The sequence below is a fragment of the Acinetobacter sp. F9 genome (assembly GCF_019195275.1).
In the GTDB taxonomy this organism is placed as follows: Bacteria; Pseudomonadota; Gammaproteobacteria; order Pseudomonadales; family Moraxellaceae; genus Acinetobacter; species Acinetobacter pseudolwoffii.
The window spans coordinates 1,742,308-1,799,978 of record NZ_CP078068.1; the positions used below are offsets into that span (position 1 = coordinate 1,742,308).

Below are 57,671 nucleotides of genomic sequence, written 5' to 3' on the forward strand. Positions count from 1 at the left end.
TAAATTTTTTATCTGAACAAGATGGACTTATTCTTGTAGGTTGTAAATAAGAGCTCTTTAAGCCCTCCTTTCGATGAGGGCTTTTTCTTGACAAACATTTTGACATATTTTCTTTATTAATCCATGTAAATACTTGATAAGAAAAATTTTTCTATTGACATTTTTATTGACATAAACTACCAAGAAATAGTCTCAAAACGAGCTTTTTTAACATCTAGCTTTTACGCTGTAAATTACTAATATAAAACAATAGCTTATATGGATTTAAACTGAAAACTTAGGGTTGTTTTAGCTATTTGAGGAAATAACCCCATGAAGCTCCATGTCAAGTACTTTTTTATGATGGATTTTACTGGCAAAAACTTTCATTAAAAAGATGGATAGGTAAAACAAACAATCAGCGTATATACTTCGAATTGGTTAGGGGGTAACCAAGCCATAATAGGTTTAGCAAATAGAAAATTTTTATTCAGTTCAGTTGAAGCTAATAAAGCAAAATATTTATGTGAGGGTATCTGTGTCAATTTCACGCAATCAAATCATTAAGAATGCCCGTAAGTTTAGTAAAGATTGGAAAGATGAGATTAGTGAAAAAGCTGAGTCTCAAACATTCTGGAATGAGTTTTTTGCGGTTTTTGGCATTAGCCGTCGTCAAGTCGGGATATTTGAAGCCAAGCTTACTAAGCTTAATGGGCATCGTGGTTTTATTGATGTGTTCTGGCCGGGTAAATTGGTCTGTGAGCAAAAAAGTCGAGGTCAAGACTTAGAAAAGGCTTTCCATCAAGCTATTGGATATTTGGAAGCGACTGCGAAAGTCGATCCTGCTCAATTACCTCGTTATGTAATTGTCTGCGATTTTGAATTTCTTCGATTGTGTGATTTGGAAACACAAGAGCACACCCAAATTCCTGTTGCTGAGTTAGCCGATCATGTCCACCTCTTCGGTTTTTTACATGATCAAATTACCGAGATTAAACAAGCCGAAGAAGCTGCCAATATTGAAGCAGCCGAGAAGATGGGAAAGCTGCATGACCAGTTAAAAGCAATTGGTTATGATGGTCATGCACTCGAAGTCATGCTAATTCGTTTGTTATTCTGTCTATTCGCTGAAGATACTGGAATCTTTGCTAAGTACCAGTTTACAAACTTCATTCAGCGTAAAACCAAAGCGGATGGTTCAGATTTAGCCCCTCAAATAGCTATGCTGTTTCATGTATTGAATCAACCAGAACAACAACGCCTCAAAAACCTAGATCAAGACCTTGCAGACTTTGCTTATATCAATGGGCAGCTATTTGCAGAACCATTACCCCCAGCATCATTTGATGATGAAATGCGTAACTTGTTACTTGACGCTTGTGAAATGGACTGGAGCAAGATTTCCCCTGAAATCTTTGGGGCTTTGTTCCAGTCGGTGATGGATGCTGAACAACGCCGTAGCTTGGGCGCACATTACACCAGTGAAGAAAATATTCTCAAAGTTATTTCATCTTTATTTATGGATGACCTTCGAGCTGAATTTGAAGAGTTAAGAAAAAAAGGAAGGGGAAAAGCTAAAACTGCTGCGCTTGATACCTTTCATGAAAAATTAGCCAATCTAGACTTTCTAGACCCAGCTTGTGGTTGCGGAAATTTCCTAATCGTTGCTTATAGGGAGCTACGTTTACTTGAACTGGATGTGATTGAAGAAATCTATGCCAAAGGCCAGTTACTCGATGTATCTACGATTGTGCGCTGCAATGTCAGTCAATTTCATGGCATTGAAATCGAGGATTTTCCAAGTCAAATTGCACGTGTAGCCATGTGGTTGATTGACCATCAAATTAATATGCTGGTTTCAGAACATTATGGAACGCACTTTGCACGTATTCCATTAAAGTCAGTAGCAGATATTCAAAATGCCGATGCTTTATCGGCTTTATGGCCTACAGTTGATTATATTTTTGGTAATCCGCCATTTATTGGTAAGAATTATCAAACACCTGAACAGAAGCAATCCTTAGCTCAGGTAGCCTCAGATTTACCAAATTTCGCCTCTTTAGATTTTGTAGCAGGATGGTATGTTAAAGCAGCAAAGATTATGCTGAAATCTCAGTATGTTCGGACTGCTTTTGTTTCAACTAACTCAATCTGTCAAGGTGAACAAGCACTTCTGCTTTGGAGTTTTATTTTAAATAAAGGATTCTCTATTGATTTTGCTCATCAAACCTTTGTTTGGCAAAATGCTGCGAGAGGAAAAGCAGCGGTACATTGTATAATTGTAGGATTCTCTATTAATAACTTAAATAAGAAATACTTATTTGAATACAATAATCCTAAAGAGACTCCCGATAAAAAAGAAGTAAATAATATCAATCAGTATTTACTAAATGCTCCTACCAATTTTATTGTAAAAAGGCCTAAAGCCTTACCTTATGCCCCACTTATGACTAGAGGTAGTCAACCTACTGATGGTGGAAATTTATTATTAAATTTAGAGGAAAAAAATGAACTCGAAAAAATGAATCCAATAGCAAAAGAGTTTATTAGGCCTTTTGCAATGGGAGATGAGTTTATTAATAACACACCTAGGTTTTGCTTATGGTTAGTAGATATAGCGCCTTCTCAATTAAAACAAATGCCTCTGGTTATACAGAGAATTGAAAAAGTAAAAATGATGCGTCTTGCTAGCACCAAAGCATCAACTAAAAAATGGGCTGATAGAGCACACTTATTTACTGAAAATCGTCAACCTACAACAAGTTATTTAGCATTACCTCGGGTTTCTTCTGAGCGTAGAATTTATGTACCTATCGGTTTTTTAGGTGCAGATTTTATTGCAGGAGACAAACTACAAATTATTCCAAATGCAACTCTATATGATTTTGGAATTATGTGTTCAATTATGCATAATGCTTGGTTAAGGGTGGTATCAGGACGTTTAAAAAGTGATTATCAATATTCCGCATCAGTTGTTTATAATAATTTTCCTTGGCCTTCAAAACTAACAGATACTCAGAGAAAAGCTATTGAGGATGCAGCTCAATCGGTATTAGATGCCCGTGCTAAATATCCTGATAACTCTTTAGCAGATTTGTATGACCCATTACTAATGCCTAGTGAGTTGCTTAAAGCTCATCAAGCTTTAGATAAAGCCGTGGATGCTGCGTACTCACGCAAAAAGTTCAATTCTGAGGCAGAACGAGTTGCTTTTCTATTTGAACTCTATGAGCAGTATGTTGAAGTAGAAAAAGCGGAGCAAGAGAAATTAGTCAAAACTAAGAAGCCAAAGGCAAAAAAAAGACAATAGAAAGTTAAAAAACCCTTATTCATTTTAATGAGTAAGGGCTTCCTGAAAAGATGAATTCTTTTCAACTTTAAAGATAAAAAAAAAGCAAGTTTAATACTGGCTTTTTGTTTCTAGGCTGTTTGTTTTTTAGGGGTTAAAGCCATATGGAAAATCATACCCATAATGATTGATGTACCAATACTGCTAAAAAGATGCTGCTCAATAGCGAAGTTTGGTTGCATTGCTTTAATGCCTAACCACACCATTACGCTTAAGAAAAACCAGACTAGCGTTAAAGCTTGTTTTTTGTTTACTGACCAATTGGCTATTTCTGGCTTTGAATTAACAACCACTTTACCAACAGCAAACGAAACCACAGCATGAATGACTAAAAGAATAAGCCCCATATATCCCCCTATTTTTTATGATTAAAAAAAAGCACTTTAAAGTATTTTTTATGGGACAGTTAGTATCAATTCTTTCTTTTGGTTGTTACCGGTTTCATCTTCCCATTTTATGAAAATACTATGCTTCCGCGGAGTTTCCCAACACATGGCAGCCAAAAGTTCAACTGAATATTTAGAAGTCATATCAATTGGGAACTTACTTTCAATATCATCCCAAAGTAATGGAATACCGTCTTGTGCATTAAAATCTATCGAAACATTTTTAGCTGTCCCCAATCCGTCATTCCATAATTTTAAGCGATGCTGATTAGTTCCAATTTTATGATATCGACCTTTTATATCTGCTTTTAGCTTAGATACTACTTCTTCTTGCTCCTTTTGAATCAAGAATTCATTTAGCTTTATTTCCATATCTAACAAACCAGCTTGACGCTGGTTTGTTTTATGGTTTTGGTAAATTGCATATATAGAAACTATCAATGCTAAAAATGCAATAATATCCCCTGTATCAATTGTCATTATTTCACCTTGAAGTTTTTACTATTTTTAAAGATATTTTTAATATCTTTTTGGAACTGTTTTTTTACCTCATTAATTGCCTTATCAACCATTTCTTTTTTATGTTGCTCAATATTTTCAGTATTAGCTTCTTTCAACTCATCTCTAGTAAATTCAGTTGAACATGAATTACAAACAATTGAACTGTTTTCATCTTCATTATGCTTAAACATATTATCAGCACAAACTGGGCAATTCATTTCTATAGAGCGGCTTTTTTCTTTAAATTTCATAATCTAATCCTTATAAATATTTTTTAGAAATACTTGCAAAATGGAACTTGGGAGAAAAGAAAATTTTCACAAAGATTCCTAGTAACAAAGAAAATAACTAGAATAAATATGGCACCAGTAATCATTAGAAATATACTTGAGGTCTTCCAGTTGACTACATCCTGATTCCCGCAGTGTCCACAGTAATAATAGTAATTTTTTAATCTTCTGCCGCATTCAGGGCAATTTTTATGGTTTATTAGATAATTTGACATTTTAAAACTCCATTATTTGTATAAAGCACACAGGCAAAATTACCTGTGTACCTAGATCATTTAAGCTGCACATGGAACTAGAAAAGCCCATGCCTCATAACCATACTCATGCGCATCTAACACCTTGCCAGAATTGCCTCGTACTTTACGAAATCTACAAAAGATCCATTTCATGCCTTTCGGCGGTTCTTGAGTACCTAACTTCTTAAGCACATAGCTCACCTCCTCTCCCAAGGAGATTTGAAAAGCTTACTTAAATGATCTACAATGAAGTTCCTTACGCTTTACTATAGTCATCTAGGCGAGCCGAATAGCCCTTGGGTGTACTATCCGAAACTGATATGAGAGATAACTTTCATATCAGTTTTTCATTTTAATGAGTTAAATTTATTTCTTGCTGCTTTATAGCCAACCTGAAAATTCTCTTGAATTTCTTCAATTGATAAGTCGATACATGCTTGTGTTGGCATTAGTAGCTCAGCTGCAAAAGTATCAGCCTGCCATTCAGAATCTTCATAGTGTTTATGTCTGATCGCCCCACGTGCTAAAGCAAATCCTTCGTGGAGAATAAGATGCCCAATTTCATGGGCCACAGTGAAACGAGCACGAAAATGCTTTGGGTCAGTTACATCACACAAAGCATCATAGGTATCAACACGAAGAATAACTGTCATTGCATCTGGATTAGTTAAAGCCTCCACATCAGGCATATCCTCAATTTCCCAGATATCTAAAACCACTCCCAATTCATGCAATCTATGCTCTAAACATCGACTTAAATCTATTGGCTGGTTCAGTGATAGTTTAAAAATCCTGTCACGAATGATTAATGCTTTTTGTTTTATGCTTTGTTTGCTTAAAGGTGCGACTTTAACTCCTCTAGGCATACGTCCAGATGTCATTTATTAATTCTCCTCAAGAATTTTTCTAAGTTTAGCCATATCCAAAGTATCATCTTGAATTCTTCTAGCAAACATAAGAGCAATTTCTGCTTCTTCTGGATTGCTTGTTCGAACACTCACATTATCAATACTTTGACTTGCAGCATGCGTTAACAACTTTTCTTCATCTTTCTTTAGATCTAAAGCATTTGTAATTTTTTTAATTAATTCAGCACTTATAGGCTTTTTACCTGTTTCAACAGCTGATAAGAAAGCTGAACTAACACCAATAGAAGTCGCAAGTTCATTAAGATTGATATCGTAATCAATCCTAAGTTTTCTCACTGTTTTTCCAAATTCTGTTAGCTTAGACATTTTCATAACCCTATTGCTTAACTCATCCTCTATTGAATGAGTAAATACCATCACGGTATAAACACATAATATAGATTATTGTAATAAAATCAACCTCAAGGTTAATTTATTTTTTTATTTACTTTTACATCACCATTCAGGCTCAAAATTTATAGAAATCGTGACAACTGAATAACTGATTTAGATCGAAGCAGTCTAATTAGACAAACCTCAAATTTGCGTTCACCTGATAAAAAATCACTTGAATTCCTACTAGATGTAAAATCTTAAAGGGCAACACTGCAGACGTGGATCGGGAAAAAACAGTAAAATCACTTATATTTTTTTAAGCTAAAAAATCAGTTTTATGTTCAAAAACACTCGAATCGAGAAATAAGGAATCTAATTGATGATACGTGTACTGATACTTCAACTCTGAATACTTGTCGGTATATTTGTCGGTACATATGAATTTATAAAAATTTATATTTATTTATTTCATATGCTTATAACTTGTTTAAGACTTCCTCTCTCACCGCCAGAATTTAAAAACCCGAATCACATGATTCGGGTTTTTTATATTTAATTTTATCCATCATCTGATTAGCAAAAAAATCATCTGCCTATTTTATAAAATATTGTTATACATTACTTTAATCAGAGCATTGAATTGATATCAATCCTCGTTCATAAAAATCTTTTGCAACACAACACTTACGTTCAATTCTATTTTTAAAAATCTTCATTTTTCATCAGCCAAAAAACTGATAAATTGTGCAGTTTCTGTACGCCATTTATTTCAGGTTTTTATTTATGTGTTCAAACAAAAAACTGGCACAGAAATAGCTTAATTTTATTGTCATCAAAGCTATGTTATGTTGCTTATAAATCAACTAAAAGGAGAATAAAAACCACAGGATAGAAAGAAATAACCAAGTGAACCGGGCCATTCAAATTTGAAGTTAAAAAATAGATACACTGCTATTCGGAGAGCGAACATGAATAACAGCGCAAACTATGCCAAACAGATTAAAAATGCAAAACGTGGCGGTTACACCCCAACCATTGCCAAGGACATCAATAAACATAAAATTCAAAAAGCCTTGAGACTCATCGAACAGTGGAGAAGCCTCGCTCAAGAACTCAAACCTCAAATGCAGTTTGATATGGCCTTTACTTTAGAGGAATGTGCACAAGAATTAGATCGCATCCTAAAAAACAGATAAACCGTATAACTGACTCATATCCAGAACCAATCCTGTGCTTTCACCCTCGCCCATATCTACACATATGGGCGATTTCTTTGCGCATAGCCAAAAACAGAACTTTCCATCCATCGGGTCAAAATAAACAAATCCTGCCGAAACAGTTTAAACGGTTATTTTTTGGCTTGCGTGACCAAAAAAAATCTGTAAAATGCACTCCACCATGCCGGCATAGCTCAGTTGGTAGAGCAACTGACTTGTAATCAGTAGGTCCACAGTTCGAATCCGTGTGCCGGCACCATATCTTAGCCTCGCTTTTTAGTGAGGCTTTGATGTTTCTGGGTTTTGGTATTTTCAGCTGAGTCTTCTTGCACTTTCTAGTGCTTCGATTGTGCTGTCACTTGCACATATCTCACGATCCCTTCCTGATATAATTTTCGGCATAGTTTCGCTGTCATCTGAATTTTAAAATGATCCAGTTTTGAGCCTTGAGCCTGATCATCTGATGCTTTTGAATTCAAAGTTTTTTGCACGTAATCCGCAAAGCCGGAAAATACCGGTTCGGACAGATCCTGAATCTGAATATTTTTAAATTCAAAACGGTCCAGACAGGCATACAACGCACCGACAGACATTAAATCTTTTAAATTCACATCGGCAGATTTCAATAAAAACTGATATTTACGCCGTTGTAATGCATTTAAATTTTCCCAACGCTCGGACAAAACCAGATGATGAAAACCAATCCGCGCATTTGAATTTAAAACACTGCGGATCTGCTCCAAGAATAAAGGCACAGGACTGTGATAGGCTGCATCTAGGCACAACACCACATCAAAATGCTGGGAAAATTGTAATTCGTTTAAACGCAGAAACGAGGCCTGATAGATGGCATTCAGTTCTGGCAGATGTTGCTGAATAGTGGCCACGCAAGCCGCTTGTAATTCGACACCGGCTAGATATTGCACTCGGTAGTGCTGTTGCCAGTGCAATAAACTTGCACCCTGACCACAGCCCAGATCCAGTAATTTATCTTTTGAATTCAAATTGACACACTGCGCGAGCTGATCGGCCAGCGTGCGACAGGCAGCAACATAATCCTGCTGTCCTGCCTGCCAATAGCCCAAATTACTCCAAGGCAATTGCGCCTGATCCCCCAGCGCCGCTGCATGAATTGCATATTTATGCTGAGGAAAGCGCTGACGCAGTGCCTGAAGCCATTGCATCAATTAATAACCCAGTTGCGGAGCAACCTCGACCACAGGTTTTAAACCCTGAAACGGTAAAGGCGCACCGAAAATTTCCGCAATCTTCATCGCTGAGGTCACAGCCGATTCTAGAATGGGCAAACCGTCACATGACCATGAACCGCAGAAAAAGACTTTGCGATTGGCTTCCAGATGACGCTGCTGTAATTCCTTGTTCAGCGCCACGGTATTGGCATCGACCACCGCACGCGTCAGCATGACCGAGGTAATCACTTTTTTCGGATCAATCTCGGTCACCGGACGCCAAGTCTGGAACACTGCCGACTTGCCGACCAGAGAAGGTTCAATCGAGTTGAGCCACACTGTAAATTGCTGACGGGTAAACTTACGATCCATCATATAGCTGAGCACAGCCCAGTCTTTACGTTTTGGCGGCATCACGCTGGCATCGGTATGAATCACCAGTTCACCCTGTTCAAATTTGAATTTCTTCAATAATTCAATTTCACTGGCAAACTGGGTTGGATCCAGGAATTGCTCAATTTTAGTGGTTGGCGTCGCGACAATAACCCGATCAAACAGTTTTGAATAACCGGCCGCATTTTCAACTTTGACCTGATCGCCCTGCTCTTGAACCAGTGTAATCGCTGAACCATCTTCAATATGAATACCTTCCACCAGTTTGTCGACCAGCGCCGGTGTTCCGCCTTGCAGGCGTAGTAAGGCATCGCCATCAGTCAATTGACGCAGGAAAATCAATAAAGGTTTCGCCGGCCATTCACCAATGGTTTTCGGATTGCAGGTACAAATGGTATACAGTACCGGCATTACGGCGCCATGCCAGAACACTTCTTCAATCTCATTGCGATTGATAAATTCCGCCAGGCTGATGTCCTGATTTTTCGACTTAAAAAATTTGGTTAATGCCACTTTGAGCTGCAACAGGCCCTTGACCAGACGCCAGCCGTACTGCTGCAAGCCTTTACGGTTATTGATAATTGGAATATTGCCGATACGGCTACGCGATGTGGTCAGCCAGGTTTCAGTTTTATCTTCAAATAACCAGCTGCAGGCCATATAGGTACGCACCGGATAAGTTTTAATGCCCAGATACGTGGCCAGACTCAGGGTGTTTTTCCACAGATAAGGATTCATCACACGTAAAGGTGCATCAATTAGCCCCCCTTCAAATTCAAGGCTATGACTGTCCATGCCACGACCTGGAAGTGCTTCAAAAATCGTGATGTGATGTCCTGCATCCTGGAGAATTCTGGCTGTTGCCAGTCCGGCCATGCCACTACCAATTACTGCGATATCCAAACTGATCATCCGTCATTGAAAAACTACAGAAATTATGTACCATGCGCCAATCAAACAGGTTATTAAAATCTTCCAGAATATATGTTTTTCGTAAAGGCAATTGGACGGGATAAAATCTGCTTTTCACTATTTTTTTGAACAGGTTACAAAATTCACCAAACTCAGGATTTTATTCATATTTTTTCCATATAACCAGAAAAATCACTTTAAAAACAAACATCTTAATTAACCATTTTTATAACCTTTGGTTGACAAACGCCCTTGAAAAACCTATGATTCACAGCATAATAAAACCATAAACCCATCAGATTCCACCAAGATGAGTTTATGCGTAAATTATTTAAAACGACAAGAAACTACAGCGCCTTATAAAATAAAAGCCTCTGCGAAAGCAGAGGCTTCTTTGTTTAACCGCTCGGTGTACTATTCAGCCTGCACCGCAATTTCACCAAATTTACCCTGATTAAAATCTTGAAATGCCTGCATAATTTCTTCCTTGCTGTTCATTACAAACGGGCCATAACCTTGAATGGGCTCATTGAGTGGCTCGCCTGTCAGTAACACAAACTGGGTATCCTGATAGGCTTGCAACTGAATCGCCGGATCTCCATCACGGGCAAACATTATAATTGAGCTGTCCAGGACTTTCTGGCTCGCATTGACCACCAGCTCACCCTTCAGCACGACTAACAGTGCATTATGCCCGGCAGGGATATGTAATGTGGTTTCATATTCCGCTTTCAGTTCACCATCCCAGACATTGATCGGACTAAAAGTATGAGCAGGACCTTGATGACCAGCAAACTCACCTGCAATCACCCGGATATGCCCCGCCTCTTCATCCATTTCAATCCGCGGAATAGCTGCCGCAGTGATCGCCTGATAACGTGGTGTGGTCATCTTGTCTTTGGCCGGCAGATTGACCCAGAGCTGTACCATTTCAAAGAGACCGCCATGTTTGGCAAAATCTGGAGAATGAAATTCTTCATGGACTACACCTGAGCCTGCGGTCATCCACTGCACATCACCTGCCTGAATCGTGCCGCCACCGCCACTTGAATCTTGATGCGTCACTGCCCCCTGATAGGCTAACGTCACTGTTTCAAAACCGCGATGTGGATGTGAACCCACGCCATGTTGTACAGTCGTCGGATCAAAATGATAGGGCGCAGCATAATCCAGCAACAAAAACGGACTGATCGCCTGACCTAAACGGTCATAGGAAAACAGATTTTTGACCGGAAAGCCATCACCGACCCAATGCATGTTTTGATTACGGTAAACACCAATTACTTTTTTCATCTTTTAACTCCTATTACGATAGGATGAACATGCAGCCAGTTTATGCCGGGCCAAGATGCGCTGATAGTCCTAAGCTGGAATACAGTATCTTATATATAAGACAATCTTTGCTTTAACTTCCCGAATTCAACACAAATAAACTAAAATTTTGGTCTAAATTTTTAATTATCCTATTTTTAAGATTATTTATCCCAGAATTTGGGCTTATTTTGTCCTGTTTTTAGCTCTAATATAAAAATCACCACGTCCCGGAACAACCTGGGTTTGATCCAAGACGGGATGCTAATTTTATAGAGAGGAACAGAGAAATGGCAAAACCTTATGTACGTTTAGACAAAGACAATGCAGCCGTATTACTTGTAGACCATCAGACTGGTTTGTTGTCACTGGTTCGTGATATTGACCCAGATAAATTCAAAAATAATGTATTGGCGCTTGCGGCAGCAGCAAAATATTTCAATTTACCGACCATTTTGACCACCAGCTTCGAACAAGGCCCAAATGGTCCGTTGGTTCCTGAGCTGAAAGAGCTATTCCCGGACGCACCTTATATTGCTCGTCCAGGGCAAATTAATGCCTGGGATAATGAAGATTTTGTTAAAGCGGTAAAAGCCACGGGTAAAAAACAGTTGATCATTGCTGGCGTGGTGACTGAAGTATGTGTCGCCTTCCCGGCGCTGTCTGCACTTGAAGAAGAATTTGACGTATTCATCGTGACAGATGCATCTGGTACCTTTAATCACCTGACACGTGATGCTGCATGGAACCGCATGTCACAGGCTGGTGCACAGCTGATGACCTGGTTTGGTCTGGCTTGTGAACTGCACCGTGACTGGCGTAATGATATCGAAGGTCTCGGCAGCTTATTCAGCAATCATATTCCTGACTACCGCAACCTGATGAATAGCTATAGCCAGAATACTGCACAGAAATAAACCATACACATCTCTAAAATAAGCGGCCTTCGGGTCGCTTTTTGTTGGAACAATTAAATTAATCTGGCTTGGAAACAGTTTAGCCTGGCCCGGATTTCCCCTATGATGGGCATTGTATGAGCGCAGGGCGATTGAGGTGAAAGGTGCATTCTTTTGATGACTATTATTATTTTTATCTGGTGGTCAAGCATGGCGGCTTCAGTGCAGCCAGTGACATCTCCGGAATCACCAAATCCAAACTCAGCCGACGTATTTTAGAGCTGGAAGCCCGTTTCAATGTCACCCTGATTCAACGCTCAACCCGACATTTTAAGGTGACCTCACTGGGCCAGGAATTTTTTGAGGAATGCGAAAAGCTGATTCAACAGGTGGACTGTGCCCGTAATGTCTTGCTCAAGCAGAAAAGTGAACCACAAGGCCTGGTCAAGCTGAGTTGTCCTTCGGTGATGATGCGCTACCAGATCCGCAGCCTGCTGAATGAATTCCTCAAGACTTATCCCAAGGTTCAGGTAGAAATGGAAATTACCAGCCGGCGTGTCGATGTGCTGCATGATGAGATTGACCTGGCGATCCGCACCAACTTTGAAGCCAATGAAGATTCCAGCATTGTCGTTCGCGATGTGATTAAAACCACGCATTGTCTGGTTGCCAGTCCGGAGCTGTTGCAAGGCCGTTCGATACACTACCCCACTGAGATCAATGACTTTCCGACCATCGTTTTAGGCACGCAGAAAAACCACTATCAATGGCATCTGCATCGTATCGACAGTCATGAACAGATGGATATCCCCCTAGAACCCCGCATCAAAAGCAACGATCTGGCCGGCGTATACTATTCTGCCCTGGATGGCCTGGGTATTGCCGATCTACCCTTGTTAACCGTAGAAGCAGATCTCAAAGCTGGTCGCCTGACCCATCTGCTGCCAGACTGGTGTTCCAATATGGGAACCGTACAACTGATCTATGCCTCACGCAAAGGTCAGCGCCTGGTGATGGAAAAACTGATTGAACATTTGGTCGAAGGCTTACGTGCCCAGGCAGAAGGCCATCAGGGCTATACCATTTAAATTGCGCTGTCATGCTGAGCAGCCAATAAAAAAATCCAGCACTGAGTGCTGGATTTTTTGCTTCGAAAGCAAGTGAGCGAATTAGATTTTACCCACTAAGTCAATTGAAGGAGCAAGAGTCGCTTCGCCTTCTTTCCATTTCGCAGGACATACTTCACCTGGGTGAGCGTGTACATATTGCGCTGCTTTCACTTTGCGAAGCAGTTCAGCTGCATCACGACCAATACCACCAGCATTGATTTCAACGATCTGGATTTTACCTTCTGGATCGATCACGAAAGTACCACGATCTGCCAGACCTTCAGCTTCAATCAATACTTCAAAGTTTTTCGCCAAAGTCCAGGTTGGATCGCCGATCATTGGGTACTGGATTTTACCAATTACGTCAGAGGTATCGTGCCAAGCTTTATGGGTGAAGTGCGTATCGGTTGATACACCATAAATTTCTACGCCCATTTTCTGGAATTCAGTATATTGATCAGCAAGATCGCCTAATTCAGTTGGACAAACAAAAGTAAAGTCAGCAGGATAGAAGAATACAACCGACCATTTACCTTTCATGTCCTGCTCGGACACTTCCACAAATTGACCCTTGTGGTAAGCAGTGGCGTTGAATGGTTTGATTTCAGTATTGATTAAACTCATGAGACCTTTCCTCGTATATTGGTGAGATTATTCATTCGATGAAGATAGAATACGAAAATTTCTTAAATAGGTAAAACCGTAAGTTTTTATAAAAATAATCGTTTTTTTAGATTTAAGATTTCTATGAGGATTACTGATCTGATTGATTTGCTCAATATGGAGCCTAGAATTTGGAACATAAGCCGAGCAGTTAAAATATAATTTTTTGTAACTTAGGTTAGCAATGATAAAGCTCTGAGCTCTATCCAAACTAAACAAAGCAAATTCAAGACATAAAAAACCCACCGGATTCAGGTGGGTCTTGGATGAAGATTTACCGTTCTGATAAGTTAAAACGGAAGATCATCATCTAAATCAGCTGCAGGCGCTGCTGTTGGTGCAGGTGCAGATTTCGGTGCAAAACCACTCGGGTTATTGTTGCCATAACCGCCACCCTGATTGTTGTTGAAACCGCCTTGCTGCGGCGCTGAACCATAACCCGACTGCGGATTATTGCCATAACCGCCACTTTGGTTGTTACTCGCCTGATTATTGTTATTAAAACGTGGCTGGTTAAAACTGTTGTCGCCCTGCTCGCCTTGTGAACGATTCGAGTCCAGCATCTGCATTTGATCACCACGGATTTCCGTTGTATAGCGCTCCTGACCATTTTGATCAGTCCACTGACGGGTACGTAATGAACCTTCAATATATACTTTAGAACCTTTACGCAGATATTGCTGCGCAATTTCGCCTAAACGGTTATGCAACACGATACGGTGCCATTCCGTTTGTTCTTTACGTTCACCGGTACTTTTATCTGTCCACGAATCGCTAGTGGCGATCGAAAATTGAGTGAGAGAACCACCATTTGCAAAAGTTTTGGTTTCCGGATCTTTACCCAAAGTACCCACTAAAATGACTTTATTTACACCACGCATTTGCTGTTTACTTCCTATATATTTCTGTATTTTACTTTATAAGAGTTATGCTTAAATGGCTACCTCTTTACCTAACAAGTGCGTTAATTGTTGTCGCGAAGCATCATCAATCTGCTGTTTATCGACTTTTATATAGGCAACTTGCTGTTCAGCCATCACCACGACTTCTTCAATACCACGAATCGCCAAAAGCTGAGAAGTCCATTCGTCAGTTTGTCTGCTTTCCGGCAAACGCAGCACCAGTGATGAAAGATAGCGTGGCTGAGCTAGCCCGAAACTCATCAGCAGCCAAACAATCGCAATCCCGGTCAGGATACTCCAGCCCATCGAGGTATTATTGAGCAGCAACAATTGACCACCGATCATCCCACCAAAGAAGGCACCCAAAAACTGGCTGCTGGCATTCACGCCCATTGCCGTCGCTTTAGACTGGATCGGTGCAGCTTTAGACAGCCAGGAAGGCAATAAGGCCTCCATCACGTTAAAGGCAATAAAGAACAGGCCCAGGCCAATGAGCAAGATATATTTGGATTCAAAACCAAAGACCATCACCATTAAACCCAGAATAATACCGCTAATCGCCACCAGAAAAATCGCGCGCATTTTGTGGTATTTTTCTGCCAGAATGATACTCGGAAAAGCAAAGAACAGACTTAGCACCAACAGGGGTAAATAGACCAAGCCATGACTGGAAAGCGGCAGATCTGCAAACTCGATCAGCTGCGAAGGCACATAAATAAACATGGCTGTGAGCAATAAATGCAGGGTAAACACAGATACATGCAGACGATTCAGATCGCCAATCTGGAGCACCTGTTTCAGTTGGGTCAGATAACCCTGTTGAAAGTTTTTATGATGCCGCGTGACTTTAGGCACCATAAACAGCATCGCAATGGCAGCCAATCCCATCACCGTAGTAACCCAGAACAATCCCGAAATGCCAACCAGACCTGTCAGCCAAGGCCCGAGACTAAATGCCACCACAAAAGACAGACCAATACTCATGCCCATGATTGCCATGGCTTTCATGCGGTTTTCTTCACGCGTGACATCGGCCAGCAAGGCCATGACGACAGCGGATACTGCGCCACCACCGGCAATGGCACGACCGATAATCACGCCATAAATGCTGTCAGACATGGCTGCAATCGCACCACCCAAGGCAAACAGCAGCAGTCCTAAAACAATCAAAGGCTTACGGCTGTAGCGGTCTGCAATCAGGCTAAATGGTATCTGTAATAAGGCCTGAGTCAAACCATAGACCCCGACCGCCAAACCGATCAGTGCAGGCGTTGCATCATCATAGGCCTGCCCTGCCACAGAAAACACCGGGATAATCATAAACAACCCCAACATGCGCAGTGCAAAAATACTGCTCAGGGCAAAGGTTGAACGACGTTCTAAAGCATTCATCATAAATTATGGCGATTGGGTTAATTAATCTGGAGCCCAGATTATAGGACATTCAGCTCATGAAGAAGACATGAATTTTATTTGAAATAAAGATGATGCCAATCTAAAAACAAAAAAGCGCAGCCGGAGCTACGCTTTTTATTCAGGAACAGCGCTTTATTTGTCTAAAGCCGCCTGACGCTTTTTGTATTGAATCGAGGCAAATACTGCCCAGACAATAAAGGCTACACCGATCAGACCGGTTACCACTTCTGGCACATGCAGACCGGTTCCGCTGGCAATCATAATGAAAGCCAGTGCACCGATGGCATAATGCGCACCATGTTCCAGGTAGATATAAGCATCCAATGTGCCCTGCTCAACCAGATAAATCGTCATTGAACGGACAAAGATCGCACCAATTGCCAGACCCAGCATGATGATGACCACGTCTGAGGTAATCGCAAAGGCACCGATCACGCCATCAAAACTGAAAGAGGCATCCAGGACTTCTAAATAGAGGAAACCACCAATACCGGCTTTCACTACACCCGTCGGTACGCCATTTTCATCATGACGAATCGCATTGCCTTCTTCATCGACTTCCGGTTCACCACCGAGCATATGGCTCAAGACCTGCACCCCAATATAAATTACGATGCCCCAGATTCCCGCCATAGTCACTGCCAGACGCTTGGCTTCATCGACATTGGCTGCCATGATTAACAAGGCCACCAGTGCGATAAACACCGACATCGCTGGTACATTGGCCAGATTGGACAGACGGCGTTCCACCCGTCTGAACCAGTGCGTGTCTTTTTCTTCATCCAGGAAGAAGTTCAGGAATACCATCAACAGAAAAGCACCACCAAAAGCTGCAATTTCGGGATGATGTGCCATTAAACGTGCTGAATATTCTTTCGGATCATTCAGGGCCAGACGTACCACTTCCATAAAGCCCAGGTCTGCAGTCACTGCAACAATGACCACCGGGAAGATCAAACGCATTCCGAAGACTGCAATCAGAATACCGACTGTCAGGAACAGCATTTTCCAGAAATGATCCCAACCCCGTAGGACTGAGGCATTGACAACCGCGTTATCAAAGGACAACGACACTTCCATAATCGCCAGAATAGCGGTAATGGTCAGCGCTGTGAGCATGGTTTGCAGGCCTGCGTCAGGACCATGGGTATAACCCCAATACGCAGACAAACCAAGACACACGATCGAAAATGCAATCGAGAAACCAAAATGTTTCAACATACACAACGACCTTGGATAAATTAAATAAATGTATGGCTGCGAAAGAGCAGCAATACGAATAGGAAAAGTTAAGCTAATTATGAAACTTTTAGCGCATAAACCAAAGCACTTCCTGAGCTGTTTTAGCTTATTTTCTGTTTTTAAAATCTGCCGTTCTTTTCAACAGCCCGATCTTTGCTATAGTGCTGCATGGTTTAACTTGAACTGCGAAGGATTTCCGCATGAGTTTTTCACAAGAGCTATGGCAACGTAATCTAGGGCTTTATCAGAAGACCCTGGCTCTGCCCTTTAATCAGCAACTGGCACAAGGCACATTAAGCCGTGAGGCCTTTAGTCATTATGTGATTCAGGATGCACATTATTTATTGGCTTATGGCCGTGCACTGGCAGTCTGTGCCGCCAAAGCATTTGAGGCAGATGATGTGATTCAGTTTGCTGAAGCCGCCAAAATTGCGATTGTGGTGGAGCGTAGCCTGCATGACGGTTTTATGCAGGATTTTGGCATTAGCAAAGACCAGTTCGAAAGTACTCCTCTGACGCTGGCTTGCCATCATTATACCTCTTATCTCACTTCGACTGCATGGTCGGAAAGCTACCCGGTGGTGCTGGCCTCGTTGCTGCCTTGTTTCTGGATTTATGCTGAAGTTGGTAAAGATATTGTCGACAACTCTGCGCCGAATAATCCGTATCAGGCTTGGGTGGACACCTATTCAGGAGAAGAGTTCCACACTGCGGTACGTAATGTGATTGCGACTGTTGACCGTGTTGCGGCGCGTGTTGATGCCGATACACTAGAAAAAATGCATGCAGCTTATACCCATGCTGCCCGTCTGGAATGGTTGTTCTGGGACAGTGCCTTTGAGCAACGCCAGTGGCCTGGTCTGGATGAATAAGACGAATAAAAAAAGCCCTGTTTAAGACAGGGCTTTTTGGTTATAGCCGTTTAAAAAATTTCTGCTGTCATAAACTGATCATAAAAACGGCTTAGTCTGAAAAAACAAGGATAGAACGGGCCGGTATGCTAGACCTAGCTATAAGCCCAAAATTGCCGCACAATAATTGAGAATAATTATCAATTAATAAAATCAATCCCGGAAAGAGGCAGATAATATGGACACTTTAGGCACCGAAGCGATTCGGGCATTTTTCACCCTGCAATGTTGCTGGTTCAACAATGAAGAAATCTATCTGGAACAGGGCTGCCTAGATTGTGGTTCGGCAGCGACTTATCTGATTTACCATACCAACACGCATATCCAGAAACATCTACTGAAATTTATTGAAAAGTATCGCTGTCATCAGGCACGCCGTAATGATTTGCTTGACTTGGATTTTTTCCAAAAAGACTATGAGGACTTTCTGCACATTCTGGAAAATGAAGTGAATTTTTATGCACGTCTGCATCATGATGTGCCACGTGACCGCTACTTTAAAGATATTGAATCTATCTTTGAACGCCGCTATGCAGCGGCTTGTTAAGAACTTCCCTCACGTCCAGTCATTCTGAACAGTGAAGCGATCTACTGTGATATTTCTCGGTATTGTGATGAATTGACCAATCACCGACATAACTTGACGTTTAAAATACTTTTATTTGCACTTGAACATTTTTCATCCGGTATCATATAAGGGTTTTTGATGAATATTCTAGGATCCTTGCATGAGCCAAAGCCACATCCGTATTCGAGGCGCACGTACCCATAACCTGAAAAATGTGAACCTTGATATACCACGCGACAAGTTTGTGGTGATTACGGGACTGTCTGGTTCAGGTAAGTCCTCGCTTGCCTTTGATACCTTATATGCCGAAGGTCAACGCAGATATGTAGAATCGCTGTCTGCCTATGCACGCCAGTTCCTTTCACAAATGGAAAAACCGGAAGTCGATTCGATTGAAGGTCTCAGTCCAGCCATCGCGATTGAACAGAAATCGACCAGCCATAACCCGCGTTCTACCGTGGGTACCATTACCGAAATTTATGACTACTTACGTCTGCTGTATGCACGTGTCGGTACACCCTTCTGTCCTGAACATGACCTGCCGATGGTGGCACAAACCGTCACGGAAATGGTCGATGCAGTCAAAGTGCTGGAAGAAGGCACAGCCTTGATGCTGCTTGCCCCGGTGGTGCGTGAGCGTAAAGGTGAATATACCGCCTTATTTGAGCAGTTACAGAGTCAAGGTTTTGTCCGTGCCCGCGTCGATGGCGAGATCATGGAAATTGATCCGCCACCAGAACTGGACAAAAAGAAAAAACATACCATTGAAGTCGTGGTCGACCGCTTTAAAGTCCGTGATGATCTGGGCAACCGTATTGCAGAAAGTTTTGAAACTGCACTGCGCCTCGGTGGCGATATTGCGATTTTATCCTGGATGAAGGGCGAGCATAACGATCGTGTGTTTTCAGCCAAACACTCCTGCCCGGAATGTGACCGTGCAGTGGCTGAACTGGAACCACGCCTGTTTTCATTCAACAATCCTTTTGGTGCCTGTCCGGTCTGTGATGGTCTAGGGACCCGCAGCCATTTCAGTGCCGACAAACTGATTCCTAATCCTGAGGTCAGCGTTAGCCAAGGCGCGATTCGTGGTTGGGACCGTCAGCGTCCTTACTATTACAGCATGATCCAGAAAGTCGCCGAGCATTTCGGTTTTTCGCTAGAAACGCCGTGGAATGAACTGGATGCCGATACCAAGAAAAAATTTCTGTACGGCACCGGCAAAGAAAAAATTGATCTGAGCTATATCGATGAGCGTGGTCGTCGCCATAATCGGGTCATTCCTTTTGAAGGAATTTTGCCGCATCTGGAACGCCGTTATCGTGAAACTGAAAGTAATTATGTGCGTGATGATCTGGCGCAGTATCTGTCCAATGCTGCCTGTGATGCCTGTGATGGTTCACGGCTGAATGAAATCTCGCGGAATGTGAAAATTCTGGACAAGACCATTGCCGACATTACCCGCATGTCGATTGGTGATGCCGAAAGCTATTATCAGGACATTAACCTAGAAGGCGCACGCGGAGAAATCGCCGACAAGATTTTCAAGGAAATCCGTGAACGTCTGCACTTCCTGGTCTCAGTCGGTCTGAATTATCTCAGCCTGTCGCGTTCTGCCGAAACATTGTCGGGCGGTGAAGCACAGCGTATTCGTCTGGCTTCCCAGATTGGTGCCGGCCTGATGGGCGTCATGTATGTGCTGGATGAGCCTTCAATTGGTCTGCATCAGCGTGACAATGACCGTCTACTGCAAACCCTGATCCGTCTGCGAGACTTGGGCAATACCGTCTTGGTGGTCGAGCATGATGAAGATGCAATTCGTGCCGCCGATCATATTATTGATATTGGCCCGGGTGCAGGTGTACATGGTGGACATGTGATTGCTGAAGGGACTTATGATGAAATTCTGGCCAATCCTGACTCGCTGACCGGACAATATTTGTCTGGCAAGTTAAAAATTGAAGTGCCGAAAAAACGGATTCAGCCACCTAAACCTGAAGAACAGATCAAGCTGATGGGTGCATCTGGGCATAACCTGAAAAAAGTCGATCTGACCATTCCTTTGGGCATTATGACTTGTGTTACCGGGGTATCGGGTTCGGGTAAATCGACCTTGATTAACCGGACATTGTTACCTTTGGCGGCGACCCAACTGAATGGTGCAACCACTTTAACATCGGAAAAGTTTGAATCGATTGATGGCTTGCAGTTCCTCGATAAAGTTGTGGATATTGACCAGAGTCCGATTGGACGAACCCCACGTTCCAATCCGGCCACTTATACCGGTTTATTTACCCCGATTCGTGAACTGTTTTCACAAACTCCGGAAGCCAAAGCACGTGGTTATGCCGCGGGTCGTTTCTCGTTTAACGTGAAAGGTGGTCGCTGTGAAGCCTGTGAAGGCGACGGCATGATCAAGGTGGCGATGCATTTCCTGCCGGATATGTATGTGCCTTGCGATGCCTGTCATGGCAAACGTTATAACCGTGAAACGCTGGAAGTGAACTATAAGGGCAAGAATATTTCCGATGTGTTGCAGATGACCGTTGAGGATGCCATGCATTTCTTCGATGCAATTCCGGTGATTCACCGTCGTCTGGAAACATTGCATCAGGTGGGTCTGGGTTATATCCGTCTTGGTCAGTCTGCTACAACTCTTTCTGGTGGTGAAGCGCAACGTGTCAAACTGGCGCGTGAGCTGGCCAAACGCGATACCGGTCAAACCCTGTATATTCTGGATGAACCGACCACGGGTCTGCATTTTCATGATATTGCCAAACTGCTGGACATCCTGCATCAGCTACGTGATAAGGGTAATACCATTGTGGTGATTGAGCATAACCTAGACGTGATTAAAACCGCCGATTGGGTCGTGGACTTAGGCCCTGAAGGTGGTTCGGGAGGCGGTATGATTGTTGCTGAGGGAACGCCTGAACAGGTGGTAAAAGTCAAAGCGTCACATACGGGTAAGTTTTTGAAAGCGTTGTTGAAATAAGCTATCCAAGATTTATCAGCCCTTCTTTATCTTGCGCTATATATAGCTCAGACTTAGGGGGAGATTTTATCCATCTAATCAGTGTGATAAAAAACGGTGATTGAATCACCGTTTTTTATTTTAAATGAATTATATAGATGTTATAAATATGGCCATAAAAATTGGCTTAGAGGGTGTTGATCACAAGTGATATTGCCTATTTGAATCAAAAAGTAAATATCTCTGCGGCTCCCGCTAAAGACAAGCTTCAATTTAAAAAAATTATTTTTATGGATTTCAATCACTTTTGCAGCTAAAAAATATAATTTTTGTTACGTTTTAAAGTCAAATTTAAGTCAGATACCCAATTTTAGGGAGGTTATTTTTCATCCAATCACGGCATAATAGGCACCTATAAAAATAATACTGGACCAGGACATGTCTGCTCAGCATGAGAATATATATTCAACGGCGAATATATCTTTTCAAAACTCGACGACCGATAAATCACTGAAATTATCTGAATGTGATCTGCAAAACCGTCAGCTGATCGAACAGGCGCTGACAGATCCTCATGCCCGTATTCCTGCCCCGTTTCAGCAATATTTTCACGATTATGTCTATACGCATAGTCATACTGATTTACGTCAAATCAACTATCTGGCACAAATTGCCTTTTTGCTGTATTTCTTTGCCGATATTCTGATTATTCCAGACATGTTTTTTATTTCTGGTCTGATGCGCGTCATCTTGGTTCTAGGCGCTATGCTTTGCTGTTATTACTTGTTTAACACATATAAAAACATTCAGATTCTAGATAGAATCCTGCCGATCGCCACCACTGTGGCTGCAGCTGCATGGATTGGCCTGCTGGTGCTTTCAAGCAGCCCCCATGTTGCTACCTATATTTACGCCTCTGCGATCTTTATTCTCATCGCCAATCTGTGTATACAGACCCAATTTAAAGTTGCGGTCTATTGTTCCATCTTGATTGCCCTGTTTATCATGATTGGAGTGACCCAGTTAATGAGTGCATCTCAAGCCTTTATTTTTACTGTCGTGTTTAGTCCACTCTGGTTTTTTAGCATTTATATTAACTGGAATAACATTCTGAATGTACGGCGTTCCTTCCTGCGCTCTTTGCTGGACGAATGGAACTATCAAACCTTAAAAAATCTGGCACATACGGATGATTTGACCCAGTTATACAACCGCCGCCATTTTGTCGATATGGCTGAACGTTCTATTCATCAATGGCCCAAACATGCCAGCACCTGCCTGCTGATGTTTGATGTCGATCATTTTAAAAATATCAATGACAACTATGGGCATGACATCGGCGATCGCGTACTACAACTGATTGCTGAAGTCACCCGTAAAGAAATGCGCCATAGCGATGTACTTGCACGTTTTGGTGGTGAAGAGTTTATTGCTCTCTTGGAAGATACCCAGCTGCCAGACAGTCTGGTGATTGCAGAGCGAATTCGTTGTGCAATTCAGAAACAATTTGTTTATGCCAAACCGAACCAGCCCATTCGTTTTACCATTTCGATTGGTATAGCAGAACTGGAGTCGCCTACGCAAAAGCTGGAGGAGCTGATCAAGCAAGCCGATATCGCTTTATATCAGGCGAAAAAATCAGGCCGAAATCGGATTGAAGTTTATCATTCCAAAATGCTGGAAAAGCCCAAACCTGCTCCAGCCAATCCCTGGAATGCCTTTAAGCCCGTGACCCAGCAAGGTCATTCAAAGGCCAATCAAACCAAGCAGTTCTGGTCCGCCCTTTAAATAATGAAATCAGGAATATTAGTGAAAGCTTAAATTTTTATAAACTTTACATGGAAAAGTTGCATATTCTATCACGAAGAAAAAATCCTCATAAAAAAGAGCACCGAAGCGCTCTTTTTTATCGGGATATCTCCGATCAACCAGATATTTACTACGTGCATAGCGCTTGGCATCATTCAGGCAAGAAGCCGTGCTACTTGAAACACTGACTGGCGCAGCCATAGCCTTGGCAGTAATTCAGGCAAGAAGCCGTGCTTCGTGAAATCCTGATTGGCGCGAGCATAGCCTTTGCCGTAATTTAGGCAAGAAGCCGTGCTTCATGAAATCCCTCACTGCCGCGAGCATAGCTCTTGGCGTAAAATCGGCTAAAAGCTATCGCTTTTAGAAATCCCTCACTGCCGCGAGCATAGCTCTTGGCGTAAAATCGGCTAAAAGCTATCGCTTTTAGAAATCCCGATTTTACTCCCATTCAATAGTTGCAGGTGGTTTAGACGATACGTCATACACAACCCGAGAAACATCTTTAATTTCATTCATGATACGAGTCGAGATTTTATCGACTAGATCATAAGGAAGATGCGCGAAACGAGCAGTCATAAAGTCCACAGTTTCTACTGCACGCAGTGCAATCACCCATGCATAACGGCGACCATCACCGACAACACCGACAGATTTCACCGGCTGGAATACCGCAAATGCTTGAGCAGTCTTGTCATACCAACCGCTGGCACGAAGTTCCTGCATGAAAATGTCATCAGCAAGACGTAAAATGTCTGCATATTCTTTTTTCACTTCACCCAAGATACGCACACCTAGACCTGGGCCTGGGAATGGATGACGGTAAATCATGCTGTGTGGCAAGCCCAAAGTGGTACCCAATTTACGTACTTCATCTTTAAACAAGTCACGTAATGGTTCAACCAGTTCAAAAGCCAAGTCTGCTGGTAAACCACCCACGTTGTGGTGCGATTTAATCACATGTGCCTTGCCCTGTTTGCTTGCAGCAGATTCAATCACGTCTGGATAAATCGTACCTTGAGCCAGGAATTTTACCCCATCTAATTTACGTGCTTCTTCAGCAAAGACTGCAATAAACTCACGGCCAATAATTTTACGTTTTGCTTCAGGATCAACTTCGCCTGCAAGTGCAGTCAAGAAACGCTCTTCTGCAGCAGCACGGATGACACGAATCCCCATATTGTCAGCAAACATTTGCATCACTTGATCACCTTCGTTCAAACGAAGCAGACCATTGTCGACAAACACACATGTCAGCTGATCACCAATCGCTTTATGCAACAGCGCTGCAACAACAGATGAATCCACACCACCTGAAAGACCAAGTAATACTTTTTCATCACCGATCTGTTGGCGAAGCTGTTCTACACGTAGATCAATAATGTGTTCTGGCGTCCATAGACCGCGGCAACCACAAATTTGATGAACGAAGTTCGACAGTAATTCTGCCCCTTTAGAGGTATGTGTCACTTCAGGATGAAACTGAATGCCATAGAAACCACGAGTTTCGTCAGACACCATCGCAATTGGACAGCTTGGAGTTTGTGCAGTGATCTGGAAGCCTTCTGGAATACGGGCAACCTTGTCACCATGACTCATCCAGACATGCAACTGGTTTTCACGGTCCTGTAAATTACCGATCAGCTTGTCACGTACCACGATATCTACTTCTGCATAACCGAACTCATGCACAGTACCTGGCTCGACTTTACCGCCAAGCTGTTCGCACATGGTTTGCAGGCCATAACAAATACCCAATACCGGCACACCGAGCTCGAATACCACTTGTGGCGCACGCGGGCTGCCTTCAAGGTGAACGCTCTCAGGTCCACCAGACAAGATGATACCGTTTGGATTAAATGCACGAATGTCTTCTTCAGACATATCATAGGCATACATTTCAGAATATACACCAGCTTCACGGACACGGCGTGCAATGAGCTGACTATATTGAGAACCGAAATCCAGAATCAGGATACGATCTTCAGTAATTTGAGTATTGGTAGTCATGACGAACAACTATGAAAGGCAAACGAAAGATAAGCGCCGTATTCTAGCATTTTTCTTGTGTTTAAGCACACTATTCCAATTGGTTTAAATATTAAACAGTTAAGAAATTTCAGAAAATAATGCCCTCATTTTTGACTGGTTCACAGGAGAGCAGAGTTTCGCTGCTTTCCTGTTCCAGCCAAATGAATGGTTTATTTCACGCGTTCAATCTGAATCACTTCAATATCGGTGGGTTTGTTGCGGTGCGTATCGACCTCGCCCCAGACTTCTACCCGATCGCCTGCTTTGAGCTTTAATCTTTTCCAGTGGTCGTCATCCACATCAATCATGATGCTGCCGGTTTTATCTCTTAATTCAAATTCGTCACTTTGTGCTGCACGCTGTTTGACGATCTGCCCCCTTAAGGTCACGCCGGTTTCATCTTTCATTTTATGTGCCTGAGCAATACTGACTACATTCTGTTTTGCTTCCTCCAGAATAGCCTGATCTGATTTAGCCCAAAGTGCCGGACTGGCAGCTGCCAGAACCAGTGTCGCCAGAATATATTTTTTCATGTGTTTTGACCTGCCATTTTTATGATGATTCTATGATCTAAACAGAAAGCCGAAATAGATGCCGCAAACGTTGTGTAACGCCATGATGAACTTGTGTTGTCTGCTCAAAAAGCCCCAATAAAAATATGCTCATACCCTGATACATCCATTTTAAAAGTGAAGGGATTCGCCCGACAGCAGAAAAATAAGCCGCAAAATAGTCGACTTTTATTACTGACTTTATAGGTGATCGCTGTTAGGATTTGAGCACACTTTTGCTTGTACTGGGCTCATGGAACTGATTGATTTTATCTTGCATGTTGATGATCACTTGCTTGAATTTATCACCAATTACGGGATCTGGATTTATGCCATTCTTTTCCTGATTATCTTTGTGGAAACAGGTTTGGTGGTGATGCCGTTCCTGCCCGGCGACAGCTTGCTATTTGCAGCAGGTGCTTTGGCAGCGTCTACAGGTGTGATGGATCCCTGGGTACTGATTCCGCTTTTATTTGTTGCGGCAGTATTGGGCGATACCCTGAATTATCATATTGGTAAATATATTGGTCCTCGGGTTTTCGAGATCGAATCGCGCTTTATCAATAAAAAACACTTATTGGCGACCCAGCAATTCTTTGCCAGACATGGTGGTAAGACCATTATTTTTGCGCGTTTTGTTCCTTTTGCCCGTACCTTTGCACCCTTCGTCGCCGGTGCTGGCAGCATGAATTACAAATATTTCCTGACCTATAATGTGATCGGTGCATTTGCCTGGATTAGCTCATTTGTCATTTTGGGCTATATGTTTGGCAATATGCCGATCGTCAAAGACAACTTCACCTATCTGATTTTTGGCATCATTATCTTAAGTGTATTGCCAGGTGTGATTGGCTTTATCCAGCAAAAACTTAAAAAAAGCAAAACAGCTTAAAAACTTTTTACATTAAGATTCTTTTACAGCCTGTGCGTTTAATCCCAGAGCTTGATCAGGAGTGGGATCAGACAAAGCAGAACAAATAAAGCCGCGCCTTTATAAATAAGGCCGGCTTTTATTTTTTCAGATGGACTGGTCAAAATAGCCTGACCAAAGACCATCCAGAAAATCCCGACCGGAACGGTGCTCAAGCTAAAGGCAGCAAAAACCAGAACGAAGTTAGTCGGGCTTTGCCAGGTTTCCATCGGTAAAATTCCGGAGGCCAACAGTGCTGCTTTAGGATTTTTTAGGGTAGTTGTAAACATTTGCCAGGGGCGAATCTGCGGATGGTTCTTGCTGTAACGTTCTAACTGCTGAGCCTTATATAAATGCAAGGTCATCCAGCCCACACAGATGGTACTTAGTACATAGACCAAGCCTTTAAAATTTGGCCAGATCGGTGATGCCAGATGAATCAACAAAGCCCAGACATTAATGGCATAAAAATAGCCGAGCAAAATGGCAGGAAGATAGAGACTGGTTTTGGCCTGCCCCTGCTGATGGGCAGAGCTGGCCACCAAGGCATTGGCGGGCCCTGGAACCATCAGCACAGCAATGAGTCCTAAAACAAATAACCAATTTTCAATCATCGCGATGAACTATTCCGGACCAAGGTTGTAGCTTAATCAATATGGGAGTGTGATAACAAGCTTATAAATTTCAGATTTTTATACAGTCTGGTCAATTTCCAGTGAGTTTTATCTTAATTTAAGTCACACTTTTCTTGTTTAAAACAATAAAAAATGCCGACCTGAAGTCAGCATTTATTTGTTTTATATTGAATGATTTATTTAGGCGTCGCCTGCCGAACGATGATTGGACAGTTCTTATAACGCGCGGCCTGTACAATCGCTTCCTGCTCGCCTAAAAGCCGTGCCAGTTCGGTTCTTTTGGTATCGGATGACTGTCCCATATTAACTGAAACACTCGGACCAATACCCCAGCCACCGCGACTGCCCCAGCCACCGCCAAGACCAACGCCCACACCGACGCCAGTACGTTTCGGTGGCTCAACGCCATTGTCGATATACTGCTGAATACGGTTATATTCACCCTGTAGTTGCGAACAACCCAAAGTCTGATACAGGGTTGGCGACACATAAGTCGGTTTTACCGTCGTTGCACAGGCGCTCAGTAATGCAAGTGCAGCAATACTCAGGCTTATTTTCACAAGTTTCATAGCTCACTCGATCTTAATTCTGCTCTATCTCATTGAACAACGATTGATAGGCCTGAGTCAATTTATGATCAGTAGCCAAATGAATCAGGGGCTGATTTTTATGATGAGATTCTTTCATTAAGATGGAGGGCGGTAACATACTATTGAGTACGGGCAATCCTTCATCTTTCAGTTGCTGCACCACTTCACGCGGCAATTTGGCCTGTGCCTGAAACTGGTTGACGACAATACCTTCAATTTCCAGCCCTTCATTATGGTCATCTTGGGTTTCAATCACATTTTCAATCAGGGTCTGCAGGGCGCGTTTAGAAAACACGTCACAGTCGAAGGGAATCAGCACGCGGTTTGCCGCAATGAGTGCAGAGAGCGTAAAGAAATTGAATGCAGGCGGTGTATCAATAAACACCCGATCATAATGTCCTGACAGTTGTTGCAAGGCATCTCGTAGCTTATAAATCTTGTGCTTGGACTCAAGTGCATGGGCCAATGCACCCAGCGTTGGACTGGCCGGAATAACATCGAGATGTTTAAAAGAGGATTGATGCACATAGCTTTCCAGGCCTTTACTTCGGCTTTTTAAGATCGAGCCAATCGCATTACCAAGCAAGCCCTTGCTTTGCTGATTACCAAGTACATCTTCAAAATAGTTTTCGATATTCGGTTCGAGTGCCGGCTTGTCACTAGAATACGTCGCATCATCGCCCAGCACATACTGGCTGGAATTGGCCTGCGGATCCAGGTCAATCAATAAAGTCTTTAAGCCCTGATGTGCACTGATCGCTGCCAGATTGACAGTAATACTCGACTTGCCTACCCCACCCTTTTGATTAAATACCACACGTGTACGCATGTCCCCCTCCTCACATTTTTAATTACTTTTACAACATTTGTATTTTTTAATTATTTGCATGGGCTGGCTGTGCTGATCATCACAGCCAGCCTGCTTTTAGCCAAAATTCGGCTTGATCATCACCAAAACCAGAATAGACACCAATGAAACTACAGCAATAACTAAGCCAGCACGACGCTGCGACAGCAAGATCGAATCATCTTTTTTATAGGCTTTGCCTAGCGAGGACACCAGTACCAAAAATAAAATGACTTTGGCATAGAACCAAGGCTGTACATCAAAGTCTTTCAGGACGAGCGACATAATACCGGTCAGTGCAATTACCGTGATGGCTAAATGCTGTAAGGCCACGAGCGCTGTACGTGCCACCGGATTAGGTAAATTCCCTTGTGTACCGACAAACAAGGTCAATGCGCGGGCAAGAATAGCGACAATGGCCAGTCCTGCTGCCGACATATGAATAATCTTAACTAAAAGTTGGGTTTCCATCATGTCCTCTTAGTTTTTTGGTGCGTGTGCACAAGCCGGACTGGTGGTGTCCTGACCTGCCCATTCTTCAGGCAAAAATGCATGAATGGCCAGCGCATGAATCTTGTCTTTTGACAGCAGATCACCCGCAGCAGCATAAACTTTCTGATGACGCTGGACTGGACGTAAACCGGCAAAAGCCTGACTCACAATCACGGTTTTAAAATGCGATTCTTTTCCCGGAAAATAACCGCCATGACCCGAAGATTCATTCACCACTTCCAAATGGGTTGGGGATAATTGCGCCAAACGGTCTTTCAGTTGTTGTTCTAAGCTCATGGCCGGACTCCAATTTTGAAAAATATGGTTTCAGTATACCTTGTTCTGCTGAGTATTTCGGTAATCTGTTCAGGTGCAATCCGTTGATTGTGGCGAAGTTTCATTGATTTTCATATGAATATTGGTTATTTATTGTCTGGTCTACAGCATTTTGCTTTTATTTTATGCAATTGATGCAAGATTTTTAACAAAGGTGTTGACCACATTTTTGCATGCTGTATTATACACGGCATGCGGGAATAGCTCAGTTGGTAGAGCATAACCTTGCCAAGGTTGGGGTCGGGAGTTCGAGTCTCCTTTCCCGCTCAAAATTTTTTAATTTAGTTTTTTCATTTAAAAAACTTTATAGACTCCGCGGGAATAGCTCAGTTGGTAGAGCATAACCTTGCCAAGGTTGGGGTCGGGAGTTCGAGTCTCCTTTCCCGCTCCAGATTCTAAAAAAGCCCTGATCGAAAGATCGGGGCTTTTTTATTGTGTTAAATCTCTTATTATCATTATTTTTTTAGTAAAGATTAAACAAAAGTACTCAAGGATCTTTCCTAGAAAAGATCCCTAAATTTTATAAATAATTACTTATATAAACCAGTAATGATCTCATCTCTATCAGATAGAAACAGGATTATTGGCTTGTTGCATTTCAACATCTACCTCGATATGTGATAAATCATAATCACCCATCCAAGGAGAATCACCATAAAAAGCCCCATTCAATTGGGAATAATTAATCAGCTCTTCACGGAAATAGTTGAAATACACCTGATCGACCTTGCCTGGATTTCTCCAGAATTTAGCCAATGGACGTTGGTTGGTCAATTTAGGTAAATTATAAAGTGCATACCCCAATACCTTGACAGGAATATGGTGATATAAAGCTTGAATGCCTGTCGTACTGTTTACTGCAACAAAACCCAGACTATTTTTTAATAATGTAGGCAAATGAATATCACAAAAATAGTGAACACGCCCTTCAACATCGTGAGACTTCGCTAGCTTACGAATATAAGATGCATAATTACGATAGCCCCGATCCATCGGATGATGTTTGAGCACCAAATGATGATATGGATCTGCATGTTGTGCAAAATCCTGAATGACCATTTCAATGTACTTTTTCATGCATTTTAAATCAGAATGGGTACGAATTTGAAAGTCATTATGTACTTGTAGTGCAAACACAAAATAACGTTTTTTATAGGCCTGTATAAATGCATTAAACCGCTTTTCTTCTACGAAAGAATTTTTAATCCGTCGCACACCCGACCAGACCCAATAATAAATTTCTGACCAGATACTCATCTGCCGATGATGTTTATAATGCGGGTATTTCCAGGAGAAAAGCAGCATAAATACATAATAGACCATGACACTGATCAGCATTGAACGATAACTATTATTGACTTCAGATACTTTTTTCACTTGGGTATTTTTAGGTTTTTTTGTTTTTAATTTTAAATGCGATAAGAAGTTGGAAAAGAAATTTACCCCATCTTGCTCAAACGTAATATAGTTCGGCCGAATATAGCCTTCCTCAAAAGCAAAAAAGTTAATTCGATGCTTTAAGGCAACTTTTTTTGCAGCTTGATGATACTTGCGGCAGTCTCCAAAACAGACCACTGCATCAATCTCTTGAGACAAAAGCAAGTCTTCGATCCAGGTCGAAAAATCGGCATACGTGCCGGTAAAATCAAAGTTGTATTCAAAAGAACGTGAAAAAAATTGATCTCCACCGTTCAGATTCACTTTCAAGCATTGAATGTCATGATCTTTAAGCCAGGCAGAAAAACGATTAAAAAAGTTTCCCATCGGTCCCTGTAATAACAGAACCCGTTCAGCAAGCAATAAACGATTCACATGAACTGACATAAAGAAATTAACCTATTTTTTTAACTTGTTATATAAATATAATAATACACGCTTATACTTATGATCATGAGCTACCGGTTGGTCTAATTGACTTTTGATATAAGCGATCACATCCTCGGGACGCACCAATGGAATACCCGATGCTCGAGTATGCGGTAAATTATATGTAGGATATTCTACTAGAGTTACATATAACAAAGTTTCTAAGGTTATATTTTTATTGTTGCGTCTTTGTGATGAATACAAGTCCTGTGTTAATCCCCAACCTGCATAGAAAGGTAAGCCGTAGCAGTATACCTTCAAGCCTCTAATGAGTGCTTCAAAACCACTGAGCGATGTAATGGTATGCAGCTCATCTACAATTTCAAAACATTCAAGGATAGAAGCATCTAACTCTACCTGATCTGCATAACGCAATATCTCGGCAGCAGGAATATTCCCCACCCTTAAACCGGTTTGCACATCAGGATGTGGCTTATAGATAATATAGCTATCGGGATTTCTGGTTCGCACTTCTTTTAACAGTGCGAGATTGGTTTTTATTCCCACGCCACCAAGCTGAATAGACATATCATCTTCGACCTGCCCCACAACCAATAAAACCCGTGGATGCTCAGGTCTGGCTAAGCGCTTAAATTCGCCCACATTATATTTGGAAATATTCAGGTCTATCAGCATCTGTTGCAAGCGTGTAGCCCGTTGCACTTGTTGGGCATTGAGTTCGACCTGGTTTAATAACCGCTCAAGCCGTGAAGGTTGTGTGGCATCGTAATAAATACCAATGTCATCAAAGACTAGGGAACACGGCCGAATCAGCTTTGCTCCCAGTCCTACGGAGCGGATAAAACCATCTTCCACTGTAGTAATGTGATTGTATTGTTTATCTTTAAGCTGTCGAGCCTTCTTGCCCCAGGCCAGCACATGTTCAGACTTTCTTGGTTTAAGATAACGCTGGAATTCCAAATCCAGTTTTGGAAAGCCTAAAAAGTCAGGAATAAAGCGCTTTTTCCAAGGGGAAAACCCATAAGCGATATAACGACTCTCTAATCTCTTTTGTACTTCAATATTGGGAATAAGCAGCTCTAGAATATCTTCCAGTTCACAACGCTGTCCGGTGACCGGATTTACATAGCGTGCATAGTGAAAATAGGCACAGGCAAATAAGTATTGCAAGCTTTTTTGCCGGTTTCTGCGGCCATTCAGAATATCCAAAGGCGCATGAACATCATTGGTTAAACCCCAGCCTGCATACCACGGCACGCCGAAACAATGTACTTTTTTTCCACATAACAGTGCTTCAAAACCAAGCTGAGAACTCACCACATACACTTCGTCCATCTGCTGCAGCAGCTCGACAGGATTATAGTGCTCCGTGAGCAACCGGATATTGGGATGATTGAAATCCTCTGGTGTAAAATGAGCTTGAGCTTTCCCGGCCAGTACATCTGGATGGGTTTTTACCCATATAGTCGCATCTGGGTGGTCAATACAGGCTTGTGCCAGCATGGTTTTAAAGGTTTCTGGCGTAGCACCTGCGTACTTGATGGATTGATCTCCAAAGGTTTGATCAACCACCAGAATATGTTTAGTTTTCTGGTTAAACTTTTCTGAATCTAGAGTTTGGAATTTTTGATTATATTTGGTGATTCCAAATTTTAAAATTTGGTCGATGGCATGCTGGGCACGAAGATTATCTTTAAGACTCTCATCTTTTAAAATGAGGTTTTCTAGATCTGAAGGCTGCAAGGCATCAAAATAAATACCAGTTTCATCAACAACAAGCGATAGAGGTTGATACCCTTCTTTACCCAAGCCTAGAGAACGGACAAAGCCGTCCTCCAAGCAAAGAGCTTTCAGACCTTTTTGTTCGGCTAAGGCTTGGGCTTTAAAGAAACTTTTTTTACGGCCCCATCCACAGCTAAAACTCTCATACCGAAAGTCAACTGGATATACTTGCATCAATTTTTCTAAATTTTTGGAGCCAAAATAACGCATAAGATAGATTTATAAGCTATAAATATAAATAAATATGAAACACATTGTAGAATACACCACCCAAATAACACATATAGCAACTTCAGGTAGTAGATCATTCTATGAAGAAATTACGTATACTCAGTATTCTAGATGATTTCACCTACAATACATTAAAACCAGAATCGGATATAGAGCTATTAAGTCAAAAGCCCTTTTGGTACCGTTTAAGCCAAAAAATTGACTTCTTACTTGTAGAATCGGCCTGGCGTGGAAACAATGATGTCTGGCGGCATAAAGTTGCTCATTATCCCAATCATCCCCAACGCAATAATAATGCTTTGAAAAAATTAGTTTATTGGTGTAAAGACCATAATATTCCAACTATTTTTTGGAACAAGGAAGACCCTTATCACTATGATCAGTTTATAGAGTCTGCCAAATTATTCGATTATATTTTCACTACCGATGCCATTAGTGTGCCACGTTATCAGGTCGATGCACCCAATAGTCAGGTTGCTGTTGCGCCGTTTTTTATTCAGCCGCAGATGCATTTTTCAACTTCAGAAGCCCCATTAAAACGCAGTGTGTTTATGGGTACTTATCAGAGCAATATGCATGATCAACGCACCCAATGGCAGGATCAGACTTTTTTAGCCGCTGCACCTTATGGTCTGGATCTGTTTAATCGTCATGCCACACCCTCTATGGAATATAAATTTCCCTATTATGATGGAGATGTGAATTATTATCCGCCTGTACCTTATCCAGAAACACCGGCCACCTATCGCCGTTATCAGCAAGTGTTAAATGTGAACACCATTACCGATTCTCCGACGATGTTTTCACGGCGTTTGATTGAGGTGATGGCCTGTGGTCGTTTGGTGATTTCTAATCCAAGTCAGGCCATTGATCATTTATTTCAAGACATGTGTATTCAGGTGGATGATTTCGAAGCGACACAAGCGCTGTTTTCTCAGTTACAGTCCGGTTATACTGCCGAGCAGCAAGAGATGGTCGCCTATGCCCATACCCATGTACAGCAGCATTATACTGCAAAGACCTGGCTGAAATCGATCTTGCAAACCTGTAATGTAGATCATCCTTATTTGGCAAGCTGAGATTAAACGTGCACACACCTGATTTATCGATTGTTATTCCGCTTGATTTCCATCGCCGTAGCTGGGATTTGTATCGTCGTGTTAAACGTTTTGTGCATATGTTTGCAGGTCAATCTGTGCAGCTCATTTTTGGTTGTAATGCAGCACCACAGTTCTGGGTCAAGTGTTTACAGCGTTTAATCGCCAAACATGCCAATATGCATGTATGTTTGGTCGATGCCGAAGCCAGTAGTTTATCCAAACTTAGAAATGTCGCTATTGCTGCTGTAAAAACAAAGTATGTAATGTTCTTGGACATTGATATTGTGCCTGATCTTGACTTGGTAGATTTAGCCTACCAACAGACTCTCAATCACCCTAAACAGATCTCGATGTTTCCATGTTTATATCTCTCTAAGCAAGGTAGCAAACTAATTTATAAGCAATCAGCTCAAGAATTTATCGAACAATTTTTTGATTTTCGCCGTGATTTAATTCTACATCTCGCTTTTCCTTCTTCTATTATTATTTCTGATATTGCCAGTGTGCGTGAAATTCATGGTTTTGATGAGCAGTTTGTGGGGCATGGTTATGAAGATTTTGATTTTATGCTGCAATTATTTCACCATAAAGGTTTAATCGAATATTCCGCCGATATTTTGGTCGATGAGCCGTATTTAGCGCCATTAATGAGTGTGGGTTTACGTGCGGCTTTGGCAAAGCCTTTTTTAGACAGTTTGATTCAGCCTATTTATTTCTTACACCAGTTTCATAAGAAAGATAAAGAAGAAGGTTATTATAAAAAGCGAGATTTAAACAAGAATAAATTTATCGAAAAATATCAACGACTTAAAAAAGAAAACATTCATTTTAGCAAGCTTACTTTATTAAATTGTTTTTTTAATGAAGTAATTGAGGAAAAAAATAGCCCAAAGTATGGGGTACTTTGGGCGGAATTAAGAGGTGGATCTTTTAGAAAAATTAAATTACCTAAATAAGACTTAAATACACCTTAAACCTTTTTCTTTATACGGAATTCAAAATCCTTAACAATAAATGATTTCTTAATATTCCACTTTGATATCTTAAATAAGCAGATACCATTACTTTTAGATTTAAGTAAAAAATTTACATAAGCCACGCCCTTTTCATCCGAAGGAACATACTTAAATCTATTTCCATTATTACCAATAGGAAATTGAACTAAATCAAAAACATTATCACCCAAAAACTCTAAAATAAATGCCTTATCCATATTAATTTTTTCATCAACCTCAATTTTAAGATCCAATTCATAAAATAAGTTACTGTAAATTTCAAATTTATCAGAAAGATAAGTTGAACCACCATAGAAATAATAAGTGTTATCAGTAGTCTCTCTAATTAAATTTACAGCATTCTCTAATGCCTTATCGAACTCTTGAATCTTATTTAAATATAGAATGTTAGGATCTAGTGATGATTTATCATTAGTGGAGGTTAATTCACAATCCATTACTTCAGATAATTTATTTTGAATATAACTATGCTTGCTTTTATCAAAAATATCAACACCATATTCAATATGTATTATTGAAGTTAAAACAGATAAAACCCCGCCTAACTCCATAACATTCATCTTATAAACATCTTTACTTAGCAATCTTTCTAATTTACTTTTATCAATAAAATCAAAATATGTATCAGAATATTGATAAAATTTATCCCTAATAAAAGGAATAAACTTTATACACATATCTTGACGCCACTTATAAACACCAAATCCAGTTGCATCTGGTAAAAAGTCATAAAACTTATATTTATCTTCAGCTTTCAACAATAAACTATTATCCAAATTATTCTGGATTAAAAAATCTTTTAACTTAACAGGCCAAGCATCATTGCAAAACCCCACTAATTCTAACTCTTTCTCAGACATTTGGGTTAATTTATATAATATCCACTGAACATTTTTACTATCATCATCAGATGATAACATTATCTTCATAAATTCTCTATTTAAGAAGGGATGATATTGATTAGCACCAACATTGGATGCCTTAAGAGCACCAGCTACATATGTACCATTTCTAAAAAAAAGAGCTTCTAAGTGGGGATAATATTTTAAAGGAACATCTCCCAAATATTTCTTAAAATTTTCTAAATGGTAGCTCAATTGAAGCTTTTTATTATTTTCTTTAAATATATTAGCACCATCCACCCACCACTTCCTTGAATCCAAATATTTTTCCAATGGCAATTTATTAGCTGGTGTTTTTAATCCATTTTCATGTCCACCTATATATAATGTATTTTCTTTATTTTTAGAAATTTGTGCCAAATCAGAAAGTCCACCTTCTCCTTGTCTTGCAAACAAAGTTTTTACGATTCTATTAGGAAAATTATACTGTGCATGCACAGATTTAGGCATTTCAACTACATGTTTATCTACAACACCTAATTTTTGCAAAACTTTTTTCGCAGACATAACCTCGGGTGAACTAAAATAACCAGTGGTAACTACCTTTTCTATTTTATTAGACAACTCACATTTATAAAATAAACTAATTATTGCTCGACTATCCTTCCCACCAGAAAGTGTCATTTTGAATTTACTATTAAACCCATCCAATATTTGTTTTTGCTTATAAACATACTTTTCAATTTCTTGATTCAATTTATCGAAAGAGAAATTATTAAACAATGAGCCTAAATTTGGCTTAATAAAACTAAGCTTATCCTCATTTTTATCATATGTAACTGTATAACCTAATGGCACCTGTTCTGTTTCATCATAAAGTGTACCAAAATCCGCCATATGATATCTTCCACACAACCACTTAATAGCAGCCTTTCGTAATGTTAATTTATTAAAACTGGATATTAAACCAAGGTGTGTGCTAACTATAAAATATTTTTCATTATTTAAATAAAATAAAGAATGTGTACCTGGTAAAGATACGAAAGAGAAAACTTTGTCTTTTAAAACCTTTAAAAAGCTACAACCTGCACTAATTTTCTCATCTAAACCATTGAAATCATTCTGAGTTGATAAAACAGAGTCTATTTGATTTAATTCAAAACTTATACCATCAAAAACAGAAAATCCATTTTCATACTGTTTTGGATTTCGATCAAAAACATCGCCCCAAGACCAATAATACATTTTTTCATTATTAGAGATTTGAAGAGAGATTTTTTTCGCATCTTCCACATTTAAAGGCAAAAAATTTTTAAAAGAACCATTACTTGGTATACCATTATTTCTCTTATCATATACATATATAAAACAAGCCATCTATACTCACCAATCCAGTAGCCAATTATCAAATAGAGTTTTCAATCATAGAAAAGTTGATACTATCAAACATTTTAAGAATTGATGTATTATCACATCTAGATTCTAAAATATCACCAACTCTACTTTGAGCATAATTAACAGTTAAAAAGTCCCTATTGTATTTTTTCTTTAGAATATCCACCAAGTGGTTAATAGTCGTTATCTTACCTGTACCTACGCAAAAAGATTGAAAATATGGTAACAAAATTGAGTCAGAGGTCATTAAACCAATATTGATTTCTGCAACATCCTTAACAAAAATAAAGTCTCTATACTGTTCCCCATCACCATAAATAGTGATTGGCAACCCTTGCTTTACTCTATTATCAAATATTGAAATGACACCACTATATTCACTATGCGGATCTTGGCGTGGGCCATAAACATTAAAATATCTTAAAGCAATACATTCCATTCCATATTGCTGGGAATATAGTTGTAAATACTGTTCAACAACTAATTTTTCCAAACCATATGGTGAAATAGGCTTAGTAAGAGATTTTTCATTTTTAGGTAGTGTTGGTTCATCTCCAAAAACTGCAGCACTACTTGCAAATAAGAATCTACTCACATTGTTACGACGTGCTGCTTCTAAAACAGAGAGCGATCCTTTTATATTTACATCATTCGTTAGTAACGGATTTTCAACTGAGACCTGTACCGAAGCAATCGCTGCTTCATGAAAAACATACTTAACAGTATGTTTTTCCATAATAGCAGACACTTCATCTTGATCACGAATGTCTACTTCATAAAAAATAAAATTTTTAGACAAAGATTTCAGAAGCTCAATATTTTCTGGTTTACCTGAGTAAAATTATCAATCCCAACAACATAATTATTAGGCTCTTTCAATAGCTCTTCACAAATATGAGAACCAATGAATCCAGCAGCACCTGTTACTAAATATACTCGCATCGCTACTACACCTTTTGAACTTCTAGAGTTTTGTCTTCATAAATGAAGTTTAAATAAGCTTGAATAGTCAAACCTAAATCAAAATTTTGATGAGCATATTTTTTAATTGACTGAATATCACGTTCGTTAAACGAACGGTTTTTCAATATATAATTTACAGCTTCACTAACATCATCGAATATTGGGGATGTTTTATATACCCCTGCAGCGCCAGGCCAATCAAATATAATAGGTTTTGCACCTGAAGCCATCGCTTCTGCCACAGCAGTATGGCACCCCTCAATATCACTTGTTGACAGCATCCAACCAATTTTTCTAAACCAAGCAGCGACATCTGCACCATATTGATCAAATATAACACCCTTACTAAGTATAGGATTAGCCTCTATACGCTGATATTGTGCTATAAAATAATCCTGCTCCTTTTTCTTATTCCAAACAAATGGAATTTCCCAAGGACGTCTAGATTTTATATATAAAACATATCGATCATCAATTTGACGCAATTGTTCTATTATATCCAAAGCTCTATCCAAACGCTTTAATGTCGGAACAGCACCTAATAAACCTAGATTAAACTCTGACATTTCAATTTTAGATCTATTAAAGATTTTTACATCCGCATACTGTGGAATAACATCTATTTTATCCACATCCCATCTATAGTTTTCTACACAAAAGTTTTTAATGTAATCACTTACAACTATAACTTTATCTACATTATCAAAATTTATCTGCTGAGGTTGTTGAGTGGTAATCTCAAATCTATGCAATCGTACAAGAAGTTTTTGATTAGGCTTCTTATTTTGGCTATAAAAAACAGCTGCCCCTACAGCCCATTCACATAGTATAATATCAGCCCATTCTAACAACTCTTTTGATTTCTTAGCATCATGCTTCAGTGTTGTTGTCCAATCATCAAACTTAACCTCTAAGTTACTATCTGCTAATAAATTATTAATAACTCGTGTTAAAAACTTATTATCATGAGAAGCAATAAGGATTTTCTTTTTAGAACCTAATACCTTCTTATCTATTTCAAAAGCAGCTTCATAAAAAGGTAAAAGTCTATTTTGATAGGTAAAGTCAAATGTATACTGCTGAGCTATCTTTTGTAACTTTTTAGCCCAGTCAACGTAAACATTCGGTTCTTTTAACAAACACTCAACCACATCAGGGATATTCTCAACTTGATTGGTAAAACAAGGATAATCATCGCCTAATAATTTCACATTAGCGGCTGTTTTCTTCAAAATAGGCAATGCGCCTACAGACATTGCTTCTAACAACTTTGTAGAAATTTCGTTGCTAGTGTCATAAATATCTTGTCTAACTGACAACATAAAGCTAGCCGATGCCACCTGTTCAATAGTAGCTGTACGTTCCAGTTGTTTGATCCAAATAAAATTTGGATTTTGTTCATATTGGGCAAGCTTTTGCTTTATACGATTTCCAAATTGAGGATCAATTTTAGATGTTGTTAATTTACTTCCAACATATTTTAAGCTGTATTTTTTAGACTCACTCGCCAAAAGAATATCTAAAAATTCTTCAACATAATATTGTTTATCTAATTTTCCAGCATAAATAACACAAGGTTTTTTAAGCTTATATTTTATTTCTTTTATAGTACGTGTTTTAAAATTAGGAACAACTGGATTAAGAACAATCACCCTACCAATTAATGATGGAAATACCATATCAAGATATGAGCGCATTTCTTCTGTTTGCACAATGATTCTAGCAATATATGGAATAGCTTTTAAAATAATTTGTTTTTCGTAATCATCCTCATAAATATTAATTTTAGGAAAATAAGCATCCACTTTTTCTAAAATATTTAAATAAGTTTGATTTTCAGATTTTTCAACAAAATCTTTTAGATATCTCGGTGCACGTAATATAATGTGATCCAATCCAAAATCTTTGTTCAAACCTTTTAAAATTGTAAACAATTCATATGAAGAGCATGGATTTTCATTGTTTTTATTCAAGTATGGAGTATTATAAATGTCAACAATATTGACATTTTTTAACTCACCTAAAAGAGTATGCGAGATAATTTTATCTCGCAGAATTAAATACACATTGAATCTATCTTTAGGAAAAATAGATGAAATCGATTGCAACCAGATTGATGAACCATCAATCCCATTCATTGAAATATCGCCAAAAATTGCAATATTTTTCTTAGATTTCATTATTTTCTCCCATTACAATCACTTTATCAAACAAATCAATTTGATCCAAAAATAATGGAAACAATCTCAAATTATTGCTATGAATAAGCACTTTTTTCATTTTTTGGTTCTGTTTCAATAAATTTAAAAATTCATTTGTACGCTGAATATCATCATAAGTACCAAAACCACGCCAACATGCCTCTTTCAGAAGATCATCAAGATTTAATTGCAGAACATCAGCATTAAGAAAAGAAATAAAATTCCGATAATTATTAGGAGTTAAGAAAAAATATTGATGACTATCATTAGCCACATTCGAATTTATACTAAGAACAATTTTCTTAGATTTCAGATGAGGAACATAATAATATTCACTCGGTGGTAAACTAGAAACATATACCGTTTTCGCTACTGTTGAAACTCCAGTTTTATGCACAGGGAGAGTGATTTTTATATCACTATAATGCTCAATATGCTTAACCTTTCTAGTTCCCTCAATAATATCTGAAATAAATTTCTTTATTCCCAAAATTTTATTGAAACCAACTGGCTGATCATAATATTTCATGATTGCCAGCCCCACTCTATAAGCATGAGTATTCTGTAAAGAGTTAATCTTCCGTTCTAAATCCCTGATATATTCCTGAATTTCATCCGTTGATTTTAGTTCTTTCACTTCAAATCAACCCTTAGTTACAAAAGAGATTACTCTTTGATCATTTTGAATATTCTTGAAAGAACTATGAGCCACACATATTGCGATTAAATCAGCATCATGCATTGCTAACTCTAGTGAAGTTAAACTACCAACCGTTATATTTTTTGGTAAAGTCTTAATATTTGGCTCTACCAATAACAATTCAATGTTTTGTTTTTGACCCATTTCCACTGCAATTTCCACAGCTGGGCTTTCTCGTAAATCATCAATATCTGGCTTAAATGCAAGACCAAGCAATGCCACTTTAGGTTTACGACCTAAATCACCCAATTGGGCGACCGCTTCTTCAATCTTAGACACCACCCATTTTGGTTTATTGTCATTCACTTCACGGGCAGTGTTGACCATACGGGCAAGATCTGGGGTTTTGTTGACAATGAACCATGGATCAACAGCAATACAGTGACCACCTACACCCGCACCCGGATTTAAAATATTGACACGTGGATGACGGTTGGCAAGTGCAATCAATTCCCATACATTGATGTTTAAACGATCGCAAATCAGCGATAACTCATTGGCAAAGGCAATATTGACATCACGGAAGGCATTTTCAGTCAGTTTGGTCATCTCTGCTGTACGGGCATTGGTTTCCACCAATTCACCCGTGACAAAAAACTTATATACTTCAGCTGCTTTTTTAGCACATTCTGGTGTTAAACCGCCAATCGTACGGTCATTTTCAACCAATTCACGAATAACTTGGCCCGGCAATACACGTTCTGGACAATATGCTACATAGATATCGAATTCAGTATCCTGCTCTGAGCTAGGGAACTTTAAATCAGGACGTGCAGCAGATAACCACTCGACCATTTGCTCCGTTGCCCCGACAGGTGAAGTCGACTCTAAAATCACCACATTTCCTTTTGTTAAAACCGGTGCAATCGTTTTAGCAGCAGATTCAATATAGCTTAAATCTGGCGTATGGTCGTCACCTTTAAATGGTGTTGGTACTGCTATCAAAAATGCATCTGCAGGCTCAGGTGTGAGTGAGGCTTTTAAATGACCAGAGGATACAACCTCTTTAACTATAGCTTCTAAACCTGGTTCTACAATATGGATTTTACCTTGGTTAATAGTATCAATTGCATGTTGATTGACATCTAAGCCGATGACATGTGCTCCGTAATGGGCAAACATGGTTGCTGTAGGAAGACCTATATAACCTAAACCACTAACTGAAATTTTCATAAAATACTTAAATACTTGATTAATTAACGTAAAAATATTGCGCAAATCTTGCTTTAATGGCATGAACAATCTGGTCACATGAAGTGCCATCACCATATGGATTATGTGCTTGTGACATAGCTGCATAGATTGTTTCATTGGTTAATAAAGTTGAAACACTTCTAACAATATTTTCGACATGGGTGCCCACCAACTTAACAGTACCTGCCTGAACTGCTTCTGGCCTTTCTGTTGTATCTCGCATTACCAATACAGGTAATCCCAAAGATGGGGCCTCTTCTTGAATACCACCGGAGTCAGTTAGAATTAAATGACTATTGAGCATAAGCCATACAAATGGGAGGTAGTCTAATGGTTCTATTAATTTGACGTTATTTAAATCGCTTAGTAAACGATTTACTGGTTCTCTGACTTGCGGATTTAAATGGACTGGATAGACAAACTCCACATCTGGGAATTGTTTAGATAAAACTTGCAAAGCCATACAAATATTTTCAAAACCTTCCCCAAAGTTTTCTCGTCTATGGCCAGTAATTAAGACACGTTTTTTTGAAAAATCTAAATCTTTAAATTTTTCTTGCATAGTAGCGTTAATGGTAATGTCTTCTGCAACTTTTGCTTTAATGATATGTAGCGCATCAATAACAGTATTACCTGTAATAAAGATATTTTCTTTTTGAACACATTCCTGCGTTAAATACTGGGCTGCAGTTGAAGTCGGTGCAAAATGCATGTCTGCAATCACCCCTGTTAACTGACGGTTACCTTCTTCAGGCCACGGTGAATATAACTGATAGGTTCTTAATCCAGCCTCGACATGTCCTACAGCTATACGTTGGTAGTATGCTGCCAAAGAAGCACATAAGGTCGTACTTGTATCGCCATGTACCAAAATCAAATCTGGTTTAAAGTCATTAAATACAGGTTCTAGTCCTAGTAACATATTCGAAGTCATTTGGGTCAGGCTTTGGCCAGGCTTCATGATATTTAAATCATAGTCAGGCTTAATCTCAAACAACTCTAAAACAGAATCCAACATTTCACGGTGCTGGGCAGTTACGCAGACTTTTGTAATTATTTTTTCTTCCTTCTGTAACCGCTTAACTAAAGGCGCCATTTTAATGGCTTCCGGTCTAGTACCGAAAACTAAAAGGATTTTTAACATAACACTTCCAACTTACCCTATTTAAAGACTTATAAATCTAGTGCAACTTTTGCTGCTACCGCAATTTGATATAACACTTGTGTAATACCACGTGTCAATTCAATCCCTTTGGTCTGTGCTTTAGGTAATACTAAGATTTCATCACCTTGCTTAATTTTTTCACCCTTACGTACAAGTTCAGCTTTACCATTCTGACGAATCACAATCACTTTAGATTTATTCGATTTCTGACTAAAACCGCCGACCTGCTCAATATAATTTTTAGCACTTAAACCATTTTGGTATTCAATACCATTCGGAAAGGCAACTTCGCCATGTACCATGACCACAGATGTTCTTTCTGGAATATGCAAAATATCACCCTGCTCCAGTATCACATCATGAAAACTGTCCGGGTTCAGTACGACTTGCCCTTTAGGCTCAACCAGTCTCGCTTTGGTAATAAACTGTTTAACCAGTTCTGCATCACGTAAACGTAAAGCGGCTTCTTCCTGAGTGCTTGAACGTGCATTAAATGTCGTTTCTTCCAATTTATCCAAGGCAATATTCAGCATCTCTTTTTGCCGCTTGGCCACAGAAGGACGGAACAATTGCAAAGATTCCACTTCCGCTAAAGCATTCGGTTGCAGTTGTGTCAATACATCACTCAGTTTGGCACCATAAGGCAGGACTACGGCATGTGCCCCATTGTGTGCGCCATCCACACGTACTTGGATCGTACCTGCATAGCGATCAGCCGTAACAGTGACAATATCGCCATCTTCAACCCTGACATTAGGTGCTTGACTCAATGAATAATATTCACTGCGGTATTCTGCCCCTTGTCGACGCTGAATACTGACATTGGTCGCCCCAGGTTTAAGCTTGGCAAATGCCAATGCCTGTGCCAAGCTAACCGCAGGCGAGTTAAACTCAAAATCATGCTGGTTATAGACTTCACCAGAAACATTAAAGGTATGAGTGCGCTGTCCTACCACAATCACATCGCCATCCCGGAAAGAGAAAGGGCGAATTTGACCTTGTAGCAGAAAGTCATATAAATCGACCTGCTGAATCGTTTGGCCATTGCGCATGACTTTAATATCAATATAGCTGCCACGCTCCGGATCTACCCCACCGGCACGATCCAAGTAAGCAATGACACTATCATTTGCCACACCACCATAATTACCGGGCTGATTGACAAAACCAGTCACCATGACTTTGACAGGCTGGGCTTGCTCAAGGGCTGCATACACGCCGACATTAGAGACATAAATACGGCGTACTTGTGCTTCAACCACCGATTGCAGACTGCCATTCCGAACACCTGCTACTTTGACCGGTCCGACATTCGGAATAAAAATATTGCCTTGTGGATCGACGCTTTGAGTGCCGTTAAACTGATAGGCACCCCAGAGGCGTAAATTAATATTATCGCCCGGATTTATTTGATAACTACTATTGAAGGTCGATCCCGCAGTTGAGGCAAAAGCCCCTTTAAAAAGCTGCGAACCAAACATCTTGTTTTGAATTGGATATTTCATTGAGCTGCTTGGAGAAAGCTCAACCACAGACTGGCTGTTTAACAGGGCAGTACTGTTAGCACTTGCTGTATCGAAATTTCCGCCACTGAAGGTCTGAGATACTTCGCTTGGCAATAAACTTGGATCAAATGCATAACCAGCCGTCGCACAGGCCAATGATAAAACTGATAATAACGCAATTTTTTTCATAATTTATTCTCTGTGCTCACGGATAATCGAATGGATCAGCAATCCAATACCAAAAATAATATTCAATAAAATAAATGAGGTCAGACTGATATACACTTTACGTGGATATAAAGCATCTTGGGCCAAGCGTGGTGTCGCAATCACCACCAATTTCTTGAGCTTACGTGAAGCTTCTAATCGAGCTTTTTCTAAAGATACCAAAGAGATTTTATAAAGATCAGCTGCAAATTCAACCTGTGCTTTGAGTGCCTCAAAGTCCGCTACATTTTTATTCAGCTTTAAATTATTTGGTGAAGTCAGCTTAGAACTTTCAGTATTAATTTGCTGTTGTAATGCTGCAATTTGACTGCGCAAAGCCACCACTTGAGGTGCTTCAGCGGTTAAGTAACTCAGTAAAGTCCGCTCTTCAGTTTTCAGTTGTGCCAAACTACTCTGTAAGCCTGCAATCAATGTCGCTACCGCTTTGGCTTGTAACTCAGGATCAAAAATTTCATTTTCATTTTGATACGCAAGCACCGCCTGACGTGCCTCATCTAACTGCGCTGTCGCTTCTGCATACTGTTTCTGTGCAAATACCTGCTGCTCTTGCGCAATGGTTTGTGAAATTTCATTAATAAACTGATCACTTTGCTTCAATACTTCCTGATTCAGTTTCAGTGAAAATTCTGGAGAGAAACCTTGGGCATGCACATGTAGCATCATGGTTTGCTCATCCAGTTCGACTTTAATCATTTTATTGAAATATTCGACCAGGTCTTCTACTGAAGCATCTTCCGACAATGCAAAAATCGGATCACGAACCGATGAAAACTCCTGACGCAAATTCAAGGTTTGATCTAACTGCTCAATCATATCGCGAGAGCCAATATACTCTTTGAGAATCTGAGAGTCTTCACGACTGGTATTGGGCACTCCCAACAAAGCTCCTAATCCTGCAGTATCAGCCACTGGAGTATCAGCCACCTGCTTTACCAGCAATGTAGAAGAAGACTCATAACGATCTTTAGCAAAGGCAAAAAGATAAAATACAATAACCAATACCGGAATGAGAACACAGCAGGTATAGGCAATCCAAAGCCGCTTATTTATTTTAGCTTGCATACGCTTTATATACCTCTACTGCATCTTGCACATTATCGAAATATTCTGCTTTGCCATCTCGCACCAGGAAAGCGACATCACAATTGCGGGTCAAATCTTTTAAATCATGGGAAACCATAATGATATTTGAGTTTTCTTTGAGTTCGTCGAGTAAAGCCTGACTTTTTTTCCGAAAAGAAGCATCCCCTACCGCCCCGGCTTCATCCAGCAAATAATAATCAAAATTAAAGGCCATGCTTAAACCAAAACCAATCCGGCTACGCATACCACTCGAGTAACTTTTCATCGGCATATCAAAGTATTTACCAATTTCAGCAAACTCTTCAACAAAATTTACCACATGTTCAACTTCTTCATGACTATTGACATAAAGTCTGGCCACAAAACGTACATTTTGCCGAGCCGTTAAACTTCCCTGGAAGCCCCCTGATAATGCCACCGGCCAGGAGATGGTCTGGTTGGTAATTACTTTACCAGAATCGGCATAGTCAATTCCGCCAATGACACGCAGTAAGGTACTTTTACCAGCCCCGTTTTTCCCCAAAAGGGCCACACTTTTATTTGCAGGTAAAATCGCATTGAGATCTTTAAATACATAATGCCGACCTTTCGGTGTGGCATACGATTTGGTTAAGTTTTTTAATTCAATCATTTTGATTTCACCATACGGCGTTCAAAGCGTGTATACAGGAGCAAGCCTATAAATAAAGAAAGAATCATCCATATTACAAAGTAACTTAAACTGATCCCCGGTACTAAATTATAGGTCGGTACGACAGCATGGCGCATTAACTCAAAGATATGAATCAATGGGTTATATAATAGATATTCGCGGTATTGTACTGGAATGATATGGATGGAATATAAAATACCAGACAGGAAATAAAGGATTAAAAAGAAAACCGAAAGAAATTTACCCACTTCTTTGGAAAAATCGCCAATCACGATAAAAATCAGGCTGCACGCCAGCATAAATATAAATAACAATATCCAGTAGCCTAAAAGCTGGGGAATCTGTTCAAAACTGATGCTATAACCAAACCATAAAAATGCGGCAGTAAAAGCAATATAAGCGGTAAATTTAAGCAAAAATTCAAGAATATTTCGTGCAAGCAAGGCATCAATCGGCTTTACCGGGCGATAGCTAAACAAACCTCGGTTAGATTCGGTAGCGCTAATCCCCAGTGTCACGCCTGTTCTAAACATAAAGAATGGAATAATGCCATTAATTAAAAAAACAGCATAATCTATACCCGGTAAAGTTCTTTGCATGACTGTACCAAACAGGATTACCATGATTCCAATGGTCAATAAAGGCTCTAGAAAGACCCATAAATATCCTAAACGGTATTGACCAAAGCGGGTTTGTAATTCCCGAAGCAATAATGCACGTATCGATGCATACATCACTTGTAAACCACCACGCGCTTTCAGTCGTGGGAGTTTTCTTAATGGCATCTGATGTTGTGGTTCCATTGCGATGACTTATAAATTTATTGTATAAAATTTTCGATATCATACAGCGATCAATAAAGAGAAGAAAGCTAAACTCCTGTAAATCTGTCTGAGGCAACTTAAGTTGTATCCGGCATAATCTACAGATGCTGAAATGAATACCTTTATGATATACAGAGTTTTGCATTTCATTAAAGATATATTCAGCAAACTGACTCAAGAATTTTTTATTTACTGGTCAAAACCGCAGGATCGGTTGCGCATTTTTTACCCACTTTCTTCCAGGGATTATTTCGTTGATATTTTTTTTCCAGAAAGTCCAAACCTGACCAATATAAGGGCACTAAATTTGATCTTAAAAAGGGCAAGGAAAGAGGATCGCCCCCTAACCAGGGCACAAATGGATTTCGACGTGCATAAGCCCATAGTTCGATTCTCATCGAGGGTCTCAGACTTTTCCCTCTGGCATGAAAACCATAAGTATCTGCAATGACTAAAGTATTAGCTTTGACAGAGAAAGATTTTGCTTTGGCATAGCCCAATTGGAGTACTTCTTCTTCTGACACTCGGAAAGAGCCCCTACGAGTCATTGCATCAGTTTTTGCCGTCATCGTCTCAGACTTCTGCTGTTCCCAAGCCAATCGTTCAGGACTTAAATGATGCGACCCTGGTACATAGATGAAAGGCCCCTCGTCTTCAGCAACATCTTCTAAAAATAACCAAGCTTTTGCACTTGAGTGAAAAGTATCGCTATGTAAATTTGTCTGAGGGTCAGTTTTGGCTTTTCTGACATGTGAAAATATCACTTGCAGATAACAGATGGGCTGCACTTTAAAACTGGCAACATAATTCAGCAGGTTTTTCCATTCATCGGAATGCAAGAATTTTTGAGTTATAGGCAATATATTTAAGCTTTTCGCATCTAATGCCATACGACGAGTAACTGTATCACCCTGTAAAGTTTCACGCGTTTCAAGCGGGGTCGTAAATAATTCTTTTTTTAATTGTTCAAACTCATCTGCCGCTAAAAAATTTTCTCTCAAAATAAAGCCATTGTTTCGAAAACTCTCGACATCTGTGGGGTGAATCAATTTTGACAGCTTTGCTCTACGCCGTGCGGCCATGTTTGCAGCAAGTTGAACCCGAAAACGATGTAAACCTAATTGATTTAACTTTGAATTTCCTAAGAGGTGATTAGATTCGAAAGATTTGGCCTGTGTGGCTAAAGCCATACTATCCCAGATAAACTTGCCTGGAGATTGAACAAAGATTTTTCTCAACTCCTGTCCAATCGCTCGTTTTTTTTGTTTTTGTGGAGCCAGTTTTTTAATATATCCAAAAACATTTTTTTTAAAGACGTTCAATTGAATTAACCCTATTCTATTTGAGCAATATTTTGAAAAATTATAACTAAAAATAAAGTAGGCGGTGAATACTTCTATTCAATCATTTCTGTTTCAAGAATTCATTGTATCAATTAGCTCCAGATTCAAAAAAGCCCTGATCGAAAGATCAAGGCTTTTTTTATGCATTGTCTATTTTAACCAATAAACGCTGACCAGCCCAAAACGAGTGCTTAGTCAGAGCTTGTCTTCATTTAAAATTAGAAAGTGACCCGCTGATAATCACGATATTGCGGTGTCCAGAAATTATGCTCAATCGCTAATTGCAAGTCCTCAATACTTACTTTAGGCGCCACCCCATCCTCAATTGCTGCAAGGGCGACTTTCAACGCAATCTGCTTTGAAATAGACTGCAAATGATCGAGACTTGGCAATAAATCCGCTTGTGGGTCTTGCAACTTAGGCGAACAATCCGCCAGAGCATTACTAGAAGCCATCAGCATATTATCTGTAACACGCTTCGCACCCGAAGCAATCACCCCCAACCCAATTCCGGGGAAAATATAAGAATTATTGCACTGTGAAATATGATGGATTTTTTCCTGATAATTCACCGGTGCAAAGGGGCTACCTGTGGCAATCAGCGCTCTACCCTTAGTCCATTGCAAAATATCTGCCGGTACTGCTTCTACCTGTGAAGTCGGATTGGATAAAGGGAAAATAATTGGCTGCACGCTATTCTCAGCCATAACTTCAACCACTTCCTGCGTGAATAATCCCGGTTGCCCCGAAACCCCAATCAGTACTGTTGGCTTAGCATGCTTCACGACATCTGTTAATGAAATCATGGCTTCAGCATCTACCCAGCTTTCTACATGTTCAAGAGGCTGTGCTAATTTACGCTGAAAATTCAGTAAATTTGGCTGATTTTCAGTGATCAGACCAAAGCGGTCAACCATAAAGATTCGTGCACGTGCTTCGCTATCGCTCAAGCCTTCCGCAATCATTTGTTTAATGATCTGTTCCGCAATCCCGCAACCAGCTGAACCGGCCCCCAGAAATGCCACCACCTGATCTTTCAACTGCTTACCTGCTGCACGCGAAGCGGCAATTAAACTTCCGACCGAAACCGCAGCGGTTCCCTGAATATCATCATTAAAGCAGCAGATGCGATCACGGTATTTTTCCAGCAAAGGCATGGCATTTTTCTGCGCAAAGTCTTCAAACTGAATCAATGCATCCGGCCAGCGCTGCTGAATGGCCTGAATTACCATTTCGACAAAAGCATAGTATTCATCGCCGCTGATCCGCGGTTCACGCCAACCCATATAAATCGGATCATTCAGCAATTGCTGATTATTGGTGCCGACATCGAGAGTGATCGGTAAGGTATACGCTGGGCTGATTCCACCACAGGCAGTATAGAGTGCCAATTTACCAATCGGAATCCCCATTCCGCCAATCCCCTGATCGCCTAAACCCAAAATGCGTTCGCCATCGGTAATCACAATCACTTTCACGTTCTTTTTATTAATATTGTGAATAATCTGCTCGATCTGATCGCGATCCGGATAGGAAATAAAGATCCCGCGATGACGGCGATAAATATCAGAAAAGCGCTGACATGCCTCCCCCACAGTCGGGGTGTAAATAATCGGCATTATCTCGCTAAGGTGATTTTCAATCAGGTGATAAAACAGGGTTTCATTGGTATCCTGAATATTACGCAAATAAATATGCTTATTGATATCACTATTAAAAGCACAATATTGCTGGTAAGAGCGCTGACTCTGTTCCTCGATGGTCTCGGTCACATGAGGAATTAAACCATGCAAATTAAAGCTTCTACGCTCTTCTTCAGTAAATGCAGAACCTTTATTGAGTAACGGGAGTTCTAATAAGGTATTTCCGGCATACGGAATATATAAAGGGCGTTTACTGTTCAAATTTTCTCTGGGCATTATTTAACTCTTCTAATCAATCCTCGGCACTTCGCCGAAAACAATGACATCACTATCGTTATTTTATATAGCCTATCCTGATTTTAGCCTTTTGGGGTATTTAGTAAATTGATAATACTTTTAGCAGGATTTTATAATCTGATAACGTAGCGTGATAGGAGAGATTTTGGTTAATTTTGTAATAAATTTCTTTTATCCATCAAAAATGCTTGTTCTATTTTAAAATCTCACTGATTTAAAATGGGTTATGGCCTATTTAAATAGTGTTGATCTTTTTCATACTGCTAAGGCAGAAGATTGATTTGACAAAAAGTCAAAGCTCATCAAGGATAAAGTATAAATTCAATAATATAAATGAGTATAAAAATGAGTGAATTCCAGCCCCTTTATCAAGCTGATATTTTAGGCATCGGCTATGAGCAAGCCACCTTGAGCTTTCCAGATGACTATGAGGGCAAAGTTGTAGCAACCCTGATACGTAAAAAAGCAGCGCAGCCTACTCCTAAAGCAGTTTTGTATATTCACGGATTTATTGATTATTTCTTCCAGACTGAAATGGCGGAACGCTTTAATCAGCAAGGTTTTGATTTTTATGCGCTGGATTTAAGAAAATATGGCCGTTCGATTCTGCCGCATCAGAACTATTATAATGTGCATGAGCTGTCTGAATATGATGCAGAAATTAGCCAGGCACTGGATATTATCGCAAGCGAGGGCCATGATGCTGCCCTGCTCTGTGGTCATTCTACCGGCGGCCTCATCACGACATTGTTCGCGGCACATCACCCTAATCATCGGTTAATCAAAGCACTCTGGGTCAACAGTCCATTTTATAACTTTAATATGAATCCAATAAAACGTGCGCTCGGCATCCCGCAGTTAAGCAAACTGGCGAAAATTTTTCCCGACCTTAGATTTCCGAGTGAGTTAAATAAATGGTATGCCACCAGTCTGCACAAGGATTTAAAAGGTGAATGGGACTTCAGTCTGGACTGGAAAAAGACCCGCTACCCAAGGGTACGGATCAGTTTTATTCGTGCCATCTATGAAGCACAAAAAGAAATTCATCGCGGCATCGAACTCGATATTCCGGTTCTGGTCATGCATTCGCATCAGACTTTATATCCCAAAAAATGGGGCAAGGCAGCGCAAACTAGTGATGTGATTTTGGGAGTTAAAGACATTCAGAAATATGCCAAAAAAATTAAAGCTGATGTCACGGTTCAAAGCATTCAGAATGGTTTACACGATCTGGTGCTTTCAGACAAATCTGTACGTGAACAGGTCTACCAGCAGCTGTTTCAATGGCTCAACAGCAAAGGATTATAATGCCGGCAAACAGGAAAGATGATTTTAGGCTCCTGTTTTCTGTTGAGTGTTTTGATTGAGTAAAATGGCCCTCTTGAATGTAATCCGCAACCATCAGAAATACATGAATCCTTCGATTTTTTAAGCACCAGTTAAATGCTTATTTCTTAGGATAAGCTTCGATTAAATATAAAATTTAATTCCTATACTTCATATTCCAAATGTTGTCTTTTGTAGCAAGCGTGTAATCAAAGCACTACCTGTCTTTTTCCCTCTTTATAGTAGAGCTGACTGCTGAAACTGTAGCATTTTCAATTGAGAAAATAGGGTCAGCATGTACCAATAACAATCATATAAAGGAATAGATTATGCGTTATGCAGACCCCAATACTGACGGTGCAAAAATTCAATTTAAAGCCCAATACGACAACTTCATTGGCGGCGAATGGGTCGCTCCAGTCAAAGGCGAATACTTTGACAATATCTCTCCGGTAGATGGCAAAGTCTTTACCAAAGTGCCGCGCTCTTCTGTAGAAGACATCGAATTGGCCCTGGATGCAGCGCACAAGGCCAAAGCACAGTGGAATAAGTCCTCGCCCACCACCCGTTCCAATATCCTGCTAAAAATTGCAGATCGTCTGGAACAAAATCTGGAACTGCTGGCGGTGGCAGAAACCTGGGACAACGGCAAGCCGATCCGTGAAACCTTAGCGGCCGATATTCCGCTATGTATTGATCATTTCCGTTATTTTGCCGGCTGTATCCGCGCTCAGGAAGGCGGCATTTCCGAGATTGATGAAGATACCATTGCCTACCATTTCCATGAACCGTTGGGTGTGGTGGGTCAGATCATTCCGTGGAACTTCCCGATCCTGATGGCGGCCTGGAAACTCGCACCTGCCTTGGCAGCAGGCAACTGTATCGTGCTGAAACCTGCGGAACAAACCCCGGTCAGCATTTTAGTTTTAGCTGAACTGATTCAGGACATTCTGCCGCCGGGTGTACTGAATATTGTCAATGGTTATGGTATCGAAGTCGGTCGTCCACTCGCGACCAATCCGCGCATTGCCAAGATTGCCTTTACCGGTTCAACCGCAGTCGGTCAGCAAATCATGCAATACGCCACCGAGAATATTATTCCGGTAACACTGGAACTTGGCGGAAAGTCACCGAACCTGTTCTTTGCCGACATTATGGATCAGGAAGATGATTATCTGGACAAGGCACTGGAAGGCTTTGCCATGTTTGCTCTGAATCAGGGTGAAATCTGTACCTGTCCTTCTCGTGCCTTGGTGCAGGAAAGTATTGCCGATGAGTTTCTGGCGCGTGCGGTAGAACGGGTGCAACGCATTAAAACCGGTCATCCGCTCGACACCGACACCATGATTGGTGCGCAAGCCTCACAGGAACAGCAGGATAAAATCTTAGGCTGTATTGCTACTGGCCGTGAAGAAGGTGCGCAAATTCTGACCGGCGGTGAAGCACGTCAGGAAGTGGGACAAGGTTTTTATATTGAACCGACCATTTTCAAAGGCACCAATGACATGAAAACCTTTCAGGATGAAATCTTCGGGCCGGTGCTGGCGGTGGCGACATTTAAGGACTTTGATGATGCCATTAAAATCGCCAATGACACCATTTATGGTTTAGGAGCAGGTGTGTGGTCACGTTCAGCACACACCTCTTACCGTGCAGGACGCGCGATTCAAGCGGGTCGGGTCTGGACCAACTGTTATCATATTTATCCTGCACATGCGGCTTTCGGTGGCTATAAAAAATCAGGGATTGGCCGTGAGAATCACAGAATGATGCTGGATCATTATCAACAGACCAAAAACCTGCTGGTGAGTTATTCAACCAAACCGGCTGGTTTCTTCTAAGTATGAATTTTCTCAAAAGCGAACTGCGGTTCGCTTTTTTGTTTTATTCAAGTTTTTTAATATCTGGTAAATTTTTCTGCTCTTGATCGTTGACCCGCAAAATAAAAGTCTGAAAATCACAAAAACAGGAATAAAACTGTATAAAAAACAAATTAATACTTTAACTTAGAAGGACTTCGCCTAAGTTTTTCATTTTTTATGCATTTTAACTGTTCAAAAAACCTGCATAAAGCCCTGGCTTTCATTTAAAGTCGGCTTTTCATGATTCCCAAGACTGTGTATAACATTGAACCACTATAGGGAAACTAATAAGCATAGGCAAAATTGCTTAAAAAGCGTTAGACTATGTACCCAATAATGTCATGATTCGGTCTGATCAAGATCAAAAAAGAAGGTGAAGGTTGATGCCGCTCAATACTGTTGAAGAGCTTGTAGCAGATATCCGTGCAGGAAAAATGGTCATCCTGATGGATGATGAAGATCGTGAAAATGAAGGCGACTTAGTGATTGCTGCCACGCACGTACGTCCTGAAGACATCAACTTCATGATCACCCATGCACGTGGTCTGGTCTGCCTGACTTTAAGCAAAGAGCGTTGCCAGCAGTTGAATCTGCCTTTGATGGTCGATGCAAACGGTGCCCAGCATGGAACCAATTTTACCCTGTCAATTGAAGCAGCCAAAGGTATTTCTACCGGGATCTCACCGGCTGAACGTGCGCACACGATTCAAACTGCGGTGGCTGCTCATGCCAAACCGGCAGATATTGTACAGCCAGGACACATCTTCCCGCTGATGGCGCAGCCGGGTGGCGTATTGCACCGTGCCGGGCATACCGAGGCAGGTTGTGATCTTTCTCGTTTAGCAGGACTGGAACCGGCTTCGGTGATTTGTGAAATCATCAATGAAGATGGCACGATGGCGCGCCGTCCGGATCTTGAAGTTTTTGCTGAAAAGCATGGTTTGAAAATTGGCACCATTGCCGACCTGATTCATTACCGCATGACCAATGAGCAAACGGTTGAGCGTCTCGATCATCAAAAACTCGACACCGAATACGGCACATTTGATTTATATCGTTATCGTGAACTGGGCAACCCGGATATTCATTTGGCCCTGGTCAAAGGCGAGCCTAAACAAGGCGTGACCACCGTTCGTGTACATGGTTTTAATCCGACCCGTGATTTGCTCAAACTGAAAAAACAGGACGGCGAACCGGCCTGGAATTTAGACCGTGCACTAAAAGAAATTTCCAATAGTGATCGTGGTGTACTGGTCTGGATTGGGCAACGTCATTTACAGGATTTGGGTCCAGCTTTAGATACCTTAAATACACCAAAAAATGTAAAATCAAATTCTGCACTGTCTCAGCAGTATCAGACCATTGGTGTCGGTGCACAAATTTTGCGTGATCTAGGCGTTGAAAAAATGAAGCTGCTCAGCTCTCCATTGCGCTTCAATGCCCTGTCAGGCTTTAACTTAGAAGTGGTGGAATACATCACCGCACAACAAACATCTTAAGAAATCATCGAGGTTGTTATGGCAGTTCGCCGTATTGAAGGTATGTTACATCTCGCGAACGAAGACCGTTATGCGATTTTAGTTGGTCGTTTTAACAGCTTTGTGGTTGAACATCTGTTAGAAGGTGCTATTGATACATTGAAACGTCATGGTGTATCAGAGGATAATATCACTGTTGTTCATGCACCTGGTGCCTGGGAACTTCCTGTAGTTGCGAAAAAACTAGCAGCTTCAGATCGTTTCGATGCCATCATCGCGCTTGGCGCCGTAATTCGTGGTAGCACGCCTCACTTCGATTTCGTTGCAGGCGAATGTGCCAAAGGTTTAGGCGTGGTTGGCCTGGACACTGGCTTACCTGTCATTAACGGTGTACTCACTACGGACAGTATTGAACAAGCGATTGAACGCTCTGGAACAAAAGCAGGCAATAAAGGTAGCGAAGCTGCCCTGACTGCGATTGAAATGGTTAACTTGTTAAAGGCTATTTAACGCTATGTCGCAAACACTTCAAGCAACTTATGCAGCAAAACGTAAAGCACGTCGCTTTGCTGTACAAGGAATTTATGAATGGCAAATGAGCCACAATCCGGTGCATGAGATTGAAGCACGTACGCGTGTGGAAAATGCCATGCATAAAGTGGATCTGAGCTATTATCATGAATTGTTGACTCAAGTGGTTGCCAATCATGAAGCATTGGATGCGCTCTTAATTCCGGTACTCGATCGTGAACTTTCAGCACTGGATGGTGTTGAACTCGCAACCTTGCGTCTAGGCGCGTATGAACTCAAAGAACATCTTGAGATTCCATATCGCGTGGTTCTAGACGAAGCGATCGAGTTGGCTAAACATTTTGGCGGTGCCGACAGCCACAAATACATCAACGGTGTATTGGATCGTTTAGCGACAACTTTACGTGCAGCAGAAAAGCAACAAGCCAACTAATTAAAGTCGAATTGTTGTATGGCTGAATTTTCGATTATCGACACCTATTTCAATCGCAAGAATACGCATTCTGTCGATTTAGGCGTCGGTGACGATTCAGCCTTGCTCACCCCTCCGCCTCAGCAACAACTGGTCATCTGTGCCGATACACTGGTTGCTGGACGAC

General features: G+C 40.6%; 52 protein-coding genes and 3 tRNA genes (2 of these 55 only partly in view). 21 read left to right on the forward strand and 34 right to left on the reverse strand.

Annotation, left to right across the window (positions count from 1 at the left end; translation table 11 throughout):
- Together KT990_RS08355 and KT990_RS08360 are read left to right on the forward strand one after the other, a co-directional pair.
- A protein-coding gene (locus tag KT990_RS08355; RefSeq protein ID WP_218208619.1) for a Fic family protein crosses the window boundary here: on the forward strand, positions 1-50 show its end. The gene continues 1,144 nt to the left of window position 1, outside the view; 50 of the gene's 1,194 nt are visible here — the last part of the coding sequence; the start codon falls outside the window, past its left edge; its stop codon occupies positions 48-50.
- A 467-nt stretch (positions 51-517) separates the two neighbouring features.
- Positions 518-3,289 carry a DNA methyltransferase gene (locus KT990_RS08360; RefSeq protein ID WP_218208620.1) on the forward strand — a complete coding sequence of 924 codons (2,772 nt, stop codon included), beginning with the start codon at positions 518-520 and terminating at the stop codon, positions 3,287-3,289.
- A gap of 110 nt (positions 3,290-3,399) precedes the next feature.
- Here the strand turns inward: KT990_RS08360 and KT990_RS08365 are convergent, their stop codons facing one another.
- The 5 genes from KT990_RS08365 to KT990_RS08385 form a co-directional block, all read right to left on the reverse strand.
- Entirely contained in the window at positions 3,400-3,675 is a 276-nt protein-coding gene (locus KT990_RS08365) for a hypothetical protein (RefSeq protein ID WP_218208621.1), read from the reverse strand.
- A 48-nt stretch (positions 3,676-3,723) separates the two neighbouring features.
- Positions 3,724-4,194, reverse strand: coding sequence for a hypothetical protein (locus tag KT990_RS08370; RefSeq protein WP_218208622.1), 471 nt, complete (start codon positions 4,192-4,194; stop codon positions 3,724-3,726).
- Entirely contained in the window at positions 4,194-4,466 is a 273-nt protein-coding gene (locus KT990_RS08375; protein WP_218208623.1) for an ECs_2282 family putative zinc-binding protein, read from the reverse strand. The genes KT990_RS08370 and KT990_RS08375 overlap by 1 nt, the downstream gene beginning before the upstream one ends.
- A 622-nt stretch (positions 4,467-5,088) precedes the next feature.
- Complete coding sequence (locus KT990_RS08380) at positions 5,089-5,622, reverse strand: ImmA/IrrE family metallo-endopeptidase (RefSeq protein WP_218208624.1); 534 nt, start codon at positions 5,620-5,622, stop codon at positions 5,089-5,091.
- A 3-nt stretch (positions 5,623-5,625) separates the two neighbouring features.
- Positions 5,626-5,976 carry a helix-turn-helix domain-containing protein gene (locus tag KT990_RS08385; protein WP_218208625.1) on the reverse strand — a complete coding sequence of 117 codons (351 nt, stop codon included), beginning with the start codon at positions 5,974-5,976 and terminating at the stop codon, positions 5,626-5,628.
- A gap of 977 nt (positions 5,977-6,953) precedes the next feature.
- Between KT990_RS08385 and KT990_RS08390 the strand changes: the two genes are divergently transcribed.
- Both KT990_RS08390 and KT990_RS08395 read left to right on the forward strand, forming a co-directional pair.
- Complete coding sequence (locus KT990_RS08390) at positions 6,954-7,181, forward strand: hypothetical protein (RefSeq protein WP_004647282.1); 228 nt, start codon at positions 6,954-6,956, stop codon at positions 7,179-7,181.
- Positions 7,182-7,385: 204 nt separating this feature from the next.
- Positions 7,386-7,461, forward strand: a tRNA-Thr gene (locus KT990_RS08395).
- A 76-nt stretch (positions 7,462-7,537) separates the two neighbouring features.
- On the opposite strand, the gene KT990_RS08400 is transcribed toward KT990_RS08395, so the two are convergent.
- The 3 genes from KT990_RS08400 to KT990_RS08410 all read right to left on the reverse strand — a co-directional run bounded on the left by KT990_RS08400 (position 7,538) and on the right by KT990_RS08410 (position 10,990).
- Positions 7,538-8,386 carry an SAM-dependent methyltransferase gene (locus tag KT990_RS08400; protein ID WP_218208626.1) on the reverse strand — a complete coding sequence of 283 codons (849 nt, stop codon included), beginning with the start codon at positions 8,384-8,386 and terminating at the stop codon, positions 7,538-7,540.
- 3 nt (positions 8,387-8,389) lie between these two features.
- A complete protein-coding gene (locus tag KT990_RS08405) occupies positions 8,390-9,697 on the reverse strand; it encodes an FAD-dependent oxidoreductase (RefSeq protein WP_005173177.1) in 1,308 nt (435 codons plus the stop codon).
- A 414-nt stretch (positions 9,698-10,111) separates the two neighbouring features.
- Entirely contained in the window at positions 10,112-10,990 is an 879-nt protein-coding gene (locus tag KT990_RS08410; protein ID WP_100329487.1) for a pirin family protein, read from the reverse strand.
- Positions 10,991-11,298: 308 nt separating this feature from the next.
- Here KT990_RS08410 and ycaC point away from each other — a divergent pair, with 308 nt between their 5' ends.
- Positions 11,299-11,925, forward strand: coding sequence for an isochorismate family cysteine hydrolase YcaC (ycaC, locus tag KT990_RS08415; RefSeq protein WP_005095149.1), 627 nt, complete (start codon positions 11,299-11,301; stop codon positions 11,923-11,925).
- Between the two features lie 143 nt (positions 11,926-12,068).
- Positions 12,069-12,992, forward strand: coding sequence for a LysR substrate-binding domain-containing protein (locus tag KT990_RS08420; RefSeq protein WP_218208627.1), 924 nt, complete (start codon positions 12,069-12,071; stop codon positions 12,990-12,992).
- An 81-nt stretch (positions 12,993-13,073) separates the two neighbouring features.
- Here the strand turns inward: KT990_RS08420 and ahpC are convergent, their stop codons facing one another.
- The 4 genes from ahpC to KT990_RS08440 form a co-directional block, all read right to left on the reverse strand.
- The gene (gene ahpC / locus KT990_RS08425) at positions 13,074-13,637 is read right to left on the reverse strand and encodes an alkyl hydroperoxide reductase subunit C (RefSeq protein ID WP_005173184.1); all 564 of its coding nucleotides are present in this window, start codon (positions 13,635-13,637) and stop codon (positions 13,074-13,076) included.
- Positions 13,638-13,966: 329 nt separating this feature from the next.
- Positions 13,967-14,557 carry a single-stranded DNA-binding protein gene (ssb, locus tag KT990_RS08430; protein ID WP_005095120.1) on the reverse strand — a complete coding sequence of 197 codons (591 nt, stop codon included), beginning with the start codon at positions 14,555-14,557 and terminating at the stop codon, positions 13,967-13,969.
- A gap of 51 nt (positions 14,558-14,608) precedes the next feature.
- Positions 14,609-15,973, reverse strand: a complete 1,365-nt coding sequence (locus KT990_RS08435; RefSeq protein WP_034608840.1) for an MFS transporter — start codon at positions 15,971-15,973, stop codon at positions 14,609-14,611.
- A gap of 153 nt (positions 15,974-16,126) precedes the next feature.
- A complete protein-coding gene (locus KT990_RS08440; protein ID WP_004647275.1) occupies positions 16,127-17,215 on the reverse strand; it encodes a DUF475 domain-containing protein in 1,089 nt (362 codons plus the stop codon).
- A 221-nt stretch (positions 17,216-17,436) separates the two neighbouring features.
- Here KT990_RS08440 and tenA point away from each other — a divergent pair, with 221 nt between their 5' ends.
- The 4 genes from tenA (at position 17,437) to KT990_RS08460 (ending at position 23,474) form a co-directional block, all read left to right on the forward strand.
- Positions 17,437-18,108 (forward strand): thiaminase II, encoded by a 672-nt coding sequence (gene tenA, locus KT990_RS08445; protein WP_218208628.1) that lies wholly within the window; start codon positions 17,437-17,439, stop codon positions 18,106-18,108.
- Positions 18,109-18,325: 217 nt separating this feature from the next.
- The gene (locus KT990_RS08450) at positions 18,326-18,694 is read left to right on the forward strand and encodes a hypothetical protein (protein ID WP_180001844.1); all 369 of its coding nucleotides are present in this window, start codon (positions 18,326-18,328) and stop codon (positions 18,692-18,694) included.
- A 181-nt stretch (positions 18,695-18,875) separates the two neighbouring features.
- A complete protein-coding gene (uvrA, locus tag KT990_RS08455) occupies positions 18,876-21,707 on the forward strand; it encodes an excinuclease ABC subunit UvrA (protein ID WP_218208629.1) in 2,832 nt (943 codons plus the stop codon).
- Positions 21,708-22,124: 417 nt separating this feature from the next.
- Positions 22,125-23,474: a GGDEF domain-containing protein gene (locus tag KT990_RS08460; RefSeq protein ID WP_218208630.1), complete on the forward strand. Its 1,350-nt coding sequence runs from the start codon at positions 22,125-22,127 to the stop codon at positions 23,472-23,474.
- 459 nt (positions 23,475-23,933) lie between these two features.
- Here the strand turns inward: KT990_RS08460 and guaA are convergent, their stop codons facing one another.
- Together guaA and KT990_RS08470 are read right to left on the reverse strand one after the other, a co-directional pair.
- Positions 23,934-25,502 (reverse strand): glutamine-hydrolyzing GMP synthase, encoded by a 1,569-nt coding sequence (gene guaA, locus KT990_RS08465; RefSeq protein WP_005094597.1) that lies wholly within the window; start codon positions 25,500-25,502, stop codon positions 23,934-23,936.
- 191 nt (positions 25,503-25,693) lie between these two features.
- The gene (locus KT990_RS08470; RefSeq protein ID WP_005173783.1) at positions 25,694-26,056 is read right to left on the reverse strand and encodes a NirD/YgiW/YdeI family stress tolerance protein; all 363 of its coding nucleotides are present in this window, start codon (positions 26,054-26,056) and stop codon (positions 25,694-25,696) included.
- Between the two features lie 271 nt (positions 26,057-26,327).
- On the opposite strand from KT990_RS08470, the gene KT990_RS08475 reads away from it, so the two are divergent.
- Complete coding sequence (locus KT990_RS08475) at positions 26,328-26,966, forward strand: DedA family protein (protein ID WP_218208631.1); 639 nt, start codon at positions 26,328-26,330, stop codon at positions 26,964-26,966.
- A 38-nt stretch (positions 26,967-27,004) separates the two neighbouring features.
- Here KT990_RS08475 and KT990_RS08480 read toward each other — a convergent pair whose 3' ends face one another.
- The 5 genes from KT990_RS08480 to KT990_RS08500 all read right to left on the reverse strand — a co-directional run bounded on the left by KT990_RS08480 (position 27,005) and on the right by KT990_RS08500 (position 29,845).
- Positions 27,005-27,598, reverse strand: a complete 594-nt coding sequence (locus KT990_RS08480) for a threonine transporter RhtB (RefSeq protein ID WP_174894084.1) — start codon at positions 27,596-27,598, stop codon at positions 27,005-27,007.
- A gap of 197 nt (positions 27,599-27,795) precedes the next feature.
- Positions 27,796-28,188: a hypothetical protein gene (locus KT990_RS08485; RefSeq protein ID WP_086044325.1), complete on the reverse strand. Its 393-nt coding sequence runs from the start codon at positions 28,186-28,188 to the stop codon at positions 27,796-27,798.
- Positions 28,189-28,201: 13 nt separating this feature from the next.
- The gene (locus tag KT990_RS08490) at positions 28,202-29,038 is read right to left on the reverse strand and encodes a ParA family protein (protein ID WP_218208632.1); all 837 of its coding nucleotides are present in this window, start codon (positions 29,036-29,038) and stop codon (positions 28,202-28,204) included.
- Positions 29,039-29,134: 96 nt separating this feature from the next.
- The gene (locus tag KT990_RS08495) at positions 29,135-29,527 is read right to left on the reverse strand and encodes a SirB2 family protein (RefSeq protein WP_218208633.1); all 393 of its coding nucleotides are present in this window, start codon (positions 29,525-29,527) and stop codon (positions 29,135-29,137) included.
- 9 nt (positions 29,528-29,536) lie between these two features.
- On the reverse strand, positions 29,537-29,845 hold the full coding sequence (locus tag KT990_RS08500; RefSeq protein ID WP_004280957.1) for a BolA family protein: 309 nt from the start codon (positions 29,843-29,845) through the stop codon (positions 29,537-29,539).
- A gap of 233 nt (positions 29,846-30,078) precedes the next feature.
- On the opposite strand from KT990_RS08500, the gene KT990_RS08505 reads away from it, so the two are divergent.
- Both KT990_RS08505 and KT990_RS08510 read left to right on the forward strand, forming a co-directional pair.
- Positions 30,079-30,151 (forward strand) — tRNA-Gly (locus tag KT990_RS08505).
- A gap of 48 nt (positions 30,152-30,199) precedes the next feature.
- A tRNA-Gly gene (locus tag KT990_RS08510) sits at positions 30,200-30,275 on the forward strand.
- Positions 30,276-30,448: 173 nt separating this feature from the next.
- Here KT990_RS08510 and KT990_RS08515 read toward each other — a convergent pair.
- Both KT990_RS08515 and KT990_RS08520 read right to left on the reverse strand, forming a co-directional pair.
- On the reverse strand, positions 30,449-31,708 hold the full coding sequence (locus tag KT990_RS08515) for a capsule biosynthesis protein (RefSeq protein ID WP_218208634.1): 1,260 nt from the start codon (positions 31,706-31,708) through the stop codon (positions 30,449-30,451).
- Positions 31,709-31,720: 12 nt separating this feature from the next.
- Positions 31,721-33,667 carry a capsular polysaccharide biosynthesis protein gene (locus KT990_RS08520; RefSeq protein WP_228730801.1) on the reverse strand — a complete coding sequence of 649 codons (1,947 nt, stop codon included), beginning with the start codon at positions 33,665-33,667 and terminating at the stop codon, positions 31,721-31,723.
- Positions 33,668-33,804: 137 nt separating this feature from the next.
- Here KT990_RS08520 and KT990_RS08525 point away from each other — a divergent pair, with 137 nt between their 5' ends.
- Together KT990_RS08525 and KT990_RS08530 are read left to right on the forward strand one after the other, a co-directional pair.
- Positions 33,805-34,803 (forward strand): CgeB family protein, encoded by a 999-nt coding sequence (locus KT990_RS08525; RefSeq protein ID WP_034588946.1) that lies wholly within the window; start codon positions 33,805-33,807, stop codon positions 34,801-34,803.
- A gap of 8 nt (positions 34,804-34,811) precedes the next feature.
- On the forward strand, positions 34,812-35,780 hold the full coding sequence (locus KT990_RS08530; protein ID WP_228730802.1) for a galactosyltransferase-related protein: 969 nt from the start codon (positions 34,812-34,814) through the stop codon (positions 35,778-35,780).
- A gap of 14 nt (positions 35,781-35,794) precedes the next feature.
- Here KT990_RS08530 and KT990_RS08535 read toward each other — a convergent pair whose 3' ends face one another.
- The 13 genes from KT990_RS08535 to KT990_RS08595 form a co-directional block, all read right to left on the reverse strand.
- Positions 35,795-38,059, reverse strand: a complete 2,265-nt coding sequence (locus KT990_RS08535) for a hypothetical protein (RefSeq protein ID WP_218208636.1) — start codon at positions 38,057-38,059, stop codon at positions 35,795-35,797.
- Positions 38,060-38,087: 28 nt separating this feature from the next.
- On the reverse strand, positions 38,088-38,876 hold the full coding sequence (locus KT990_RS08540; RefSeq protein WP_218208637.1) for an NAD-dependent epimerase/dehydratase family protein: 789 nt from the start codon (positions 38,874-38,876) through the stop codon (positions 38,088-38,090).
- A 5-nt stretch (positions 38,877-38,881) separates the two neighbouring features.
- Entirely contained in the window at positions 38,882-39,019 is a 138-nt protein-coding gene (locus KT990_RS13660; protein WP_218208638.1) for an NAD-dependent epimerase/dehydratase family protein, read from the reverse strand.
- Between the two features lie 5 nt (positions 39,020-39,024).
- On the reverse strand, positions 39,025-41,220 hold the full coding sequence (locus KT990_RS08550) for a glycosyltransferase (RefSeq protein WP_218208639.1): 2,196 nt from the start codon (positions 41,218-41,220) through the stop codon (positions 39,025-39,027).
- Positions 41,210-41,878, reverse strand: coding sequence for a hypothetical protein (locus KT990_RS08555; RefSeq protein WP_218208640.1), 669 nt, complete (start codon positions 41,876-41,878; stop codon positions 41,210-41,212). The genes KT990_RS08550 and KT990_RS08555 overlap by 11 nt, the downstream gene beginning before the upstream one ends.
- A 6-nt stretch (positions 41,879-41,884) precedes the next feature.
- The gene (gene wecC, locus KT990_RS08560; protein ID WP_218209380.1) at positions 41,885-43,114 is read right to left on the reverse strand and encodes a UDP-N-acetyl-D-mannosamine dehydrogenase; all 1,230 of its coding nucleotides are present in this window, start codon (positions 43,112-43,114) and stop codon (positions 41,885-41,887) included.
- A 19-nt stretch (positions 43,115-43,133) separates the two neighbouring features.
- Positions 43,134-44,279, reverse strand: a complete 1,146-nt coding sequence (gene wecB / locus KT990_RS08565) for a non-hydrolyzing UDP-N-acetylglucosamine 2-epimerase (RefSeq protein WP_218208641.1) — start codon at positions 44,277-44,279, stop codon at positions 43,134-43,136.
- A 29-nt stretch (positions 44,280-44,308) separates the two neighbouring features.
- Positions 44,309-45,994, reverse strand: a complete 1,686-nt coding sequence (locus KT990_RS08570) for a polysaccharide biosynthesis/export family protein (protein ID WP_218208642.1) — start codon at positions 45,992-45,994, stop codon at positions 44,309-44,311.
- Positions 45,995-45,997: 3 nt separating this feature from the next.
- The gene (locus tag KT990_RS08575) at positions 45,998-47,095 is read right to left on the reverse strand and encodes a capsule biosynthesis protein (protein ID WP_218208643.1); all 1,098 of its coding nucleotides are present in this window, start codon (positions 47,093-47,095) and stop codon (positions 45,998-46,000) included.
- Entirely contained in the window at positions 47,085-47,747 is a 663-nt protein-coding gene (locus KT990_RS08580; RefSeq protein WP_004970263.1) for an ABC transporter ATP-binding protein, read from the reverse strand. The genes KT990_RS08575 and KT990_RS08580 overlap by 11 nt, the downstream gene beginning before the upstream one ends.
- Positions 47,744-48,571: an ABC transporter permease gene (locus tag KT990_RS08585; RefSeq protein ID WP_218208644.1), complete on the reverse strand. Its 828-nt coding sequence runs from the start codon at positions 48,569-48,571 to the stop codon at positions 47,744-47,746. The genes KT990_RS08580 and KT990_RS08585 overlap by 4 nt, the downstream gene beginning before the upstream one ends.
- A gap of 206 nt (positions 48,572-48,777) precedes the next feature.
- A complete protein-coding gene (locus KT990_RS08590; protein ID WP_218208645.1) occupies positions 48,778-49,914 on the reverse strand; it encodes a phytanoyl-CoA dioxygenase family protein in 1,137 nt (378 codons plus the stop codon).
- 239 nt (positions 49,915-50,153) lie between these two features.
- The gene (locus tag KT990_RS08595; RefSeq protein ID WP_218208646.1) at positions 50,154-51,854 is read right to left on the reverse strand and encodes an NAD-dependent malic enzyme; all 1,701 of its coding nucleotides are present in this window, start codon (positions 51,852-51,854) and stop codon (positions 50,154-50,156) included.
- 366 nt (positions 51,855-52,220) lie between these two features.
- Here KT990_RS08595 and KT990_RS08600 point away from each other — a divergent pair, with 366 nt between their 5' ends.
- From KT990_RS08600 to thiL, 6 genes are all read left to right on the forward strand, one after another.
- Positions 52,221-53,183: an alpha/beta hydrolase gene (locus KT990_RS08600; RefSeq protein ID WP_159138732.1), complete on the forward strand. Its 963-nt coding sequence runs from the start codon at positions 52,221-52,223 to the stop codon at positions 53,181-53,183.
- A gap of 347 nt (positions 53,184-53,530) precedes the next feature.
- Positions 53,531-55,042 (forward strand): aldehyde dehydrogenase family protein, encoded by a 1,512-nt coding sequence (locus KT990_RS08605; RefSeq protein ID WP_180050399.1) that lies wholly within the window; start codon positions 53,531-53,533, stop codon positions 55,040-55,042.
- 404 nt (positions 55,043-55,446) lie between these two features.
- On the forward strand, positions 55,447-56,562 hold the full coding sequence (ribBA, locus tag KT990_RS08610) for a bifunctional 3,4-dihydroxy-2-butanone-4-phosphate synthase/GTP cyclohydrolase II (RefSeq protein WP_004728811.1): 1,116 nt from the start codon (positions 55,447-55,449) through the stop codon (positions 56,560-56,562).
- An 18-nt stretch (positions 56,563-56,580) separates the two neighbouring features.
- Positions 56,581-57,051, forward strand: coding sequence for a 6,7-dimethyl-8-ribityllumazine synthase (gene ribE, locus KT990_RS08615; RefSeq protein ID WP_004280926.1), 471 nt, complete (start codon positions 56,581-56,583; stop codon positions 57,049-57,051).
- A 4-nt stretch (positions 57,052-57,055) separates the two neighbouring features.
- Positions 57,056-57,505, forward strand: coding sequence for a transcription antitermination factor NusB (gene nusB, locus KT990_RS08620; RefSeq protein WP_004728813.1), 450 nt, complete (start codon positions 57,056-57,058; stop codon positions 57,503-57,505).
- An 18-nt stretch (positions 57,506-57,523) separates the two neighbouring features.
- Positions 57,524-57,671: the beginning of a thiamine-phosphate kinase gene (thiL, locus tag KT990_RS08625; protein ID WP_180101109.1), read on the forward strand. 770 nt of this gene lie beyond the right edge of the window; 148 of the gene's 918 nt are visible here — the first part of the coding sequence; its start codon is at positions 57,524-57,526; the stop codon falls past the right edge of the window.

Bases quoted from the DNA above. Each gene is read 5' to 3' on its own strand.
- KT990_RS08365 (WP_218208621.1), bottom strand. From the start codon at position 3,675: ATGGGGCTTATTCTTTTAGTCATTCATGCTGTGGTTTCGTTTGCTGTT.
- KT990_RS08370 (WP_218208622.1), bottom strand. From the start codon at position 4,194: ATGACAATTGATACAGGGGATATTATTGCATTTTTAGCATTGATAGTT.
- KT990_RS08375 (WP_218208623.1), bottom strand. From the start codon at position 4,466: ATGAAATTTAAAGAAAAAAGCCGCTCTATAGAAATGAATTGCCCAGTT.
- KT990_RS08380 (WP_218208624.1), bottom strand. From the start codon at position 5,622: ATGACATCTGGACGTATGCCTAGAGGAGTTAAAGTCGCACCTTTAAGC.
- KT990_RS08385 (WP_218208625.1), bottom strand. From the start codon at position 5,976: ATGTCTAAGCTAACAGAATTTGGAAAAACAGTGAGAAAACTTAGGATT.
- KT990_RS08390 (WP_004647282.1), top strand. From the start codon at position 6,954: ATGAATAACAGCGCAAACTATGCCAAACAGATTAAAAATGCAAAACGT.
- KT990_RS08400 (WP_218208626.1), bottom strand. From the start codon at position 8,386: ATGCAATGGCTTCAGGCACTGCGTCAGCGCTTTCCTCAGCATAAATAT.
- KT990_RS08405 (WP_005173177.1), bottom strand. From the start codon at position 9,697: ATGATCAGTTTGGATATCGCAGTAATTGGTAGTGGCATGGCCGGACTG.
- KT990_RS08410 (WP_100329487.1), bottom strand. From the start codon at position 10,990: ATGAAAAAAGTAATTGGTGTTTACCGTAATCAAAACATGCATTGGGTC.
- ycaC (WP_005095149.1), top strand. From the start codon at position 11,299: ATGGCAAAACCTTATGTACGTTTAGACAAAGACAATGCAGCCGTATTA.
- ahpC (WP_005173184.1), bottom strand. From the start codon at position 13,637: ATGAGTTTAATCAATACTGAAATCAAACCATTCAACGCCACTGCTTAC.
- ssb (WP_005095120.1), bottom strand. From the start codon at position 14,557: ATGCGTGGTGTAAATAAAGTCATTTTAGTGGGTACTTTGGGTAAAGAT.
- KT990_RS08435 (WP_034608840.1), bottom strand. From the start codon at position 15,973: ATGATGAATGCTTTAGAACGTCGTTCAACCTTTGCCCTGAGCAGTATT.
- KT990_RS08440 (WP_004647275.1), bottom strand. From the start codon at position 17,215: ATGTTGAAACATTTTGGTTTCTCGATTGCATTTTCGATCGTGTGTCTT.
- tenA (WP_218208628.1), top strand. From the start codon at position 17,437: ATGAGTTTTTCACAAGAGCTATGGCAACGTAATCTAGGGCTTTATCAG.
- KT990_RS08450 (WP_180001844.1), top strand. From the start codon at position 18,326: ATGGACACTTTAGGCACCGAAGCGATTCGGGCATTTTTCACCCTGCAA.
- uvrA (WP_218208629.1), top strand. From the start codon at position 18,876: ATGAGCCAAAGCCACATCCGTATTCGAGGCGCACGTACCCATAACCTG.
- KT990_RS08460 (WP_218208630.1), top strand. From the start codon at position 22,125: ATGTCTGCTCAGCATGAGAATATATATTCAACGGCGAATATATCTTTT.
- guaA (WP_005094597.1), bottom strand. From the start codon at position 25,502: ATGACTACCAATACTCAAATTACTGAAGATCGTATCCTGATTCTGGAT.
- KT990_RS08470 (WP_005173783.1), bottom strand. From the start codon at position 26,056: ATGAAAAAATATATTCTGGCGACACTGGTTCTGGCAGCTGCCAGTCCG.
- KT990_RS08475 (WP_218208631.1), top strand. From the start codon at position 26,328: ATGGAACTGATTGATTTTATCTTGCATGTTGATGATCACTTGCTTGAA.
- KT990_RS08480 (WP_174894084.1), bottom strand. From the start codon at position 27,598: ATGATTGAAAATTGGTTATTTGTTTTAGGACTCATTGCTGTGCTGATG.
- KT990_RS08485 (WP_086044325.1), bottom strand. From the start codon at position 28,188: ATGAAACTTGTGAAAATAAGCCTGAGTATTGCTGCACTTGCATTACTG.
- KT990_RS08490 (WP_218208632.1), bottom strand. From the start codon at position 29,038: ATGCGTACACGTGTGGTATTTAATCAAAAGGGTGGGGTAGGCAAGTCG.
- KT990_RS08495 (WP_218208633.1), bottom strand. From the start codon at position 29,527: ATGGAAACCCAACTTTTAGTTAAGATTATTCATATGTCGGCAGCAGGA.
- KT990_RS08500 (WP_004280957.1), bottom strand. From the start codon at position 29,845: ATGAGCTTAGAACAACAACTGAAAGACCGTTTGGCGCAATTATCCCCA.
- KT990_RS08515 (WP_218208634.1), bottom strand. From the start codon at position 31,708: ATGTCAGTTCATGTGAATCGTTTATTGCTTGCTGAACGGGTTCTGTTA.
- KT990_RS08520 (WP_228730801.1), bottom strand. From the start codon at position 33,667: ATGCAAGTATATCCAGTTGACTTTCGGTATGAGAGTTTTAGCTGTGGA.
- KT990_RS08525 (WP_034588946.1), top strand. From the start codon at position 33,805: ATGAAGAAATTACGTATACTCAGTATTCTAGATGATTTCACCTACAAT.
- KT990_RS08535 (WP_218208636.1), bottom strand. From the start codon at position 38,059: ATGGCTTGTTTTATATATGTATATGATAAGAGAAATAATGGTATACCA.
- KT990_RS13660 (WP_218208638.1), bottom strand. From the start codon at position 39,019: ATGCGAGTATATTTAGTAACAGGTGCTGCTGGATTCATTGGTTCTCAT.
- KT990_RS08550 (WP_218208639.1), bottom strand. From the start codon at position 41,220: ATGAAATCTAAGAAAAATATTGCAATTTTTGGCGATATTTCAATGAAT.
- wecC (WP_218209380.1), bottom strand. From the start codon at position 43,114: ATGAAAATTTCAGTTAGTGGTTTAGGTTATATAGGTCTTCCTACAGCA.
- wecB (WP_218208641.1), bottom strand. From the start codon at position 44,279: ATGTTAAAAATCCTTTTAGTTTTCGGTACTAGACCGGAAGCCATTAAA.
- KT990_RS08570 (WP_218208642.1), bottom strand. From the start codon at position 45,994: ATGAAAAAAATTGCGTTATTATCAGTTTTATCATTGGCCTGTGCGACG.
- KT990_RS08575 (WP_218208643.1), bottom strand. From the start codon at position 47,095: ATGCAAGCTAAAATAAATAAGCGGCTTTGGATTGCCTATACCTGCTGT.
- KT990_RS08580 (WP_004970263.1), bottom strand. From the start codon at position 47,747: ATGATTGAATTAAAAAACTTAACCAAATCGTATGCCACACCGAAAGGT.
- KT990_RS08585 (WP_218208644.1), bottom strand. From the start codon at position 48,571: ATGGAACCACAACATCAGATGCCATTAAGAAAACTCCCACGACTGAAA.
- KT990_RS08595 (WP_218208646.1), bottom strand. From the start codon at position 51,854: ATGCCCAGAGAAAATTTGAACAGTAAACGCCCTTTATATATTCCGTAT.
- KT990_RS08600 (WP_159138732.1), top strand. From the start codon at position 52,221: ATGAGTGAATTCCAGCCCCTTTATCAAGCTGATATTTTAGGCATCGGC.
- KT990_RS08605 (WP_180050399.1), top strand. From the start codon at position 53,531: ATGCGTTATGCAGACCCCAATACTGACGGTGCAAAAATTCAATTTAAA.
- ribBA (WP_004728811.1), top strand. From the start codon at position 55,447: ATGCCGCTCAATACTGTTGAAGAGCTTGTAGCAGATATCCGTGCAGGA.
- ribE (WP_004280926.1), top strand. From the start codon at position 56,581: ATGGCAGTTCGCCGTATTGAAGGTATGTTACATCTCGCGAACGAAGAC.
- nusB (WP_004728813.1), top strand. From the start codon at position 57,056: ATGTCGCAAACACTTCAAGCAACTTATGCAGCAAAACGTAAAGCACGT.